The organism is Bacillus sp. A01H, assembly GCF_045277205.1.
GTDB lineage: Bacteria > Bacillota > Bacilli > Bacillales > Bacillaceae_G > Bacillus_A > Bacillus_A paranthracis.
Window position 1 is genome coordinate 155,001 of the sequence record NZ_CP117702.1, and the last position, 57,671, is coordinate 212,671.

Below are 57,671 nucleotides of genomic sequence, written 5' to 3' on the forward strand. Positions count from 1 at the left end.
GCTTATCTCCCCCAAGAGTCCACATCGACGGGGAGGTTTGGCACCTCGATGTCGGCTCATCGCATCCTGGGGCTGTAGTCGGTCCCAAGGGTTGGGCTGTTCGCCCATTAAAGCGGTACGCGAGCTGGGTTCAGAACGTCGTGAGACAGTTCGGTCCCTATCCGTCGTGGGCGTAGGAAATTTGAGAGGAGCTGTCCTTAGTACGAGAGGACCGGGATGGACGCACCGCTGGTGTACCAGTTGTTCTGCCAAGGGCATAGCTGGGTAGCTATGTGCGGAAGGGATAAGTGCTGAAAGCATCTAAGCATGAAGCCCCCCTCAAGATGAGATTTCCCATAGCGTAAGCTAGTAAGATCCCTGAAAGATGATCAGGTTGATAGGTTCGAGGTGGAAGCATGGTGACATGTGGAGCTGACGAATACTAATAGATCGAGGACTTAACCATATAATATGTAGCAAATGTTATCTAGTTTTGAAGGAATATATAATTTTCTTCTTGACATTTCGAAAGAAATGTTTATAATGATAAAAGTCTGGTAATGATGGCAGAGAGGTCACACCCGTTCCCATACCGAACACGGAAGTTAAGCTCTCTAGCGCCGATGGTAGTTGGGACCTTGTCCCTGTGAGAGTAGGACGTTGCCAGGCTAATATTATTCCGCAGTAGCTCAGTGGTAGAGCTATCGGCTGTTAACCGATCGGTCGTAGGTTCGAGTCCTACCTGCGGAGCCATTATGCTTCCATAGCTCAGCTGGTAGAGCACTTCCATGGTAAGGAAGAGGTCACCGGTTCAAGCCCGGTTGGAAGCTTGGGAATAGGTTTAAAACTTTTTTGGCCCGTTGGTCAAGTGGTTAAGACACCGCCCTTTCACGGCGGTAACACGGGTTCGAATCCCGTACGGGTCACCACTTTTGGAGGATTAGCTCAGCTGGGAGAGCACCTGCCTTACAAGCAGGGGGTCGGCGGTTCGATCCCGTCATCCTCCACCATATATATTTTAAATGTCGGAGGGGTAGCGAAGTGGCTAAACGCGGCGGACTGTAAATCCGCTCCTTCGGGTTCGGCAGTTCGAATCTGCCCCCCTCCACCATTTTCTTTAAAATAACCTGAGAGGGTTTATTTTTTTGAAAAGATAACCATACTAGTAAATATTAATGGGCTATAGCCAAGCGGTAAGGCAACGGACTTTGACTCCGTCATGCGCTGGTTCGAATCCAGCTAGCCCAGCCATTTACGAGCCATTAGCTCAGTTGGTAGAGCATCTGACTTTTAATCAGAGGGTCGAAGGTTCGAGTCCTTCATGGCTCACCATTTTTGCGGAAGTAGTTCAGTGGTAGAATACAACCTTGCCAAGGTTGGGGTCGCGGGTTCGAATCCCGTCTTCCGCTTAATTACTAAGGGGCCTTAGCTCAGCTGGGAGAGCGCCTGCCTTGCACGCAGGAGGTCAGCGGTTCGATCCCGCTAGGCTCCATCTAATAGAGAAAGCTTACATCATATGATGTAAGCTTTTTTTGTGTTTAAAAAGACAACTTTCATACTTGTCATTTAAAATAGAGAAAACGTGAAAATAAAGGATGGGGATAATTATGAAAGTTGTTATTGCATCTGATTCATATAAAGAAAGCTTAACAGCTATAGAAGTATGTGAAGCTATTGAAAGAGGTTTTGGAGCAATTTTTCCTAAAGCAGAGTACGTAAAAATACCAATTGGAGATGGAGGGGAAGGAACGGTCGATTCCCTTGTTGATGCTACAAGCGGGAGGATTATATCATTTCATGTGACAGGACCGCTTAGAGAGAGCGTACAAGCCTTTTACGGTATGTCTAAAGATAAAAAGACAGCGTTTATTGAAATGGCAGCAGCATCAGGCTTACAACACGTTCCGGCTAAAAAGCGAAACCCACTTATTACGACGACGAAAGGAACAGGAGAACTTATACTACATGCGCTAGACGAAGGAGCTGAGCATATCATTTTAGGACTTGGGGGAAGTGCTACAAATGATGGAGGAGCGGGTATGTTGTCAGCTTTAGGAGTCAAGTTCATAAATGGAAAAGGAGAAGTAATAGAGCCGTCTGGTGGAACGTTACATTCGATTGTCTCTATTGATTTTTCACAAATGGATTCACGCTTAAAGCATATAAAGATAGAAGCAGCATGTGATGTAGATAATCCGTTAGTTGGAATAAAAGGAGCATCTTTCGTATTTGGACGACAAAAGGGTGCGGATGAAGAGATGATGAAAGAGCTGGATGAGAATTTAAAGCATTATGCGCATATCCTTAAACAATACCTATTTTGCGACGTATCTAAAATACCTGGTGCAGGAGCTGCAGGAGGTATGGGTGCAGCTGTTATTGCAGTGCTAAAGGGAGGCTTGCGGAGAGGAATTGAAATTGTATTAGATTATACAAATTTTGATAAGCATATAGAAGGTGCAGATTTAATTATAACTGGCGAAGGGAGAATAGATGAACAAACAGCATATGGAAAGGCACCAGTAGGTGTTGCGGAGCGTGCAAAGCGTCTTCATATTCCTGTCATTGCGATTGGGGGATCAGTATCTCCGAATTACTCGGCTGTTCATGAAAAAGGAGTTGATGCAGTATTTAGTATTACAACAAGTCCGATGACATTAGAGGAGGCATATAAAGTAGCAGAAGAGAATATTGAAATGACAGCAAAGAATATTGCAACAGTGTGGAAAATAGCATCAGAAAAACCCTTCTAAATGCGGGAGTGTTTTTTATTATTATCTAATAATAATGATAGTAGTTGCTTCATTAAGTTAACTTTATACATAGAATAGTCTTAACATTTGGATTTTGAAGCGAATATAAGTGAATAATTTGTATATCCATACAGAAAAATGTCGAGTTGAGTCAGACTATATAAAAGATTTAAAATATTTAGTGAAGGCACAAAAGGGGGATACTATCTATGAAAAAAGAAATCTCAGTTATTGGAGTTCCAATGGATTTAGGGCAGATGCGTCGTGGCGTTGATATGGGACCAAGCGCAATCCGTTATGCAGGTGTAATTGAAAGAATTGAAGAAATTGGATATGACGTTAAAGATATGGGAGATATATGTATAGAGAGAGAAAAAGAAGTAGATGTAAATACAAGCTTAAGAAACCTTACACAAGTTGCAACTGTATGTAACGAATTAGCAAGTAAGGTGGATCATATTATAGAAGAAGGGCGTTTTCCACTTGTATTAGGTGGCGATCATAGTATCGCTATTGGTACATTAGCTGGTGTTGCGAAACATTATAAAAACCTAGGTGTTATTTGGTATGATGCACATGGTGATTTAAATACAGAAGAAACTTCACCATCTGGAAATATTCACGGTATGTCACTTGCAGCAAGTTTAGGGTATGGACATCCCACGCTTGTAGATTTATACGGGGCATATCCAAAGGTGAAAAAAGAGAATGTCGTAATTATCGGTGCACGTGCATTAGATGAAGGAGAAAAAGACTTTATTCGAAATGAAGGTATTAAAGTATTTTCAATGCACGAGATTGATCGTATGGGTATGACGGCTGTTATGGAAGAAACAATCGCGTATTTATCTCATACTGATGGTGTGCATTTATCATTAGATTTAGATGGTCTTGATCCTCACGATGCACCAGGAGTTGGAACACCTGTAATTGGTGGCTTATCTTATCGTGAAAGTCATTTAGCAATGGAGATGTTAGCGGAAGCTGATATTGTTACATCTGCCGAGTTTGTTGAGGTAAATACGATTTTAGATGAGCGAAATAGAACGGCAACAACAGCGGTTGCTTTAATGGGTTCTTTATTCGGTGAAAAACTAAAATAAATGTAAGAAAAGCAACTGAGAAGTTGCTTTTTTTATTTGAAAATAGGCGTATAATAATGATTTATATTATACTGTACGATAAGAATGTTTGACATCTTACCAATTTAGACTAAAGGGGGTTGTTTGTAATTGTCGTTTGTTTCATGTATGGTATAATTAACTAGTTGTTGGAAATACATACAGATAGAGCATAAAACAATATTTCAATATATGGATAGAATTGCTCGTAAGTAGGAGGAAGGGTTAGCATGCCTTTTGAAGATACGACCATTTTGAAATATCTTAGTACGGCATTAGATATTGCCGTTGTATGGTTTATTATATATAAGCTAATTCTCATAATCCGAGGGACGAAAGCTGTTCAACTTTTAAAAGGGATTACAGTTATTATTGTCGTTCGGATGATCAGTATTTTTCTTGAATTGCGAACGCTATATTGGCTAACTGAACAAGTATTAACGTGGGGATTTTTAGCCGTTATTATTATTTTCCAGCCAGAATTGCGAAGAGCGCTTGAGCAGCTAGGACGCGGGAGTTTATTTTCGCGTACTGGAACTCACGAGGATGATGAGCCTGAAATGGTTGCAACAGCGATAGCGAAAGCAACGGAATATATGGGGAAACGTAGAATTGGTGCATTAATTACCTTGTCAAAAGAGACCGGTATGGGTGATTATGTAGAAACGGGTATTCCGCTAAATGCAAACGTATCATCGGAATTACTCATTAATATTTTCATTCCAAACACACCTCTTCACGATGGAGCAGTAATTATGCAAGGAAGTACCATTAAAGCAGCAGCTTGCTATCTTCCGTTATCGGAAAGTCCATTTATTTCTAAAGAGTTAGGAACTAGGCATCGCGCTGCAATGGGAGTTAGTGAAGTTACTGATAGTATTACAGTAGTTGTGTCGGAAGAAACAGGCCAAATTTCTTTAACGAAAAATGGTAAGTTGCATCGTGATTTGAAGACAGAACAACTGAAAGATATGTTGTTATCTGAATTTAGTGCGAACGAAAAAACGACTTCTTCGTCTTTATGGAATTGGAGGAGAAAGCGTCATGGATAAGTTAATGGAGAATCATTGGTTTTTAAAGGGGATCTCATTACTATTGGCGTGTATGCTTTTTATGTCAGCGACTTTAACTGAAAAAAATACGACATCGGGGATACTACCTTTTGCAAATGATGCGAAAGAAACATTAACTAATTATGCTATTAACGTTAAGTATGATGAAGAGAAATATATTGTAAGTGGTATTCCGGCAGAGGGCGTTAAGGTGAAGTTAGAGGGTCCAAAAGCAGCAGTTGCTACGGCAAAAGCGAAAAAACAATTTGATATACCAGTTGATTTGAGAGGTAGCGAAAAAGGAACGTATGAAGTTTCTTTGAAAACGAATGGACTTCCAGATGATGTGAAAGGAACAGTTCAGCCATCAACAATTAAAATTACTCTTCATGAAAAAGCGAGAAAATATGTTCATGTAGACTTGAAATTATCAAATGAGGATCAAATGCCAGCTGGTGCTACTCTCGAAAAATCAAACATTAAACCTGATACGGTTGAGGTAGTTGGGACGAAAGAAGAAATTGAAAGTATTTCATCTGCTAAGGCGTATGTTGATTTAAAAGGTGTTAATAAAACTGTTACAAAAACAGCCGAAGTTACATTATACAATAAAGAAGGAAAACGTTTAAATGTAAGAACAAGTCCATCTAAAATTAGTGTAACGTTGAATGTGGCGACGCAAGCTACGGCCAATAATACTGAAAAAACTGTTCCTATAACATATGCGAAAAAGGGGAGTTTACCGGAAGGATTGGCCGTTACAAATATTAGCGTTGAGCCGAGAGAAGTAACGATAGCAGGTCCAAAAGATATATTGGATAATATACAATCGATAGAGGGGGTCGAAGTAGATCTTAGTCAATTGACAGAGTCTACAACATTCGATACCTCTGTTTTATTACCAAAGGGTGTAACAAGTGCGAAGCCAAATCAAGTAAAGGTTTCAGTAGGCGTACAAAAAACAAAACAAACGAAAACAAGAACGATTGATGGTATATCAATTCAAAAAAATGGACTTTCTAAAGACGTTACGGCCCAGTTACTTTCGCCGCAAGATGGGAAGATAAGCGTTGATATTTCAGGAGAAACAAGTATAGTAGATAAAATAACAGCTGCTCAAATAACAGCAGTGATTAATCTACAAAATGTGTCTCCTGGGACGAAGGATGTTGCTATTCAAGTGGGTGGCCCTGGTAATATTTCAATAGAGCCAAAACAAAAAAGTGCTAAAGTTACAATTGTGAAGAAAGAAAATCCCGATAAAGAAGTACAGGGTAACGGTGAGCAACCAAATTCAAATAATAATAAAGATAATCAAACTGAAAAACCAAAAAATCCTGAACCTGAACCTAAGCCTGATCCAGAAAAGGAAAAGGAAAAGGAGAAGGAATCGGAACAAAATGAAGATAAAGAAACTAGCCAAGAGCCAACAGTAGATAATCAAAAAGAGCCAGAAAAAGGAGCGAATCATAATGGGTAAATATTTTGGTACAGATGGAGTACGCGGGGTTGCGAATAAGGAGTTAACACCTGAATTAGCGTTCAAAATTGGACGTTTTGGTGGTTATGTATTAACAAAAGATACAGACCGTCCAAAAGTAATTATCGGCCGTGATACACGTATATCAGGACATATGTTAGAAGGAGCTTTAGTAGCAGGTCTATTATCAACTGGAGCAGAAGTAATGCGTCTTGGTGTTATTTCTACACCAGGTGTTGCTTATTTAACGAAAGCGTTAGATGCACAAGCTGGTGTTATGATTTCTGCATCTCATAATCCAGTACAAGATAACGGAATTAAATTCTTCGGTTCAGACGGTTTTAAATTAACAGATGAGCAAGAAGCAGAAATTGAAGCTTTATTAGACAAAGAAGTGGATGAATTACCACGTCCAACAGGTACGAACCTTGGGCAAGTGAGTGATTATTTTGAAGGTGGACAAAAGTATTTACAATACATTAAACAAACTGTAGAGGAAGATTTCTCAGGTTTACATATCGCTTTAGATTGTGCGCATGGTGCTACGTCTTCTTTAGCTCCGTACTTATTTGCTGATTTAGAAGCTGATATTTCAACAATGGGAACTTCACCAAACGGTATGAACATTAACGATGGAGTAGGTTCTACGCATCCAGAAGTATTAGCTGAATTAGTAAAAGAAAAAGGTGCTGATATTGGTCTTGCTTTCGATGGTGATGGTGACCGTTTAATCGCTGTAGATGAAAAAGGAAACATTGTTGATGGCGATCAAATTATGTTTATTTGTGCAAAGTACATGAAAGAAACTGGTCAACTAAAGCATAATACAGTTGTTTCAACAGTTATGAGTAACTTAGGTTTCTACAAAGCACTTGAAGCTAACGGTATTACAAGTGATAAAACAGCAGTTGGTGACCGATACGTAATGGAAGAAATGAAGCGCGGAGGTTACAACTTAGGTGGAGAACAATCAGGCCATATTATCTTACTTGATTACATTACAACTGGTGATGGAATGTTAAGTGCACTTCAACTTGTAAACATTATGAAAATGACGAAAAAACCATTATCTGAGCTTGCAGGAGAAATGACAAAATTCCCGCAATTACTAGTAAACGTTCGTGTAACAGATAAAAAACTAGCACTAGAAAACGAAAAAATTAAAGAAATTATTCGTGTTGTAGAGGAAGAAATGAATGGTGATGGCCGCATTCTTGTTCGTCCATCTGGAACAGAACCACTTATTCGTGTAATGGCAGAAGCACCAACACAAGAAGTTTGTGATGCATATGTACATCGCATTGTAGAAGTTGTGAAAGCGGAAGTTGGCGCTGAATAATTTAATAAATTTATTGAAAAGGAGCACAATAAGTGCTCCTTTTTCATATGTTTTATAGATGGTGAAAAAATTTTCATTGACGGTTTATCCATGTTTGTTATAAGATGGTCTTGTTCTTTTTCTCAAAGGAAATATTGTAAATTATAGAAGCGCCAGAACTACAAGTAGTGTAGTTGACGAGGTGGGGTTTATCGAGATTTCGGCGGATGGCTCCCGGTTGTTCATCACAACCGCAAGCTTTTACTTAAATCATTAAGGTGACTTAGTGGACAAAGGTGAAAGTGTGATGAGAGAAAAGGAACGGATACAAACTAGCTGTATAAGTATATACGGACTTAAACCCAATCGAGAGGAAGGTGAAAGCCGTTACAAGCTTACAGGGCTAGCAATATGTAATCCGTTTTTTAGTATAAATAAAAATGGTATCGGACTATGTCGTTACATGTTCGCAGAGCAGTGTAAGCATTTGTAACGGCGACTAAACATGTGTGGAATCGTAGGATTTATTGGAGAGCAAGATGCAAAGGAAATTTTATTAAAAGGTTTAGAAAAGCTAGAATATCGTGGATATGATTCAGCAGGTATTGCAGTACAAGCAGAGAACGGTGTTGTTGTATACAAAGAAAAAGGCCGTATTGCAAAACTTCGCGAAATCGTAGATGAGAACGTAGCAACAAGCGTGGGGATCGGTCACACACGCTGGGCTACACATGGTGTTCCGAGCAAAGTAAACGCGCATCCGCATCAAAGTACATCAAAGCGTTTTACACTAGTTCATAACGGTGTAATTGAAAACTATGAGTTAGTGAAGAAGGAATATTTACAAGATGTCACGTTCGTAAGTGAAACGGATACAGAGGTTATCGTACAGCTTATGGAACAACAAGTGAGCACAGGACTAAGTGTAGAAGAAGCGTTCCGTAATACGCTATCTCTTTTACATGGCTCTTATGCAATCGGATTACTTGATGCTGAAAATCCAAACATGATTTATGTTGCTAAAAACAAAAGCCCGCTATTAGTAGGTGTTGGTGACAACTTTAATGTTGTGGCGAGCGACGCTATGGCGATGTTACAAGTTACAGATCAATTTATTGAATTAATGGATAAAGAAATTGTAATTGTAACGAAAGAAAGTATTACAATTAAAAACTTACAAGGTGAAACGATTGAACGTGCACCGTTTACAGCGGAATTAGACGCAAGTGATATTGAAAAAGGAACATACCCTCATTTCATGCTTAAAGAAATCGATGAGCAACCACTTGTTATCCGTAATATAATTCAAAAGTACCAAGATGAAAATGGCGAGATTGAATTAGATCAAGACATCCGCAATGCGATTTTAGATAGCGATCGTATTTACATCATTGCATGTGGAACAAGTTATCATGCAGGTCTTGTTGGAAAACAATTTATCGAGAAGTTTGCAAAAATGCCAGTTGAAGTGCATGTAGCAAGTGAATTCTCTTATAACATGCCATTATTAACAGAAAGACCATTCTTCATTTACATTTCACAAAGTGGTGAAACAGCTGATAGCCGTGCAGTACTTGTACAAACAAATGAAATGGGTCATAAAGCATTAACAATTACAAACGTACCTGGTTCTACACTTTCTCGTGAAGCGGATTATACACTTCCGTTATACGCGGGACCAGAAATCGCCGTTGCATCAACGAAAGCTTACACAGCACAGCTTGCAGTACTTTCAATTTTAGCTGCAGATATTGCTAAAGCAAAAGGTGAAGTTCTTGGTTTTGACTTAACACACGAACTAGGACTTGTAGCAAATGCAATGGTACAACTTTGTGATCAAAAAGAAGAAATGGACGCATTAGCAAAACAATTTTTAGCAACAACTCGTAACTGTTTCTTCATCGGACGTAGCGTAGACTTCTACGTAGGATTAGAAGGAGCGTTAAAGCTAAAAGAAATCTCTTACATCCAAGCAGAAGGATTTGCTGGAGGAGAATTAAAACACGGTACAATCGCTTTAATCGAAAACGGTACACCAGTTATCGCACTTGCTACACAAGAACACGTAAACCTTGGAATTCGTGGTAACGTGAAAGAAGTAGTAGCACGCGGAGCTAACCCATGTATCATCTCAATGAAGGGCTTAGAAATGGAAGGTGACAGCTTCGTATTACCAGCTGTACACGAAGCACTAGCACCGCTAGTAGCAGTTATTCCATTACAACTTATCTCATACTACGCAGCACTTCACCGCGAGTGTGACGTTGATAAGCCACGTAACTTAGCTAAGTCTGTTACGGTTGAGTAGGAGATTAGTAGGTTAGTAAATATATTGTAGTTTTGAAATAAAGTTAAGACGTTTATAAAAAAGGTGAGATGCTTTATCTCTTTAATCAAAGAATTGTAAATAAGCTATGATCAAACTTTTTTATAAAACATAAACATAAACATAAACCTGTTGGATAAGAAACCATTTTGATTAGACTTTTTCAAAATGGTTTCTTTTTATTCATCATAGAATACGGTTTAACACAGTATTTTTAATCAAACTTTATTTTAAAGCTACACATTGCTTTTTCTTATGGTGAATTTGTTTCTTAGTTATTTCCTGCATTTTATATCATTCACCAATCATGTAATGTTAAGGGAGATGACAAAAGAAAGGAAGAATGTACAAATGAGTATAGTAAAAAACGGAACATTGCAAGTAATTGGAGCAAGCATCTATTATGAGGCGCGTGGCTCGGGTCCAATTCTTCTTTTGATTCATGGTGGGGGTGGTGATGCCGACAAGTTCCATAATGTCGCCGACCATCTTGCTAAATGGTATACCGTTGTTACTTACGATCGTCGTGGTCATTCCCGTAGCAATCTCGTCAATAAAAATGAGGATTACCATGTGCACACGCATAGCGAAGATGCTCATCGGTTGCTAGCTAATCTGACCAAAGAACCGGCTTATGTATTCGGAAGTAGTTCTGGTGCTGTTATCGGACTTGATTTGTGCATACGTCATCCTGAGCAGGTACAGTTACTAATTCCACACGAACCGGTTTTATTACAACTTTTATCTGAAAATGAGTTGAAGCAGGCTATAAATTTCATGGAAGACCTTAAAGGGAATCATCAAAGTGAGGTCATGAAGTTATTGTCAAATATTGATGATAGTAATTCCGAACCATCGAAGGATATGCTAACAGAGCGACTACTTGGCAATTCGATGTATTTCACTGATTATGAAATCCCGGGAATTCTCAGCTATACTTTAAATATCGATGCATTAAAGTCCCTATTAAAACCTGCATCGATACAGGTACGTCCAGCTGGTGGAAGTATTTCAAGAGAAACTTTTCCTTATCATTGCGCATTCAACTTAGCAGAACACCTCGGAACAGAATTCGCAGAGTTTCCAGGACATCATGTGGGTTATAACACAGTGCATCATAAAGAGTTTGCTGAGAGGTTACATGATGTTATTGAGAATTAATCGGGAAACTATCAATGAGCAGTGTATAAACACAATAGCGCGAATAGATATTCATGGAGTTACAAGACAATACGTAATTTAGGGTTTTGTCTATATGTCTAAATTAATTTCAAAGCATCAGCAGAATATGAACAACTAAAAAAGCAGCTACCTCTCCATTTAAAGGTAGCTGCTTCTTTTTACATAGATTCTATAATTATTTGTCTTTCATACCACTTGTTTAGTTTTCCATTTCCTAAATCTTCTTTATCAACAATAATAGTTTTGGGGTGACTTGATTTGTTAGCTTAATAATTATGGGCTTTCCTCTAATAGAACCAACGCGAACAATAAAAGCGCTTGCATAATTAGAAATCCGAGTTATAATACTTGTATACAAGTATACTTGATTAACACGAGGTGGATTTATGACGAAATCAATGGAATTTCTTTATCCTGAAAAATGGCTTTCAAAAGCTTCTACAGGTGATCGTGTTGCGAGCGAATTGAGAATGCGCATTATTGCAGGTGCGATTGAAAGCGGTACCATCCTGTCAGAAAATAAAATAGCTGCCGATTTTTCTGTAAGTCGGTCACCCGTTCGTGAAGCATTAAAATTACTAGCTTCTGAAAATATTATTCGCTTAGAAAGAATGGGCGCAGTTGTCATTGGTTTAACCGAGAAAGAAATTGAAGAAATATATGATGTTCGTTTACTTATAGAAACGTTTATCTTTGAGCGACTTGGAAAGATGGACACAAATGATTTAGTAAGAGAACTAAATAAAATAATGGAAATGATGAGAATCGCCATTAAGTATCATGATTCTGATGAATTTTCTTATCAAGATCTCTTATTCCATGAAACGATTATTCGAACCATTGAGCATTCCTACATCCTGATGATTTGGAATAATTTAAAGCCTGTTATGGAAAGCTTAATCCTTTTATCAATGCGTACTCGTTTCAAGGAAAAGTACGAAGATTTTGAACGGATTATTAAAAATCATGAGCTTTATATAAAAGCAATCGAATCAAAAGATCGAGCCCTCATGATTAAGGCCTTACATCAAAACTTTGATGATGTTCAAGGGAAAGTCGAAGACCTCTGGATGTCACAACAAATGTTATCTAAAGGAGTTGAGCAAGGACATGAGTAGCTATATGTTAGGTATAGATATCGGTACAACAAGTACGAAAGCAGTTTTATTTACTGAAAAAGGCGAAGTCATTCAAACCGAGAATATTGGTTATCCACTTCGCACACCGGATATATCCACAGCGGAACAAGATCCAGAAGAGATTTTCCAAGCTGTTTTACAAGCGATATCAAATATAACGAAACAGCATTCAGATAAAAAACCATCGTTTATTTCATTTAGCAGTGCTATGCATAGTGTCATTGCCATGGATGAAAATGATCAGCCGCTGACACCTTGTATCACTTGGGCAGATAATCGTAGTGAAGCATGGGCACATAAAATCAAAGATGAACTGAATGGCCATACAGTTTATAGACGAACAGGAACACCTATTCACCCAATGTCACCATTAAGTAAAATTACATGGATTGTGAATGACCATCCGGAAATTGCGATTAGAACGAAAAAATATATTGGAATCAAAGAATATATCTTCAAAAAATTCTTTGATCAATATGTTGTTGATCATTCCATCGCCTCGTGCATGGGTATGATGAACTTAAAAACGCTAGATTGGGATGAGGAAGCTTTAAAAATTGCTGGTATAACCTCAGCTCAATTATCTAAACTCGTACCAACCACCAAAATATTCAGCAACTGCAATCCAGATTTAGCCCAAAAGATTGGTATCGATTCCCAAACATCGTTTGTCATTGGTGCCAGTGATGGGGTGCTTTCTAATCTAGGTGTGAATGCAATTCGGAAAGGGGAGATTGCTGTCACAATTGGAACAAGTGGTGCTATTCGGACCATCATTGATAAACCACAAACAGATAAAAAAGGAAGAATATTTTGTTATGCCTTAACAGAAAAGCATTGGGTAATTGGTGGACCAGTAAACAATGGAGGGATGGTCCTTCGCTGGATTCGTGATGAACTTGCTTCATCAGAAGTAGAAACTGCGAAAAGACTAGGAATTGATCCATACGATGTATTAACTAAAATAGCAGAACGCGTGAGACCTGGTGCAGACGGATTATTATTCCATCCGTACCTCGCAGGGGAACGTGCACCATTATGGAATCCAGATGTACGTGGCTCCTTCTTCGGTTTAACGATGTCACATAAGAAGGAACATATGATTCGTGCAGCTTTAGAAGGTGTTATATATAATTTATACACTGTATTTTTAGCATTAACAGAATGTATGGATGGTCCTGTAACTCGTATTCAAGCAACAGGCGGTTTCGCAAGGTCTGACGTTTGGCGACAGATGATGTCCGATATTTTTGCATCTGAAGTCGTTGTTCCAAAGAGCTACGAAAGCTCTTGTCTAGGCGCATGTATATTAGGTCTCTATGCCACAGGAAAAATTGATTCTTTTGAAATCGTTTCCGAAATGGTTGGTAGTACCTACAAACATACACCGAAAGAAGAAGCAACAAAAGAATACAGACAATTACTGCCTATATTTATTAACCTATCAAGGGCACTAGAAGACGATTATACACGCATTGCAAATTATCAAAGAAATTTAATAAAGTAAAATTTTCATCAGTAATCCCCCACGCCTCGCTTCTATCTAAAACACGAGGTGGGGGCCTTACTGCCCACGAATAGCGGGATAAATACAAATACAGCTAAGATTAGGGGGGAACTACGATGCCATTAGTCATTGTAGCAATTGGGATTTTAGCATTACTTTTACTGATTATGCGCTTTAAATTAAACACCTTTATTTCATTAATCATTGTATCAGTCGGGGTTGCTTTAGCACTTGGAATGCCACCAGAAAAGATTTTTAAAACCATTGAAGCGGGATTAGGCGGAACACTTGGGCACTTAGCACTCGTTTTTGGACTTGGTGCGATGTTAGGTAAGTTGCTTTCAGATTCTGGGGGTGCACAACGCATTGCCATGACCCTTGTGAAAAAATTTGGTGAAAAGAACATTCAATGGGCTGTTGTGACTGCCTCATTTATTATCGGGATTGCATTATTTTTTGAAGTAGGATTAGTATTATTAATTCCGATTGTATTTGCAATTTCAAGAGAATTAAAAGTTTCTATCTTATATCTCGGTATTTCGATGGCAGCTGCTTTATCTGTAACACACGGATTTTTACCACCACACCCAGGACCAACTGCTATCGCTGGTGAATTGCATGCAAACATCGGTGAAGTATTACTTTATGGTTTTATGATAGCGGTTCCAACGGTTGTGTTAGCTGGACCTGTATTTACTAAACTTGCAAAAAAACTAGTACCTGAGGCGTTCACAAAAACCGGTAATATACAATCATTAGGTGATCAGAAAGTATTTAAACTTGAAGAAACTCCTGGTTTTGGAATCAGTGTTTTTACCGCTTTACTGCCTGTTCTTTTAATGGCAGTCGCTACAATTATTACTTTGTTGCAAAAAACAATGGGATTCAAAGATAATAGTTTACTAGCAACGATCGAGTTTATTGGGAATGCAGATACTGCCATGTTGATATCCTTACTAGTTGCGATCTATACAATGGGATTGGCAAGAAATATTCCAATCAAAAACGTGATGGAATCTTGTACAACAGCGATCTCGAATATTGGGATGATGCTCTTAATTATTGGTGGAGGCGGCGCTTTCAAACAAGTATTAATTGATGGCGGCGTTGGTAACTATGTAGCCGAATTATTCAAAGGAACTTCCTTATCACCGATCTTGCTCGCATGGATTATCGCTGCCATCTTACGTATTTCATTGGGGTCTGCTACGGTTGCTGCATTAACAACTGTCGGTTTAGTGATTCCGATGTTAGGCCAATCTGATGTTAACCTTGCTTTAGTTGTCCTTGCAACAGGGGCTGGTAGTTTAATTGCTTCACACGTGAACGATGCTGGTTTCTGGATGTTCAAAGAGTACTTTGGTTTAAGCATGAAAGAAACATTTGCAACATGGACTTTACTTGAGACTATCGTTTCTGTAGCCGGATTAGGGTTTACTTTATTATTAAGTTTATTTGTATAGATCTTTCTAAACAGTAAAAGGGATACGGAAGCTGTTTAATGTGATTTTTCATAATTAACCAGTTATTTTTCATGATTGATTAATAAGGATGAAAATTTCTCTTTATTTTTTAACTTGATAGTGATGTGCCGTGTCCCTTTAACCTTTTGCACGAATACTGGCAGAGCCTATTGAAATGAAAAAGTTGGATTATTTGATTAAAATGTTATTTTAGGTATATATACTATAATACAGAGTAACATACATGGAAAGGAACGATAGAATATGGAAAAGTTACAAATTGGAGTTGTTGGTGTGGGCGTTATGGGAAAAAGCCTCGCACTTAACTTTGAGAGTAAAGGGTATTCTGTTGCCCTATATGATATTTCAAAGGAAAAAGTTGATGAAACCATTGAGGAAAACCGTGGTAAAAACTTAGTTGGTACTCATATAGTTGAAGAGTTTGTTAACTCACTCGAATCACCTAGAAAGATTTTATTAATGGTTAATGCGGGGGAAATTACAGATAAAGCGATTGATTCTCTAGTCCCTCACCTCGATAAAGGCGATATTTTAATTGACGGTGGTAATACATACTTTGTCGATACAATTCGCCGAAACAAACGTCTTGCCGAAGAAGGAATCAATTTCATCGGGGCAGGTGTGTCAGGCGGCGAAGAGGGTGCATTGAAGGGACCATCTATTATGCCAGGCGGACAGAAGGATGCATACGAAAAAGTAAAGGATATGCTTGAAAACATCTCTGCAAAAGTGAATAACGAGCCTTGCTGTTCTTATATCGGACCTAATGGGGCAGGACACTATGTAAAGATGGTTCATAATGGTATTGAGTATGGAGATATGCAATTAATTTGTGAAGCATATTTCTTCTTGAAACAAACACTAGATTTGACTGCAGAAGAGTTCCATGAAATATTTGCTGAATGGAATAAAGGTGAACTGAACAGCTATCTAATTGAGATTACAGCCGATATTTTCAAGAAGAAAGATGAAGAAACTGGTAAGCCATTGGTGGATGTTATTCTTGATACTGCAGGACAAAAGGGTACAGGGAAATGGACAAGTCAAAGCGCACTTGATTTAGGTATCTCTCTGCCTATTATCACGGAATCTGTATTTGCACGTTGCATTTCTGCTTTAAAAGAAGAGCGTGTGAACGCAAGCAAAGTTTTATCTGGACCTAAAGATAAAACGGCAATTGGAGTTGAAAAAGCCGAATTAATTGAAGCGGTGCGCCAAGCTTTATATATGAGTAAAATTTGTTCTTATGCACAAGGATTCACGCAATTGAAGGCAGCTTCTGAGGAATATGATTGGAACCTTGATTTTGGCAGCATTTCTATGCTTTGGAGAGGCGGATGTATTATCCGTGCTGCCTTTTTACAGAACATTAAAGAGGCTTATGAGACTAACACTGACCTACCGAACCTTTTACTTGATCCATACTTTAAAGAAATTGTAGAGTCATATCAAGGTGGATTACGCCAAATTATCTCAATGGCGGTACAACAGGGCATTCCGATACCTGCATTTTCAGCAGCAATTTCTTATTATGACAGCTATCGTACTGCCAAACTACCTGCAAACTTGTTGCAAGCGCAGCGCGATTATTTTGGAGCGCATACGTATAAACGAGTAGATAAAGAAGGTACATTCCATACAAAATGGATATAAAATAAAAAATGGACTAAGATTAAATTCTTAGTCCATTTTTCATTCCACAATTCGTAGGCTATAAGACTCTTACTGATGGAAGTTCACTTTAAACGAATGTATGAATCAAAATGCGTTTATTTTTCCCATTTAGATGAAAACCACATAATCTTTAATTTGAGTGGATAGAACTCTATAGATTAAAGTTTTACTTTATCGGATTCACTTTTATTTATCTGAATTTTCCGTTACTATTTTAAGTATTCGTGAACAATTTCCTTTATTACGACAAAAAAAGACGAGAGATTTATGGACATTACAAGGGGGCATATTGATGAAAGTGAGTGAAAAAACATATTTAAGTATAGAAGAGATTATTTCATTACCAACCTTATCAAGTACCAATATAAGCGATGATGGCAAAAATGTAGCATTTGTTAAGAGGACAGCTAACTGGAAAGACAATACATATAGAAATCATGCATGGATATATGAAAAAGGTAAAGGGCAGAGTTATCCATTAACAAATGGGGATATAGATAGTACATGCCCGTTATGGTCTCCAAATTCTAGGGATATTGCATACCTTAGCCCTGTTGGTAATGGGAAAAATCAAATCTTTGTTAAGTCATTAGATGGTTATGGTGGGGTGCAAATTACTAATGAGGAAGAAGGAATCAGTATATTCAAATGGAATCCTACCGGTAAAGGTTTTTATTATATTACACAGTCAAAAGAATGTGAGGAAATAAAGAAACGTAAGGAGCTATATGGAGATTTTCAACATGTAGGTAAGGAACATCAAAATAATTGTTTATGCTACGTTGAAATAGAAAAAGTGATACAAAATGATAAAGAGGAACGAGAGATTAACGGTGTTTATCAATTAACTGATGGTAAGGATTTTTATATCCATGACTTTGATATTTCAAATGATGGGAAAAAAGTTGTATGTATGGCTACACCAAGCCTAAACGATTATATGAATGGTGATCTATACATATTAGATGTTGAAGCTGAGGAACTACAAAAGATGAATGTAGATAGGTTGTTGGGCGGGAGCGTTTGCTTTTCTCCTGAGGGCAACAAAATATGTTACTCAGCAAGCATAAGAGAGAAGGAGTATTATAGAAGCCATATACAAGAGAGTACATTAGAGATATATGATATGAATACTGGAGAGGTACTTCAGCCCTTAACAAACTTTGATAGTACGGTTATGCCATTACAGTGGACAGCTAAAGGGATTTTAATTAGATGGCAGGATAAAACGAATTATCGTATTGGATTACTAGCTGAAGATGGCACTATGGAAGTATTAAGTGACAACGTAGATGGTTTTATAATGGATGCTTCTATAACAAAGGATGGAAATCATATAACCTATAGTAAAGCTATAACAAATGAGACCTTTGAAATCTATTTGGACGATAAAAAAATAACGAATGAAAATAGCTTTTTCGAAGGGAAGCTTAAAAGCAACAGGGAAATCATCTCATGGCAAAGTAGTGATGGTCTTAAAATAGAGGGTGTTTTATCAAGACCAGTAGAGTTTGACTCAAATAAAAAATATCCTTTATTAGTAGTAATTCACGGAGGTCCGGCTTGGGCATCTTTTCCGATATTTTCAGACTGCTTCAATGAGAAATATCCGATTGAACAGTTTGTTGAAAAAGGCTTTATCGTTTTAGAGCCAAACTATAGAGGAAGTTCTGGTTATGGCAATGAATTTTTAAAAGCGAACTACAGAAAACAAGGACTTGCTGATTACGATGATGTTATATCTGGAGTGGATGAACTAGTTGAAAAAGGGATTGTAGATAAAGATAGAGTAGGAGTTATGGGATGGAGTAACGGAGGATATATATCAGCTTTCTGTGCTACATTTAGTAGCAGATTTAAGGCAATTTCAGTTGGGGGCGGAATTACGAACTGGAGTACTCATTACGTAAATACAGATATCCCTTACTTTATTAGAATGTATTTAGGAAATACTCCATGGAATGATCCAGATATATATACGAAAACATCACCAATGACGTATATTAAATCAGCTTGTACGCCTACGTTAATTCAACATGGCGAAAAGGATGCAAGAATTCCAGTTACAAATGCATATGAGTTATATGAAGGATTAAGAGATATGGAAGTTGATACAGAACTAATTATATTTAAAGAAATGGCATATAGTTCTGACCAACCAGGAGTTCATTTGGCTATTATGAAGCAGAATTTGATGTGGTTTTCACATTATATTCTTGGGGAAAGTATGAAAGATTTTAGAACTATATAATAGATATCCGCGCAGGGATTTTCCGTTGGGTAATCGGGTCAGATTGTTGAAAAAGAGATTCAACAAATTATATAATTTGTTGTAAACTAAACTATTATTGAAGAGATTTAAGTGAGTATAAAGAAACTTAATTCGGAGGACGAATATGACAGCGAATAAAAATGAGTTATCTGTAGAACAACGTGAAGAACTAATAAAAGTATTACAAGCTCGTTTTGAGAAAAACATGAACCGCCATGAAGGTCTTGAATGGGCTAAAGTTGAAGCGAAGATAGAAGCTAATGCTGAAAAATTATGGTCACTTAATGAAATGGAAGTAACAGGCGGTGAGCCGGATGTTGTTGGATATGACAAAGAGAAGGACGAGTATACTTTCTATGATTGTTCAAAGGAGAGTCCTAAAGGTCGTAGAAGCCTTTGTTATGATCTTGAAGCGTTAGAATCAAGAAAGAAGCATAAACCAGAAAATAACGCTATTGATGTGGCAGCCGCTATGGGTATTGAACTATTAACTGAAGAACAATATCGAGAGTTACAACAACTTGGAGATTTTGATATGAAATCATCAAGCTGGGTACAAACACCTTCAGATATTCGAGAACTCGGTGGTGCGCTATTTTGCGATTATCGCTTCGGACATGTTTTCGTGTACCACAATGGAGCAGACTCTTATTATGCTGCCAGAGGTTTTCGTGGCTCGTTAAGAGTTTAAATTTGGAGTAAATAAAAAAGAGCCTATACGCAGGCTCTTTTTCTTATTTATATTTTAAGAGTAAACCGTTACTACGCAGTTTTACTTAATTTATATGTTCCGTGGTTGTTTTTACGGAAAAGTTTTGGGAAAACATAGCCATCTAATCCAATGCGTCCAGCATTCTGTCCTGCAACTAAAATGAACATAGTCAAAATAAGCAGGTTTGGATTTACACTAACAGTTCCGCTTAATAAAAATGAAAGATTCATTATGATTCCGAAAAATGCAGCTGTTTTTGTTAATCCGCCTAAAATTAAACCTAGACCTACTAAAATTTCTCCCCATTGAACTAAAAAGCTAAATAGGTCTACGTTTGGAAGAACAAAATGTTGAAGAAAATCTGCCCACCAACTTTGTACTGCAGGATGGTCACCTGATGCTTGAGCAATAGCGCCCTTTAGAAAACCACTTGCGTCAAAAGATTGTCCAAAGACTTTGCCGATTCCAGCAGCGAGCCATGTATATCCTATGTAAAGTCGTAAAAATAATAATATGAAAGTAGCACGTTTATCAGTTCTTAAAAAATTGATAACCATTGAAATCCCTCCAATATTGTATTTACAAGTTTATTATATATCCATTGTGAAAAAATTCACAATGGATAAAGTGTGAACAAAAGTAGTGTTTTTTGATGAAAATAAAGAAGGCATATAACAATCATATGTTATATGCCTTCTCTACTTTATTTAGGTAATGTAAATTTAGCTTTTTTACCTTGTGAAATATCTTTAGCTTCTTTATTTCTCATAGGTCCTAACTCAATCTCAAAGCTTTTATCTTTCCAAATCTTTTCATACTGCTCTTGATCTAAAATAAATACTTGCAGTAACTCTCCAGATGTTCCTGTTTTGACTGCAGCGTTATAGTCGTAATTTAGTAGCATACCTTCATTAATTGTATATTGTGTACCATCATTCACTCTTAATGTAGAGCTTATAGGAGATAATGAAACGTCTTGAGTATCTTTGTTATCAAGCTTGAATTTCACTGTTAATAGAACAATACCATTTTTGAAATTTGCAAAGCGTGGTGCTTCGACGGAATTTGGTGTGAATTGAGTAAATTGGTATCCGTCTAATGTAACATGAACAGCACCTAATTCTTGGCTGTTATTAATACTTGATTTCTCTTTTAACATTTTTTTATCGCCCATGTTATTAGCTGTAGCTTTATCTTGGTAGAAAGTTTTATCTGTTGCAACCTTTTCAGCACCTTGTTTATTTAAACTTAATGAAAAGCTTCCAGGGCTTCCGATTGGAGCATCGAATTTTCCTTTATTAGCTTGTGCAGTTGGGACTGTGACTGAGACTGTTGAGAGACTTGAAATTTTTTCTAGATCATCTTTTCCGAATGGATACGCGATATAACCAGAAATGGTTTCTCCTGCTTTTACTAAGTAATCATTCGTTGGAGCAAGCTTAGTTGGCAGCTGATCTTCTTTTGGAATTAAGTCTTTATAGTTACTATATACTTTCTGCGCACCAGTAAATGACATGTCCAATGCTGGCATATAATAAATATCTTTAGCTGAACTATTTTTTACGCTATAGTTCACAAGAATAACTCCGCCCTCTGTTTGACGGTTAAATGGAATGTTAAAGTCCGTATGGAATCCATTTAATTCAACTAATGTATAGCTGTTCATCGATACTGAAACATCTTCAGCTTTATAAACTTGTGGTTCCTTATTTTCAAAAAGAACTTTTGTTTTACCACCTGTTTCTTTTTCCATGTAGGAAATAAGTTTAGAATAATCGCTGGAGCTAGTAGCGGTATTTTCCGTCTTTTTATCTTCAGTTTTCTTGTTTTCGGATTTTTTATCTTCAGGTTTATTTTCTTTCGTCGTATCCGTTTTTTCCGTTTTGCTTTCTTTTGTTGCATTTTCTTTTTGTTCTTTATTTGTCGTATCGCTTTGACCACAGCCGGTTATTACAAAAGCTGCTACGATTACTGCAGAAAATAAAGAAAGTAATTTTTTGGACATGTTTCTTCCCCCTATTTGTTTAAAACTAAACTCTCACATTAGCCCCACATTTTATTATAAGAAGGCTAGTAAATATTTACCAGTGTTTTTTTCTGATTATTTCCGTTATTTCAATATTATAATATAATAAATTTGATAGAAGTTTGGAATGGAATATTGGTTTTTATTTTTTATCATTTAAAATATTACATCATATTGTTAAGATAGAAATAGAGGTATATGGAAAGGAGACAAGGACTCAATATGTGGATGAGCTTGTAATGATTCGAAACTAGATAGATAAATTTTTCTCTCGTAAGTGAGGGTTTATTTAGCTATCTGTAAATCATGCAAGGACTGCATATTCGGCCTGTACATCCCTTTTGTAAGGATAATGTGTAGGGAAATTCATATCTCTTATATAAAGTATGCGTCCTTTAAATTGGAGGAGTATATGATGAATCAATTAAAACATAAAGTAGCAGTTGTTACAGGCGTAAGTCGTTTAGATGGTATAGGCGCAGCAATTTGTAAAGAATTAGCTGAAGCAGGATACGATATATTTTTTACGTATTGGACAGAGTATGATAAAGAGATGCCTTGGGGCGTTGATCAAAGTGAACAAATACAATTACAAGAAGAGTTACTAAAAAACGGTGTGAAAGTATCGAGTATGGAGTTAGATTTAACTCAGAATGATGCACCGAAAGAGCTTATAAATAAAGTTACTGAACAACTAGGCTACCCTCATATATTAATTAATAATGCAGCGTATTCTACGAATAATGATTTCTCTAATTTGACTGCTGAAGAATTAGATAAGCACTACATGGTCAATATTCGTGCGACTACATTATTAAGTAGTCAATTTGCCCGAGGGTTTGATAAGAAATCTGGTGGTAGAATTGTGAATATGACTTCGGGACAATTTCAAGGGCCTATGGTTGGAGAACTAGCGTATGCAACAACGAAGGGGGCTATTGATGCTCTTACTAGTTCGTTGTCAGCCGAGGTAGCTCATTTAGGAATAACAGTGAATGCAATTAACCCAGGTCCAACTGATACAGGCTGGATGACTGAAGAGATAAAGCGAGGATTAAAACCGATGTTTCCATTTGGTAGAATTGGTGAACCAAAGGATGCAGCAAGACTTATTAAGTTTTTAGTAAGTGAAGAAGCGGAATGGATTACTGGACAAGTTATTCATTCAGAAGGTGGATTCAAAAGGTAAAAAGAAGGTATCTCACCAGGGTGAGATACCTTCTTTTTTAATCTTTCTTCAATCTTCGCGCAATACCATTCCCTAAAGACTGTAATCCTTGAACGAGGATAATTAAAATAAAGACAGTTGCATACATTACTTCAGGTTCATAGCGTAAATGTCCGAATCGATATGCTAAATCCCTTAGCCCACCAGCGCCTACAAGACCAGCCATTGCTGTTGCGCCGATTAAGCCAATCGTTGCAATTGTTAATCCAAGTACAAGGGAGGGACGAGCTTCTTTCACCATGACGTGCCAAATAATTTTTATAGTAGAAACGCCCATCGCTTGGTAAGCTTCAATCACACCACGATCGACTTCTAATAATGCGGTCTCCATCAATCTTGCGATATAGGGAGCAGTGAAGACGACAAGCGGTACGATAACACCTTGTACACCAATGGATGTTCCCATTAGAAATTTTGTAAAAGGTAGAATGAAGAATAATAGGATGATAAATGGAAGAGAGCGAATGATATTAATAATTGTATTAAGAATTGGATAAATGATTTTGTTTTCTCGCTGTCCACCAGGTCTCGTTAAAACAAGTGTGACACCAAGTGGCAGTGCAATAAGGATCGAGATGAGTAATGAAATAGATGTCATTTGAAAAGTTTGTATGGTCGCCTCCCATATAACTTTACCCCATTCATCCAAAAAGGACTTGTTTTCCATGGTCTGTTCTACCTCCTTCTACGATGATTCCCTGTTCTTGTAAAAATGATAAAGCACGGTTGATTTCATTTTGTTCCCCTTGCATATGGATGATAAGTTTCCCGTATGCTTCATGTTTTAATTGAGTAATATTACCGGATAAAATATTCGGATATACTTGGAATCGTTTTGTAGCGACAGCTAATGCTGGTTCTCCTGAAGAATTTCCTATAAAAGAAAGAGTTACAATTTCACCAGTAGTTTGAAGTTCTTTTTGTACCTCTTCTGGAATTTTCGCTGCAAATGCGCTATTTACAAATTTCTTCGTTGTTACATGTTGTGGGTTTGTAAAAATATCTTTCACAGTCCCGCTTTCAACTACTGCTCCATGTTCCATAACAGCAACTCGGTCGCATATACGCTGGATGACATTCATTTCATGTGTAATTAATAAAATTGTAATCCCGATTTCCTCATTAATCTTTAATAATAGGTCAAGAATAGAATCAGTTGTTTCTGGATCTAAAGCGCTCGTTGCTTCATCACTTAATAACACTTCCGGTTCATGTGATAGCGCACGCGCGATGGCTACACGTTGTTTCTGGCCACCAGAAAGTTCACTTGGATAGGCGTCTTTTCGATTAAAGAGATCGACAATACGTAAATACTTTTCTACCCTTTTTTCAATTTCTACTTTTGGAATGCCAGCAAGGCGTAAAGGTAGTGCGATATTTTCATAGACGGTAACGGTTTTAAGTAAATTGAACCCTTGAAAAATCATCCCGATTTTTTGTCTCGCTTTTGCTAGTTCTTTTGTAGACAGTGTTGTTAAATCTTGCTCGTTTACAATAATATTTCCTGTTGTTGGTTTTTCTAATAAATTTACACAGCGAATTAATGTACTTTTGCCAGCGCCGCTATATCCAATGATTCCAAATACTTCGCCCTTTTTTACTTGGAGGGAAGTAGACTTAAGAGCTTCCACATTCCCCTTTTTTGTTGTAAATACTTTGGATACATTTTTTAATTCAATCATTATCGTCAGCTCCTACCAAGACGGTAAAACAGAACCATCAAATTTTTTATCGATAAATTCTTTTACTTCTTTAGATTGATAAGCTTTCTTTAATTTATTTACAACAGCATCATCTTTATTTTCAGTACGAACAACGACCCAGTTTACATATGGTGAATCTTTTCCTTCGCGGAAGATAGAATCTTTCGCAGGGCTTAATTTTGCACCTAATGCAAAGTTTGTATTAATGGCAGCTGCTTTCACTTCACTTAGTTGTGTTGGTAATTGAGATGCCTCTAATTCAACGATCTTTAAATTTTTTGGATTTTCAATTACATCTTTTGCAGTCGCTTTTTCTGTCGCTTTTGGATCCACTTTTAAAACCCCTGCTTTTTCAAATAGTTTTAAAGCTCGAAGTTCATTCGTTGGATCATTTGGTACAGCAATTGCATCGCCCTCTTTTAATTCTTTTACATCCTTTAAGCTTTTTGAATATACGCCCATAGGGAATGTTACTGTTGAAAATACTTCAGTTAATTTCATATTACGTTCAGCTTTAAATACGTCTAAATATGATTTTGTTTGATAGCTATTTACATCAAGGCTTTTTTCATCGAGGGATACGTTCGGTGCTACATAATCATTAAATACTTTTATATCAATTTCGAGACCGTCTTTCGCTGCTACTTCTTTTACCTTTTCAAAAATTTGTTCATGTGGCCCTCCTGTTACACCGACAGTAATCTTTTTCTCATCTAACGCTTTTACTTCTTTATCTGAACTCCCGCTACATGCGCTTAATAATAATACAGCCCCACTTACAATGCTTAATAATACTTTCTTCATCTATAATTCCCCCTTAAATATACGTTCCAAAATAAAAAGCACCTCTCAAAAATAAGAGAGGTGCCGAATAGACAAAATAGATTCCTCTCTTATCTTCCAAAACGAGAACTCGTTTTGCAGGAATTAGCACCTTAGCTTATACGTTATAAGCTCGGTTGCCGGGCATCATCGGGCCAGTCCCTCCGCCACTCTTGATAAGAGTATGTGTATGTAGTTTTTTTAATATGGTACTAATAGTAAATCTTGCAAAAAGAATTGTCAACTTTATTTTCTGAATATATTTTATTTTAAGGTAATCGAAACGTTCCCCTTTTTATGCCCTTTTTCTACATATATATGAGCTTCAGCAATTTCTTCTAATCGGTAAGTTCTATCAATAACAGGCTTTAAATTTTCTGTTTCAGTTAGTTTTTTTAGTAGAAACATATCTTCTTTACTTACCTTTGCCATCATTCCATTAACAGATACATATATTCCATTAGGTGTTAATAATTGTTTACAAAGGGATTTTTTATATTTTCCAACTGCATCAAATATAACATCATAGTATTCCCCCTGCTTAGTAAAATCTTCTTTCGTATAATCGATTACTTTGTCAGCCCCTAAAGATTGCACGAGTTCAAAATTTGAATGACTACAAACAGCTGTAACGGTTGCGCCGAAATATTTAGCAAGTTGTACGGCAGCTGTTCCTACTGATCCAGATGCGCCATATATTAGTACTTGTTGCCCCCTTTTTATACGGGCCTTTCTTAGGAAGTGTAGTGCCGAAGTTGCGCCAAAGGGAATAACTGCTGCTTCCTCATACGTTACATTGGTAGGTTTTAATGCTACTAATCCACTTTCATGTACACATGTATATTCTGCATAACCACCGACATTAAGCTCTGTTAATGCAAAAATTTGATCTCCTTTTTTAAATTGAGTTACATCTGTTCCTATTTCTTCGATTTCGCCGGATAACTCTACACCGAGTATAGGCTTTCTCGGTTTTCTAAAACCTAATATGATTCGCATAGGAATCCAAAATAAGAGAGGGCTATTAAACCCACGTATTCTACAATCTCCAGTCGTTACACTCGTTGCGTGAATCTTGACTAATACTTCGTTCTTTTTAGGTATAGGTTTCTCTATATTTTGAAGCTGAAGAACGTTAGGTGGTCCATACTGTGTGCAAATGATCGCCTTCATAATGACCTCCTGAAATGAGTTGTCGTTATTTACATCATATTTAAACTCTTCATTAAACATGTCGCTATATAGCGAATATAGATTGAAATTTATATAGATTTCATAGGAAAAGAGATGATATTATTTTGGGAAAGGGGGGCGGAATTATGAAAAAAATTATTTTTATTTCAAGTTTAGTGCTTGCAATCAGTCTAGGGGTAGGATGTAGTAATGAGAAAACAGCAAAGACGGATGAGCCGAAAAAAGAATCCGTTCAAAAAGAAAAGGAATTAACGGCGAAAGATGTTTTCAAGAAAACGAATGAAGCTTTTAAAAATGAAGAACATGTAACGATGACATATGGTGTAGGGGTAAAAGCTGAGGGAACAGAGATGGATATATTAAAGGCTAAGATGCAATTAGAGCCAAAGACAAAGAATTCTCGTTCTGAAATGAATATTTCCGGTACAGATGTTGTAGTGTATACTGTGGATGGTAAAGTTGCTGGTGAGGTAAAAAACCCTAATACAGGAGAAGTTATAACCGTACCAGAGGAGCAATTAAACGCTGGTGGAATGAAAGCGACTCAAGATATTATAGATAAATTAGAAGTACCGGAAGTAGTTTTAGATAAAATGAAGCTGGAGAAAAGCGGAGATAAATATAAACTGAAATTTACATTAAAAGGGCAAGAAACAGAAAGTATGTTAACTAGCATGGATGAAACGCAGAAGAAAATGTTACAAGCACAAAATGCGAAGATAGAAGAAGTGGATGCAGAATATATCATTACAAAAGATTTTAAATATGAATCAGCAAAGATAGACATGATTATGAGTAGTAATGGCAAGGATAAAGCACACATTATTACGAACGCAAAATATACGTCGTATGAAAAGTTTGACCCAATACAATTGCCAGCAGCAAAGTAACAGTTTTGATAAGGAGGGACCTAAAATAAGGTCCCTCTTTTTGGTATTCTTTCTTCATAGGAAAATAGGTACAATATAAAGAGGAAAAGATGTAGAAGAGGAGAGTGTCATTTGAAAAAAGGAAAGATAGCGGTGGTCATTGTAGCATATACAGTGTTGCTTGCAACGTCTGTACATACATATAAAAAACAACTCGATCATCCTATTATGAGTGATGTAGGTAAATTGCTTCCGACAAAAATAAAACGTGTTGAAAGTGCTACTGATGAGCAATCGTTAATAAAATTAGTGCAAGATGCGGATGTTTCTGGAGAGAAGATTTCTATTGCTGGTATGCAACATAGTCAGGGCGGGCAGACGTATTATCCACATGGTACGATGCTTGATATGAAAGGGTATAATAAAATATTAGAATTTGATCCAGAGAAGAAGCGCATTACAGTTCAAAGTGGTGTCACGTGGAATGATATTCAGAAGAAAATAAATCCATATGGTCTTGCAGTTCAAGTTATGCAATCTCAAAATATTTTTACGGTTGGTGGTTCATTAAGTGTAAATGTACATGGTCGTGATATTCGTCATGAGGCATTGATTGATACAGTCGAATCATTTCGATTACTAATGGCAGATGGCACTGTACGTAATGTAAGTAGAGAAGAGAATGCGGATTTATTTCCTTACGTCATTGGCGGTTATGGGTTATTTGGTGTCATTTTAGATGTGACTTTAAAGTTAACAAATGATGAATTATATGAAACGCATACGAAAATGCTAGATTATAAAGAATACACGTCTTATTTCAAAGAAAAAGTGAAAAAAGATGCTAATGTTCGTATGCACTTAGCTCGTATTTCTGTTGCTCCAAATTCATTCTTAAGAGAAATGTATGTGACAGATTATACATTGGCACAAAATCAAAATATGAGGGAAGAGTATAGTGAACTAAAAGAAGAAACTATTATAGCAGCGCCGAAATTTTTACTTGGATTATCACGCTATAGTGATTGGGGAAAGAATACGTTTTGGGATATACAAAGAAGTTATTTCGAACGTACAGATGGAAAGTATGAGACGCGAAATAATGTTATGAGGTCAGATAGTGCCTTTATGGAATATGAAAATCCGAATAGGACAGAGGTGTTACAAGAATATTTTGTACCTATAGATTCTTTCACGGAATACATAGATGATTTACGTAACGTATTAAATGAAGAAGAGTTTAATTTGCTCAATATTACGATTCGTTACGTGGAAAAGAATGAAAATGCAGTTTTATCCTATGCGAAAGGTGATATGTTTGCACTGGTTCTTTTAATTAATCAAGGGCGTTCTGAAAATGAGATAAAGAAAACAGAGGATGTTATTCAGAAGATGATTGATGTTACGTTAAAGCATAACGGTAGTTATTATTTACCGTATTATTCTTATCCAACGAAAGAGCAGTTAAAGAGAGCATATCCTCGTATAGAAGAGTTTCTTCAGAAGAAAAAAGAAGCGGATCCAAAAGAGAGATTTGTGAATTTATTTTATAGGGAGTATACGAAATGACATATAGAAGATTTGTAGCTTCACAAAGCATCATTATGATGGCAGGAAGTATGGTATTTCCTTTTTACATTCTATTGCTTCGGAATGTTGGAAATAGCTTCTCACAGTTTGGCTGGGCATATGGCTTATTTGCCTTAACTTCAGCTCTAGTATATCCGTTAGTTGGAAGAATATCTGATAGAGTAGGTGATAGAAAGTTACTAATTATATACGCCTGGTCTATGGCAATATTAATGCTTTGTTTTCCTATTGCAACAGAAGTATGGCATGTATACATTCTTCAAATTTTAATGGGTATTTTAGGGGCTGTGCAGCGTAATACGGAGAAGACTTCGTTAGCACGAAAAGTTGTACAAGAAAATGCTGGTTATGAGATTGGAAAATATCATGTGTGGACATCGATTGGAGGAGCAGTAGCAATTATTGCAACAGGATATTTAGTAGATTTCTTTACGATCGGCACGATTTTTTATATTGCATCTATCTTATATGTAGTGAGCGGAGTTGTACTAAGTAGTAAAAAAATATAACAATTCCCATTTTTACCTGAATAACCTTTATTTGTTATACTAAAGGGGAAGACAAAAGAAAAGGGGACATTGCCTTTGATGAAATTTTTAATTTTAGCTATTCTCACTTTGTTTTTGATTCCATGGACAAGAAGAAGCGGTAGTAAACTTCGAGCAGTGGATAAGAAAGGGGATGAGAAGGTTGTAAAGGGTAAGAAATCATCTATTTTAGTTATTCCAGTTTTATTTTGGATAGGTATTGCAATCTATGAATATTTTTGGCTAATTGATGATCGAGCAGATTCAATTCTTACTCATTATTCTGTTGCAGTAGCGATTTTAATTGGGCTTGTTTTATTTTCCCAAGATCAAATAGGTAAATTAGAAGGCACGTTAAAAGGACTTCTAATGTTTGTTTTACTTGCAAGTTACGGCTACTTTGGTTATTTGCACGATATAGTAATCTCGCAAAAGAAATATGATTCTGTTGTAAAGGTAGAGAAAGATATTTCAGAGCCATTTACTGAAAATGATCAGCCATTTACAGTGCCGCCAAAGACAGCGGAGAATAAGATGAAAAAAGTATTTGGGGATATTCCGAAAGTAGCTTATTTTGAGCTAGGAGAATTAACGCCACAAATGGTAAATGGCGAGGCTTTATATGTAGCACCGATTGAAGTTTCAGGATTTTTTAAAGCACGTAAAGCTGAGACAATTCCAGGGTACGTCACGATGTCAGGTACGAATCCTGATGCAGAAGCAAAGCTGCACCTTGGTTATAAAATGAAATACGTGCCAAGCATGTTTTTCGGAAATAATTTAGAGCGTGTGGTAAGGAAAGCAGAACCAAATTTAATCTTTAAAGGGAAACCTAAATTCGAAGTTGATGATAAAGGGAAACCGTATTATACAATGACGTACGGTGAATTTATTTCGGGAAGATCCGGATTCGAAGTAGAGGGCGTTGTAGTAGTAGACGCACAAACAGGTGAAGTGAAAAGATACGATAAAGGAAAGGCACCTAAATTTGTTGATGGTGTATTAAATCACGAGACCGCATCTACATTAAATACGTATTTCGGTAAGTACATTCACGGATTTTGGAATACAAAATTCTCGCAAACGGACATGAAGATTCCGACTGAGTGGGGAACGAAAGAAGGAGTTACACCAATCTTCGGTAAGGATGGAACGTTATATTACTTTACTGATTTCACCTCTCCGAAAGAGGGAGTAGATTCTGCACTAGGTTATTCACTTATCGATGCGCGTACAGGTAAGTTGTATTACTATAACGGAAAAGAAGTAAAGGGAATTATGGATGGTTCGGCTGCTTCGGAAGTCGTGGATAATTCCTTTAAGAGAGAGAAATGGCATGGAACGATGCCGGTTATTTATAACGTGTACGGTAAACCTTCTTGGATTGTACCTGTTATTGATGATGGAGGGTTAGTGCGTGCCCATACGGTTATCTATGCTTCTAATGCGAAAATATTTGCAACAGGTTCGACGCAAAAAGAAGCGCTTGAGAATTATAAAAATGCGCTGAGTGGAAGCGGAGATTCATTTAGACCGACTTCAAATGGAAAAGAGGCGCAAAAAGAAGGCGTTGTACAACGTGTATATAAAGAAAAATCAGGTGAAAATACAATTGTTTATGTACTGTTGGAGAACGAACAAAAAGTGTTTATGATACCTGCGAAAAAGTTCCCATATGCTATGTTTACAGAAGTGGGAGATCCAATTCAAATCACATATTTAGATACAGGAGAGGCGATGTCTTCCGTATCTAAATTTACAAATAGTAATTTGAACAAGTAAAGCGATAGAGATTCTATCGCTTTTTTTACAAAATTAAACAGGAAAATGCGCTATACTTGACGTATGTTTATGTTGTAACTATAATTGTTACGATTTAGTATGTATAGGAAAGGGTGAACGAAAAAAGTGAATGAAGTTAATCAGGAAATATATAAGCCTGTAAAGATGAACAGGTTATGGATGATTCTTGTATTAGGAACACTTACGGCGATTGGACCATTATCTATTGATATGTATTTGCCTTCGTTACCGAAATTAACGGATGACTTGCAAACAGGTGCATCTCTAGCACAGCTTACATTAACAGCTTGTTTGCTTGGGCTTTCAGTAGGACAATTATTTGTTGGCTCAATTAGTGATATTTACGGAAGACGCAAACCTCTTATTATTGCTCTTATTATTTATGTTGCTTCTTCTTTACTTTGTGCTGTTGCGCCATCTATTTGGACTTTAGTGTTATTACGCTTTCTACAAGGAGCTTCAGGGTCAGCCGGTATTGTTATATCACGTGCAATGGTACGTGACATGTATTCAGGTTCTGAAATGACGAAATTCTTCTCACTGCTTATGTTAGTAAACGGAGCAGCACCTATTTTGGCACCGATTATTGGGGGACAATTATTACAGTTTACAACGTGGCGCGGTGTCTTTATCGTTCTCGGAGCAATAAGTGTATTTATGTTAATATCAGCTACTTTCGTATTACGTGAAACATTACCTCCTGAAGAAAGAGAAACAGGCGGTTTGTCAGGGACGTTAGCGACGTACGGAAAATTGTTAAAGGACCGTTTGTTTATGGGATATGCATTGTCACAAGGATTAGTAACGGCGGCAATGTTTGCATACATTTCGGGATCACCATTTGTGTTGCAGAACATATACGGAGCATCACCACAGCAATTTAGTTTATTCTTTGCAATCAACGGTATCGGTATTATTATTGCGAGTCAGGTTACGGGTCGTTTAGCAGGGAAAGTGAATGAGAAGACATTATTTGTCTCTGGTATTGTTATTGCAGCTGTTGGTGGTTTATCTTTACTACTAACAATCTTATTAGGAATAGGGTTAATTGGTGTTTTATGCTCGTTATTCCTTGTCGTATCAAGTGTTGGGGTTGTCTCAACAACTGGGTTCTCATTAGCGATGAGAAATCAAAAACAAGCTGCAGGAACAGCATCAGCTTTATTAGGCTTATTACAGTTCATTTCAGGAGCGCTTGTTGCACCGCTAGTAGGTATTGGTGGAAGTAATACCGCATTACCGATGGGTGTTGTAATAGCTCTTTGTGAAATTGGTGCGGTACTATGCTATTTATTTATGGCTAGAAGAAGTGAAAAGCAGTTTGAACTGCAAGCAAGACAAAATTTAGAGGCTTAACAAAAAAGAACTGATTCAAAGGGAATATTTGAATCAGTTCTTTTTTTCATTTCTTTCAAATACCTCATACATATTATTCATGATCGTATCATATAAAATAGCAAGTTTATCCCACACCCAGCGATTACTATCAACTTCTTTTTCCCCGCAGTCGATAATATCGGTATGGTCGGTAATTTTATACGCTTTTTTAACGATAATAGGAGCAATTTTCGGTATACGTGGGATTTCTTTTAAGATATCTGCGAAGTTTCCAATGTAGACATGACCGATGATTTCGATTGTTAATGATTTATCTGATATATTTAGCACTGTATGAAATTGATTTGTATGTTGTTGTTTTAAATATTGGGCTAACTTAAATGGAGCATGCTTCTTTTTTAATACGCGGCGAAGGCTCTCTGTATTTTCGATATGAAGTGATTTTTCGCGAATAAGTACACGAATATCTTCTCCCATAAAAGGCATTGTATTGTACATAGATGATTCTCCTTAAAAACTTACATATGTTTGCGTTATGCATATGTAAGTCTAGCATGGTTTGTTCTTTATGTGTGCTTACAGTTTTGTAAGGTGCTGTAGTAAAGCAGTGCAAAAGTTATTTGTATAAAGTGACGATACTGTGACAAACATGTTGGTATATATATTACGATGTCGTCTTAAGTGTAAAAAGTAGGATGTTCTCGGTATAATAACAAGTGGAGATAAAAGAAACTATAATGAGTAGTAGCTGTAGATAAAAGGAGAAGAAGAGATGAAGAAGGTTTTGGGTATTGCTGTAATGGGAAGTATGATCCTTCTAGCAGGATGTAATGGAAATAAGGATACGAAAGAACCGAAAGAAAAGGTAGAGCAATCTACAGAACAAACAGAAGAAATGAAAGAATACCGTGCAGTACATGAAAAATACGATTTGAAAATGAATAAAGAAATTAATAACGCACTGCAGTTATTTGAAGTGGCAAAAGAAAAGGGCGGTAAGGAAATAACGACTGCTACATATAAAGAAGATGTGCAAAAGGTAACGACGAGCATGTTAGAAGATATTGATCATATACGAAAAGAAATTCGTGTTCCGAAGTCGAAAGAGCAAGAACATGAGGTATATGTCGGTTTCTTGAATGAATCGGAACAAGCAATGAAAAAATTACAGAAGTTAGCTAAAGAAGAAGATTCATCGTTGATTCGTGATATAGAAATTAATTTTGCAACAGCATCGACATACTATAAACGTTTTCAAGCAGAAACGAAAAAATAACCTTGCCTGTGCAAGGTTATTTTTTCTTCTTACCATCGCCGTCTTCATCCTCGGATACTAATACCTTCTGTTCTTCGTGAAATTCGGAAATAGTTTGCCCGGTAATATTATCAAAGGGGGTGTAAAAAGAGGTAATGCTTTTCTTTTTAATGAAAAGTTTATAAAATCCAATGATAACAAGTATAACGATTGTTAATGGTAATCCTATAGTTGCTAGAAGTAAGGGATCCATCATATAACTCCTTTCATATCGGTTTTTTTTATTATAGGCGAAAAACTGTAATTTAGATAAATACACTATTAAAAACTGATTTTTCTAAATATATCCAATTTGATTGACTTTTCATTTTTTCAGAATTATAATTCGGAATATACAATTTGAACCAAATAATAAAATAGCAATTTACTTATCCAGAGAGGTAGAGGGACTGGCCCTATGACACCTCAGCAGCGGGTTCTGTAATAGGAACACCGTGCTAATTCCAGCAAGCAAGTCTTGAAAGATAAGTGATAGGCCTTTGTTTATTAAGCCTTGATCTTATTTTTTAAGATCAAGGCTTTTTGTATTCTAAAAAGAGAAAGGGAGTAATGGAAAAAGTACGTTCATAAAACTAAGTAAATATATGTGTTTAGGGGGTATTGGAGTGTATGTAATTAAAAAATTATCGGTTATGGTGTTCACACTATGGGTTATTACGACGGTGACATTTCTAATTATGCATATTATTCCGGGGGATCCATTTTCATCAGATGCAAAGATCTTTCCGGAGGAAGTTGTGCAAAATATGAGAGCGAAGTATCACCTTGATGAACCGTTATGGAATCAATATGTTGCTTATTTAGACGGCGTAGTTCATTTTGATTTTGGTGAATCTGTTCAATCAACCGGGCAAGGTGTATCAGAAATCATAACAACTGGCTTTGGTCCATCAGCAATTATTGGTTTACAAGCACTTATTATTTCATTGCTAGTCGGAATTGCTGCAGGTACATTTGCTGCTCTCTATCATGGGAAAGTAATTGATTATGGTGTAAGTTTACTTGCCATCCTCGGTATTTCTATTCCGAGTTTTATTTTAGCACCACTATTTATACAAGTATTCGCTATTCAATTCGAGCTCTTACCAGTAGCCTCTTGGGGTACATTTGAACATACGGTATTGCCATCCTTTGCATTAGCGTTAGGACCAATCGCAGTGATTACAAGATTTGTTCGCTCTAATATGATCGAAGTACTGCAGAGTGATTATATTAAGTTAGCGAGAGCGAAAGGTATACCGATTAAGAAGATTATTATAAGACATGCTCTTCGAAATGCAATTGTTCCAGTGCTTACATTTGTTGGGCCGTTAATGGCTGGGTTGTTAACGGGGACTTTTATTATTGAAAAAATCTTTGCAATTCCTGGTCTCGGAAAATATTTTGTAGATAGTATTTTTAACCGAGATTATCCAGTCATTATGGGGACAACGATTTTCTATAGTGCATTATTAATTTTTTGTATTTTCATTACAGACATTATTCATCGTATTGTTGATCCGCGTATTCGTTCTATTACGTAAGGAGGGAGGATATTTAAATGGGTGCTTATGAAATTAATAAACAGTTATTGACAAATGAAGAGAAAAAAGAATTAACGATAAATAAAGATCAGCAAGCAATTAGCAGAAAAAAAGAAGTGTTCCGTAAGTTTGTATCAAATCCAATCGCAGTTCTAGGAACGGTGACATTGTTACTCATTATTATTTTTTCTCTTATCGGTGAAAGTTTAACCACTTTCACTGCGAGTGAACAAGTAAAAGAGGCGACAAATTTACCACCTAGTAGTGAGCATTGGTTCGGAACAGATGATTTGGGAAGAGATATTTGGGCGCGTACTTGGGCTGGTGGGAAGATTTCGTTAGTAGTTGGATTAGTAGCAGCTGTTCTTGATATAGGACTTGGTGTGCTAATTGGAGGATTTAGTGGATATGTGAGAGGGCGTAATCGCCTTGGAACGTTAATAGATGAGTGGATTGTACGAGGGATTGAAATATTATACGGTATTCCATATTTATTAATTGTAATTTTATTACTAATCATTATGAAACCAGGACTTTTTACAATTATTATCGCCCTTGCATTAACAGGTTGGATTGGTATGGCACGTCTCGTTAGGGCGCAAGTCTTATCTTTAAAGCAAAGAGAATTTGTTATTGCAGCGGAGCGATTAGGTACATCACATATGAAAATTATATACGGACATATCATTCCGAACTTAACAGGTATTATTATCGTAAATTTATCATTTACAATTCCAGCAGCTATTTTTTCAGAATCATTTTTAAGCTTCATTGGACTCGGGGTACAATCACCAGCAGCAAGCTGGGGGACAATGACGAATGATGCGCTTGGGACATTATTAAGCGGAGAATGGTGGCAACTTTTCTTCCCATCACTAATGATTGCGCTTATTATGTTCGCATTTAATGCAATTGGTGATGGTTTGCAAGATGCAATTGATCCGAAAATCGTAAAACGGAATCGAAAGGAGAAACGACATGGGACAGCTTTTATCTTTAGAAAACGTAACGTTAGCCGTTGAAAAAGAGAATAGTAAGCAAGCAATTGTGAAACATGTTTCCTTTTCTATTAACGAAGGTGAAATTGTTGCACTTGTAGGAGAGAGTGGTTCAGGGAAAAGTGTTACAGCACAAGCTATTATCGGCTTAAATCAAGAATCAATTCAAATTGATGATGGAAATATATCTTTCGAATCAAAGGCATTAACTAAGTTACAAGAATCAGAATGGAATCAAATTCGTGGGAAAGATATTTCTTTTATCTTTCAAGATCCGCTTTCATCTTTGAATCCAACGATGAAGGTGGGAAGGCAAATTACAGAAGTGATTTTGCAGCACGAAAAGAAATCGAAAAAAGAGGCAAAAGAAATTGCAATTAACTTATTAAATGATTTAGGAATACATGAAGCAGAGAAACGCTTTGAACAGTACCCACATCAATTAAGCGGAGGTATGAGGCAACGTATTTGTTTAGCAATCGCATTTGCTTGCCACCCAAAACTCGTTATTGCGGATGAACCTACGACAGCATTAGATGTAACAATTCAAAAGCAAATTATGGAGTTATTAAAGGAAAGAAAGGAAAAGCAAAATACGAGTATTTTACTAATTACGCACGATTTAGCACTTGTACGTGAAGTAGCGGATCGAGTAGTTGTGATGTATGGAGGACGTGTTGTTGAAAAAGGAACGATAGAGGAAGTGATAGGTTCTCCTAAACATCCATACACAAAAAGCTTATTACAAGCAATTCCCAATATGGATGATTCCGAAAAAGTATTACGTGCAATAGAAGGGACGACACCTTCCATTGAGACGTTAAATAGCTTTGGTTGTCCTTTTGTAAATCGTTGTCCAGTAGCGATAAAAGAATGTATTCATCGTTTCCCAGAGAGAACAACATATTCTGGGGAGCATAGTTCACATTGCTGGCAACATGTTCTGGAGCATAATAAAGCGAAATCAAAAGAGAAGGTGAATGCCTCATGACGACAGATTTAATTACTGTAAAGCAAGTAACGAAAACGTATGGAAGTAAAAATAAAGAAATCGCAGCGTTAAAAGACATATCGCTTGCGATCCCGAAAGGCACAACGCTTGGCATTATTGGAGAAAGTGGTTCAGGAAAAACAACACTTGGTAAGCTCATAGCTGGGATTGAGAGCCCAACGTCTGGTGAAATTGAATATAACAATCAAGTCGTTCACAAGTTGAAGGCAGCTCATAAACGTGATTTCTTACAGAAAGTACAGTTTATTTTTCAAGATTCCACAGCAGCATTAAATCCGCGCTGGAAAGTACGCGATAGCGTAACGGAAGGTTATATTTCATTCGGTTTAGGTGATAAAGGATTAAAGGATAAAGTAGCAGGTGATGCGCTAGAACGTGTGGGATTAGATAGACGATATATCGATCGCTATCCGCACGAATTTAGCGGAGGGCAACGTCAACGTATTGCTATTGCAAGAGCTTTATTATGTGAGCCAGAAGTATTGATTCTTGATGAACCAATTTCAGCGTTAGATGTTTCACTTCAAATTCAAGTTGTACATCTGTTGCAAAAAATTCAAAAGGAACAAGGCTATACATATTTATTTATCGCGCATGATTTGCCAATGGTTCACTATTTATGTGAAAAAGTGGCTGTCTTATATAAAGGAGAACTTGTTGAATTTGGAAATACGGATGAAGTATTCCGTAATCCACAACATTCTTATACAAAAACATTATTAGCATCTACACCAAAAATTTCAGGTTAAAGGGGAATGGAAGATGAAGAAGTTTTTATTATTTGTCATTATGACCGTATTAGCAATTACTTCTGTCGCTTGCGGTAAGAAAGATACTTCAAAAGCAAGTGCTAGTAAAGGAGACCGTTTTGTAACGAATCTCGGTAGTGATCCTTACACGTTAGATTCAGCGATTTCAACAGATAATAACTCTAATTATGTAATTGAGCACTTATTTGCAACTTTGTATAGACAGACAACAGATGGGAAGTTTGAAAAGGATTTAGTAGAGAAAGAGGAAGCTGGGGCAGATGGAAAAGAGTATACATTCTATTTGAAAAAAGGATTGAAATGGTCTGATGGTTCTCCATTAACAGCAAAAGATTTTGAATTTGCTTGGAAGAGAATATTAAATCCTAAAACGGGTTCTATGAATGCAACTGAACTCTATTTCATTAAAGGTGGAGAAGCATTTAATACGGGGAAAGGTGCAGAAGATGCAGTAGGAATTCAAGCAGTAGATGATGTAACTTTAAAGCTACAATTTGAACATCCGGTAACATCTATTAAGCGAACATTAGCCCAGTCGTTATATATTCCACTTAATAAAAAATCTATTGACGAAAAAGGTAAACTAAAAGTAGATCCAAAAGAATTAATTACAAATGGTCCTTTCACATTGAAAGAATGGAAGCATAATCAAGCGATTATTTTAGAAAAAAATAAAGAATTCCATGATAAAAAAGTAGCATCAAAAGAAATCGAATTCCGTATTATTCCTGAAGGTAAAACAGCGTATCAATTATATAAATCTGGAGAATTAGATTTATTATCTAACATACCAACGGATTTAGTTGAAAAAGAACAAAACAATAAAGAGTTTAAAAAAATGCAAGACTACTCAACTCATATTTACTCATTTAATTCAGAGAAACCACCATTTACAAATGCTAAAATTCGTAAAGCCTTTGCATTAGCTGTAGATCGTAAGTTTATCGTAGAGAAAATATTAAAGAATAATGCAAAAGAAGCATATGGATTTGTTCCAGAAGGAGCAAAAACAGAAGGTGGTCGTGACTTCCGTAAAGAGAAGGGTGATTATTTTAAATATGATCCTGCGGTAGCTAAGAATCTATTAGAAGAAGGAATGAAGGAAGAAGGATGGACTACACTTCCAGAAGTAACGGTGAAATATTCAGATAAGAAAAAAATAGCTGAAACACTTCAAGAAATGTTTAAGAAAAATCTTGGTGTAGACGTAAAGATAGAAGGTAAAGAGTGGAAAAGTTATATTGATATGTACAAACAAAGTGACTTCCAAATCGCATATATGGGATGGGGAGGATCTACATTAGATCCAGCTGCTCAATTAGAAATTTATGCAGGTGATGGACCAAATAACTATGCGAAATGGTTTAATAAAGACTTTGATAATTTAATTAATCAAGCAAAATTAGAACAAGATGAAAATAAACGCTTTGACTTATTACATCAAGCAGAAGATATTATGTTTACAGAATATCCTTTAATCCCACTTGTATTCCCAACAGACTCTTATTTACAAAAGTCATCTGTATCTGGATTAGAATACTACGTAGGATCTCAACCAAGTTTGCGATATGCTAAAAAATAAAATAAAGAAGTAGGCAACTGCCTACTTCTTTATTTTATTTCTCTTTTATATTCTTTTTTCGTTCCATCAGAGAAGACAACTTCTAAATCAAATTTTTGATAGTCTTTATCAAGTTTGAACACGTTCACTACTTGATCGATTACTTCTTGGTCAGCAGTATCTTTATCAAATTTTAATTCTTGTAGAAGTGGGCTTAATTTTGTGATAGCCTCGTCTCCTGTTAATTTTACATCTGCTTTATGATCTTCAATTTTTGCTTCCATTTTCTTATCAGCTGCTACATTTTTATAGTCTGCTTCGTAGTCTTTCTTTGTATCTTGGTAGTCTGCCTTTAAATCGAATTCATTGAAGTTTAGTTTTAAATCTGCAGGAGCCTCGTTTTTTGCTTCTTCAGTCGTCTTTTTATTAGAAGTTGTATCTTCTTTTGCAGGAGCTTTACATCCTGTTAATGCAGGTACTAGCATAAGAGCTAATAAAACTGATAGTAGAGTTCTCATTATAAATTCCTCCTTATGTAAATTCGTTCTATACAAGTTTTTCCCAAAATCATGTAATTATGTATGTGTTAAAAATAAATTATTATTCTGTAGTCATAAGGGCTAATCCGCAATTTAAATCAAAAACGATTTGTATGTATATGGTAAATTGAAGTTGTGAGGGAGGGACTAAAATGCATGAAGAGTATAAAGAGATAATAAAAAAATCAATTGAATATATAGAGAATCACTTACATGAGGAGCTTACAACAGAAAGAGTGGCATCTTACAGTGCAGTATCGATGTACCATTTTCATCGTATCTTTCAAAGATATGTTGGGATGAGTGTAACGGATTATATTCGAAAGAGAAGGTTAACTCATGCTGCGCAAACTTTAGTATCGACTGAAAGAGCAGTTATTGATATTGCAATGCAATATGGTTTTTCCTCACAAGAGGCATTTACGAGAGCTTTTAAAAGAATGTTTCAATTGCCACCAAAGAAATATCGAAAGTACTTCCAGTCATTTTATATAGAAAGAGAGGGTGTTTCAATGCAAAAAGGTATACCGAAAGGATGGATCTTAAGTGGAAGTCATCCTGCTGAATATGAGATGGGTTTAGATTATGAAGTTGTCCATCAAGGGAAAGTATCTGCATACATAAAAGCAAAAGAGAATGTTACGCACGGAGGATTTTCAACATTAATGCAAATGTTCCGAGCAGATAAATATGTAGGGAAGAGATTACGTTTTACAGCATTTGTTAAGAGTGAAAATGTAAGAGATTGGGCAGGATTGTGGATGCGAGTAGATGGAAAAGAGACAGAACCGCTTGCTATGGATAATATGCAAAATCGTCCCATTAAAAATACGAATAATTGGCAATCGTACTCAGTTGTATTAGATATAAAAGAAGGAGCGCTTGGTATTGCATTTGGTGTTTTATTATCAGGAGAAGGTTATGTGTGGCTAGATAGTATTCGATTTGATGAAGTAGATGAAAAAATTCCTACAACAGATTTGGCAGAGAACTTTTATGAAACACTCTTAGAAGAACCGGTGAATCTACAATTTGAAGAAGTAGAAAAATAAAAAACAAGGAGAAAAGATATGCTCAAATATGTAAAACTAATAAGTATTAGTTTAGTAATATCGTCTTGCATTATGGGAATTAACTATTTAGTTAGCTATATTTGGTCAGGGCATACACCTTCTTTGACATGGAGAACATATTTGATGTTTTTGTTTATATTTATGATGAGTTTTAGTTCAATGCAAAAAGAAGGGGAAGAGGATTATTGACAATAGTTTTCTTCGCATTTCTTTCATTAACACAAATGTTTCTAACTGTGTTTGGAAACGCAGGTATGATTTTTAATATTATCTCACTATCGTTACAACTTGTAAGTTCCGGTGTAATTGTCCCACATGAAATGCTTTCTAAAACATATCAAACAATCGGCGGATTATTTCCTGCAACATATGCAGCGAATGGCTATTATACAATAATATTTGGAGGAGTTAGTTTAGAGAGAAATATTATTTCATTATTAGTTATTGTATTGGTTACACAATCAGTAGCAGTGATGACTTTAGCTATAAAAGGAATGGTAAAGGGAAGAAGAAGCTCTGTAGTTAAAGAAGCATAAAATAAAAAGGTATCCTCGGTGGGATACCTTTTTATTAGCACTTATTATTTTGCAACTTCTGTCCACTTGTAGTTAAACTCACCACCGAAGTCAGTTGTTACAAGTCCTTTAATGAAAGAGCGTTGTAAGTAAGAACGACCTTGTTGGTATAAAGGAGCGACAGCACCGTCTTGTAATAGAATTTTTTCAGCTTGCTTCATTGCTTCCCAGCGAGCTTTTTCATCACCAGCTAAATCTGTTTTTACTTTATGAATTAGCTCATCGTACTCTTTGTTAGAGTATTTATCGAAGTTGTAAGCACTATCTGTTGTAAATAAATCTAAGAATGTAATTGGATCAGCGAAGTCAGGGCCCCAGCCATCAATACCGATTTCATAGTCACCACTTAACAGTAGTTTTAACTGTTGTTTACGTGGTTGTGGTTTTAAATTTACTGTTAATCCATCTAAGTTCTTTTCTAGTTCACCTTTTAAATATTCACCAGTCTTTTTAGCTAAAGCATTATCACTTGTTAAGAGTTCAATTGTTACTTTGTCAGTACCCAGTTCTTGCTTCGCTTTTTTCCAGTTTTCTTTCGCTGTTTTCACATCATCTTTCACTAGATTTCCATTTTCTTTACGGAAGTCGTTGCCATCAGGACTTTTTGCAAATTTCGCAGGAACCATTCCTTCAGCTGCAACAGCGCCGTTATTTAAAATTGTTTCTACGTATGCTTTCTTATTCATTGCTCCGTTAATAGCAAGGCGTGCATGTTGATTTTTTAATGTTTCATTTTTTTGATTGAGTCGTAAAAATTGAATGCCAACTTCAGCGCGTTCTTTGAAGTTTGGATCGCCCTTATATTTATCAACAAACTCCGCAGTTAAAGCAACGCGATCAATTTGTCCTGAATCATATAAATTAACTTCTGTAGACTTATCTTTAACGACATTGAAGTTGATTTCTTCTAATTTCACCGTTTTAGCATCCCAATAGTTAGGATTCTTCTTCAGTTGGAAGCTTTGCTCGTGTTTCCAGTTATCTAATGTGAAGGCACCGTTGTAAATTAAATGATTTGTTTCTAAACCGTATTTATCGCCTTGAGACTTTAAGTACTCTTCATTAATTGGTAAGAATGTTGAGAATGTCGTTAAACTTAAGAAGTAGGGAACAGGACGATCTAGTTGTACTTCTAATGTTTTGTCATCAATAGCTTTGACCCCTAGTTGATCAATCGGCAATTGTTTTTGGTTTATTTGTTTCGCATTCTTTATATCGAAGAATAAGAATGCATATTCAGCTGCTGTATCAGGGTTTACGGCACGTTGCCAAGCGAAGACAAAGTCTTTTGCTGTAACAGGAGTACCGTTTGACCATTTTGAATCACGCAGATGGAATGTATATTTCGTTTTATCGGGACTAACGTCAACCGACTCAGCGACACCAGGAATCGGTTTATTATCTTCTCCCATTGCATATAACCCTTCAAAAACATTACGCATTACGTTCATGGATTCCCCATCCGTTGCTTTTGCAACATCCATTGTTGGAATTTCTGAAGCAAATGATAAGTTAATTGCTTGTTTATCAGGTGCTTTATCATTTGCTTTCGCTCCGCTTGCGTTATCTTTATTTCCCCCGCAAGCAGTTAGTAATAGACTTGCCCCTAAAACAGATGCAACAACAGGTACAACTTTTTTCTTCATTGTTCGTTCCTCCCTAAATGTGTTGTTTCGTAACGTCATAATGTCCATGTTTTGAAGTGTATCTATAGAAGAAGAGAAAACCTATTATAAATATGTACATGTAGGTAATCAGGTGTTCTATATGTATATACATGTTGAACTATAATTTATCATTATATGCTTCGACGTAGTAGACGTTATATTATGATGGTGAAATATTTCGTTTCTTTGATTATTTAGAATATTAACACTGGAGAGAACTATATGTCAATAATAAAAATTTGAGCATTAATTTTTTAAAATAATATATTAAAAAAGCGGATTTCCTCTTATTGAGAATCCGCTTTTAATACATTTTTTTAATAAAATAATTACTGTAGATAGAAAAATATCGATTCAGCTTGCCTTTTATTTTTCAATTTGTGCCCATTTGAAGTTTAATTGGCCTGCAAAGTCTACTTGCACAATTCCTTTCACATAAGAACGTTCTAAATAAGATTCGCCTTTTTGGTAAAGGGGAGCGATAACAGAGTCTTTAAATAATATTTTCTCAGATGCTAGTAATGCTTCCCAGCGAGCTTTTTCATCACCAGCTAAAGTCGTTTTCACTTTTTCAATTGTTTCATCGAACTCCTTATTAGAGTAATGATCCAAGTTGTAAGGGTTATTCGTTGTAAACAATTCAAGGAATGTAATTGGATCAGCAAAGTCAGGGCTCCAGCCATCAATACCGATTTCATAGTCACCTTTTAATAAAAGTGAAACTTGTTGTTTACGTGGTTGTGGTTTCACATTTACTGTTAATCCATCTAAATTCTTTTCTAGTTGTCCTTTTAAGAACTCACCTGTTTTCTTATCAAGGTCAGCATCACTCGTTAATAATTCTAATGTAATCTTTTCAGAACCAAGCTCTTGTTTTGCCTTTTTCCATAACTCTTGTGCAGATTTTGTATCAACTTTAGTTAAATCTCCATTTATAGTACGGAAGTCCTTTCCATCAGGCCCTTTTGCAAAGTTTTTTGGAACGAGACCAAAGGTTGGTGTAGAGCCATCATTTAATAACGTATTTACAAAGGATTTTCGATCAATTGTTTGATCAATTGCTTGGCGTGCAGAAACGTTTTGCAGTACTTTGTTTTGTTGATTCATACGTAAAAATTGTACGCCTACGTTCGGGCGTTCTTTAAAGTTTGCATCCTTTTTATATTTATCAACGAAATCAGATGTTAATTTTATACGGTCTAATTGTTTTGATTCGAATAAGTTTACTTCTGTTGATTTTTCTTTTACGACGTTAAAATTGATTTCCTCTAGTTTGACAGTATCTTTATCCCAATAGGTAGGGTTTTTCTTGAATTTAAAGCTTTGTTCATGCTTCCAATCGCTTAGTGTAAAAGCGCCGTTGTACAAGATTGTATTGTCTTCTAAAGCGTACTTATCACCTTGTTTTTTAAAGAATTCCTCGTTAATTGGTAGAAATGTTGGGAACGCTGTTAAGCTAATAAAATAAGGAACAGGACGCTCTAATTCTACCTCAAACGTATGGTCATCAACTGCTTTTACACCAAGTTGGTCGGCTGGAAGTTCTTTGTTGTTAATTTTTGTTGCATTTTTAATATCAAAGAATAGAAATGCATATTCAGAGGCTGTTGCTGGATCGACAGCTCTTTGCCAAGCGAAGACAAAATCTTTCGCTGTAACAGGAGTACCGTTTGACCATTTTGAATCTCGCAGGTGGAATGTGTATTTCGTTTTATCGCCACTTACTTCATGAGATTTTGCAACACCAGGGACAGGTTTATTACCTTCACCAAGGTTATACAAACCTTCAAATACGTTTCTCATTACTTGACCAGAATCAGTATCTGTAGCACGAGCTGTATCCATTGTTCGTATTTCAGTAGGTGAAGATAAGTTTAAAACCTGTTTACTAGGCGCCTCGTCTTTTGCATTTGCTCCGCTTGCTTCGTTTTTATAACTACCGCAACCAGTTAATAAAATACTTACTCCTACAACTGATGCAATACCGGGTACAAACTTCTTTTTCATTTGATTTTCCTCCTAAATAATTAAGTTTGGATGATGATGAGGGAAATGAAAAATAAAAAATCCCTCTTTTCATATTGAGAAAGAGGGATTTTTACGTACAAGTTATGCACCCGTATATAAACGAAGTCCCTCATTCTATCTTTCAAGCTATAAAGCTTGCAGGAAGTGGCACAGTATTCAAAAATGAACCTGCTGCCGAGGTTTCAAAGGGCCAGTCCCTCCACCTCTCTTGATACAATGAGTAAACGAATAAACTTTATTAATTTTTGTGTTTCTTTGATAATTCAAAATCTTACACCTTGGATGATGAAGTGTCAACTGAATGAAATATAGTTTAAATTTTCAGTTTTCTTTAACGAAAAACCACTGCATATGGCAGTGGTTTTTCTACTAGAAGTTAAAGTTATCTGGATCTGGACCAACGCGACGATCTTCATTTAAAGCTTGAATTGCTTTTATATCATCAGCACTTAATTCAAAGTCGAAGATGTTTGCATTTTCAATAATACGATGTTCTTTAATTGATTTGGGAATTGTTACAACTTCGTTTTGTAAATCCCAGCGTAAAATAATTTGCGCAGTTGATTTATTATATTTTTTCGCAATTTCTTGCAACGTTGGATTATCTAGTAGTTGTCCTTGCATTAACGGTGACCAAGCTTCAAGCTGGATATTATGTTCTTTACAGAAATCGTGTAATTCTTCTTGTGCTAAACGTGGGTGGTATTCCACTTGATTGACCATTGGCTTAATTTCAGCAATTTCAAATACGTCTTGTAAGTGGTGAATATGGAAATTACTCACACCGATAGCGCGAACACGGCCATCTTTATAAAGCTTTTCTAACGCTTTCCATGATTCAGTATATTTTCCTTTTACAGGCCAATGTACTAAATATAAATCTAAATATTCTAGACCTAATTTTTCTAATGTAGTTTCAAATGCTTGAAGTGTTGTTTCATATCCTTGATCGCTATTCCATACTTTTGATGTAATAAATAATTCTTCACGTGCAACACCTGATTCACGGATTGCTTGTCCAACGCCTTCTTCGTTTTGATAGATTGCTGCAGTATCAATACTGCGGTAACCATTTTTAATTGCTGATTTTACAGATTCAATTACTTCTGAACCATCTTCTACTTTAAAAACACCTAAACCGAACCAAGGCATTTTTACACCGTTATGTAATGTTGTATAGTCTTTTAAACTTGTTAAATTCATATTATTTCCCCCTAGCTTTTTTGTTTGTTGCTTCTACTGCTTTTTGAATTGCCTCTGAAAAATTATATTCATATAAAGCTTTGAGACCTTCAGCTGTGGAACCACCTGGCGTTGTTACTTGTTCACGGAGGTTAGCTGGATCTTGTGTTTGTTCAAGCATAGAAGCAGAGCCAGAAATCATTTGAATGACAAGGTGTTTTGCGGTTGCTTCATCGACTCCATAACTTTTTGTTGCTTCAATTAAACTTTCAGCAAAGTAATAAAGGAAGGCTGGTGCACTTCCAGTAACTGCAGTAAGTTGATGAACTTCTTCCTCGGTACAAAGTTGCGAAGTACCAATGCCCCCTAAAAGCAATTGCAGGGTTTCTTGATCAGTCTCGTTTACGAATTGTCCCATCGTGTATAAGGAGATAGACTTACCAATTTCAGCAGCTGTATTTGGCATAATCCAAGCAACAGGCGTTCCTTTAGGAAGTCTTTCTTCTAAATAAGATGGGCCGATGCCGGCAGCTACCGTTACGACAAGTTGATTCGATAGTAACGGAGATAACTCTGCTAATAATTCTTCATGTGCAGAAGGCGGCATTGCTAAAACAATCGTATCAACAGATGTAACATGTTGCTTCCAATCTGTTGTAGTAGACACATTATATCGCGCTCGTAATTGATCTAGCTTTTCTACGTTACTTCGGTTAGAAACGATAATCTCTTCGATGTATTCTTTGCTTGTTTTAAGTAATCCGGAAAATATAGCTTCTGCCATACGACCAGCACCAATAAATAGAATTCGATGTTTAGTTAGCATATCCTCTATTCCTTTCTAGTGGAGATATGTTATAAAAAACGATACCATTTTTAAGAGAATTTTGTAAAAAGAAAAGGCTTATTGTGAGAAGGATGAAAATGGAGGGAAGAGGTTTAATACAAATAAGGTTATAAAAATTATTATACTTAAAAAACAGTTGTAATAAAAAATCTCTGAAGCATAACTGCTTCAGAGATTAATAATTTATAAGTTTATGCTTTTGTCATACCAAGTAATACAGCGCCGCCGATAATTAAAACACTACCTAGTGCAATAAAGATCAATTGACGTTTCGTTTTCTTTTCGCCTAAGAAGACAATCGCACCAAATGTTGAGATAACGATTCCAGTTTGAGATAATGGGAAGCTTGTTGCTACTCCGACACGTGGTAATGAAAGAAGTAAGAATAAGTTTCCAGTTCCCCATAGTAAACCAGATAAAGCGTTACGGATTGCATATTTGTTAAATGGTTTATGTTTAGATGTCAGTACAACCGCACCAACAAACATACCAACTGCTTGTGGTAAAATAGCAGACCAACCATCGATGTTATACCAACGAATAATAATTACATATACAAGATAGCCAAAAGTAGAAACAATTAAAGTAAGAAGTCCCTTTTTCAATTGTCCTGGTGGCTGAGCATTTTCTTTATCATCTAATGATGTGAATACAACACCAACTACGATTAATAGGATTGCAATCGTTCCCAGAATGATCGTTGTAGTAGTAGTCCACTCACGGAAAGCGATAACCCCAAAGATAGAAGTTGCAACAAGTTGCATACCAGTAGAAATTGTTACAGTAGTTGAAACGCCTAGTTTTTCAACTGTTTTTAATTGGTTTACTTGTCCTAAAGCCCAGAATAAACCTGAAATAAAACCAACAATCAAGATTGTCATTGTTAAAGCTGGTTGAGTAAATACATACATAATTGTTGCGAAGAATAGAGCACCGATTGTCATACCTACCGTTTGGCTATATGCACCACCGCCCATTTTTACGCTTACTAATAAGATGTTTCCCCATGCAATTGCAGGAAGAAGCGCTAATAAAATGTCCATTACAAGACTCCCTTCGTTTTGCTATACCAATATAATTACATATCGTTCTAACGATCGGTAATGCCCCACTACTAGAGTAGAAGATTACCGATCGCTAAAACAGGATGAAGAATTCAAGATATAAATGCGTTTTCATTTCTTCATTTTTTCAAACACCTCCATATAATAACAGGAAATTGCCTATTTTAGAAAGTAAATTCAAATAGAATGTATATTTAAATAAAATTTAAAATTCAGTTATTTCCCGGTGGTATATTTTTATTTCCTAAGAAATAAAAAAGCAGCTTCAAAAAGAGCTGCCTTAAGAGTTAGTAATTCTTTTATTAATAAGCTGAATACATAGCAAAAATAGGAGGGACATACTAATAGTGATAACTACTAGTGTCCAGGCGAGCTGCATATTACTTGCATCAATCGCCATGTAAATGGCAGTTGGGATAGTCTGTGTTTTACCAGGAATGTTTCCGGCAAACATGAGCGTAGCACCAAACTCACCAAGCGCACGAACAAAGCTCAAAATCATTCCACTTAGTAAGGCAGGAAATGCAAGCGGAAGTGTGACGTGTAGAAAAACTTGATATTCACTTGCACCAAGGTCACGAGCACTTTCTTCAATTTGTACATTCGCGATAGAAAATCCTGTTTTTGCTGATTGGTACATAAGCGGAAATGCAACAACTGTAGAAGCAATGATAGCAGCAGTAGATGTGAACATAATAGATTGCTGAAATATTGATTCTATCCACGTTCCAATAGGACTGTTATTTCCAAAAATGATAATGAGAAAAAAGCCGATTACAGTTGGCGGAAGTACCATTGGTAGTAAGAAAATAGTTTCTAATATTACTTTATATCTCCATGAGGAGCGTGCTAGCGCTCGTCCGATTATCGTTCCTAAAATGGTAACGATAATGGTGGCACATGCAGCTACTCGTAAAGATAGAAAGATTGGTGATAAAATAGTATCAAAGCTCATGGCAATTATGATAGGACTGTAAATCCGTATTTTTTAAAGATAGATTGTGCATCTTTTGACTGCAAATACTCATAAAATGAAGTCGCCTCTTTCTTGTGTTTAGATTCTTTTATAACACCTAAAGGATAGTGAATTGGCTCATGAGAAGTAGCCGCTGCTGTCTCACCAATTTTTACTTTGTTTGAAATAAGAGCATCTGTTTTGTATACAATACCAGCATCAACATTACCTGTTTCTACATATGTTAACACTTGGCGAACATCTTTTGTAAATACGACTTTATTTTGAATGTCATTCCAAAGATTTTCATGTGTGAGAGAAGCTTTTGCGTATTTTCCCGCAGGTACAGATTCAGGTGTACCAAGTGCGATTTTTTTTATTTTTTCATCTTTTAAATCTTGAATTTTTGTAAGAGAACTATCTTTTGGGACGACTAGAACGAGTTCGTTTCCAAGGAGATTTTTCCCCTCTTGTTCATTAATGAATCCTTTTTTAACGAGAGTTTGGAATTTATCTTCGGCTGCTGAGAAGAATAAATCAGCAGGTGCACCTTGTTCGATTTGTTGTTGAAGTGCACCAGAAGCGCCGAAGTTAAAAGAAAGTTTAATATTAGGTTCTTTTTCTTTATATTTTGTTTCAATTTCTTTTAGCGCATCTTGTAAGCTTGCAGCTGCTGATATAGTAAGTTCAACTGTTTTTCCTTCTTTAGCGGTTGATTTCTCTTTCTTCTCTCCGCTTGTACATGCAACACTAAATATAAGAAGAAAAGAAAGGATAAGTGCCCCGATGGATTGTAATGTAAACTTATTCATAAAAAATCCCCTTTCGTTTTGACATAATTAAATATAACTAAATATAACTAAATATAACTAGTTATAATTGAATATAATTTGAACGATGTAGTTATTTTTAAAATATAGGAGAAATATTCTTTTCTTTGTTACAATGAAGAAAGAAAGTGAGGAATCGTCTATGAATCATCATTCCTACACAACGGAAGAAGTAGCGAAGCGATTAAAAGTATCAAAATTAACTGTATACGATTTAATTAAAAAAGGAGAACTGCCTTCTTATAGAATTGGTAGACAGATGCGCATTGATGCAGCAGATTTAGAACAATATATTAAGCAAATGAAAACAGGTAACGTACAAGTTACTTCTGTAAAGAATGACAGTAATAGTATCTCGAATACATGTATTATTAGTGGACAAGAACTAACGTTAGACATGTTGGCAAAACGTATAGAAAATCGCCTGCCAAGTTCAAATATATTAAGGGCATATCAAGGTAGTTTAACGAGCCTAGTAAAAATGTATCAAGGAGAAGGAAGTATCGTTAGCTTGCATTTGTTTGATGGCGAAACGGGTACATATAATGTTCCTTACGTAAAACGTATTTTAGTAGGACAACCATGTACGATGATTAATTTATTAGCAAGGAACGTTGGGTTTTATGTGCAAAAGGGAAATCCAAAAAATATAAAAACATGGGCTGATTTATCTCATTCATCTATACGATTTGTAAATCGAGAAAAAGGTTCTGGTATTAGGGTACTAGTGGATGAACAATTGCGCATTCAAAAGTTAAATAAAGAGAATATTAGTGGATATGAATGGGAAGAGTCGAATCATCTTGGTGTTGCCACGCAAGTCGCGAATGGGAAAGCTGATGTGGGAGTAGGATCAGAAAAGTTTTCGCAAATTGTAAATGTAGACTTTATTCCAATCATGAAAGAGCAGTATGATTTAGTGATTTTGAAGAATAAAGAAAATGAAAAGCTGATCGAAGTTGTAAAAGACATTCTGCAATCGGAAGAATTTCATAATGAACTAAAAGCGATTGGCGGATATGATATGACGAAAACAGGTCAAACTATATATAGAAAAAGCTGCTTGTCTATAAGACGAGCAGCTTTTTCTATATATAGAGGGGTTTGGGGAAACAAAGTGTTAAACAAGACCTTTAGCAAGTGTGTAAATGAAAGCTGTAAGAAGAGTCGCTCCACTTGCAAGTCCGATAAAGTCTGATTTGTTAAATGTAATGTTGTTCATTATAATCTCTCCTTATTTGTTTAATGTAGTTGCAACAGCTTTTGCATCGACAAGTGCGGATAGCACCATGCCCATTATATTTAAAAATTTGTTTGATTTCATTTTGTTCATCATGCGTATCCGCTCCTTTTCGAATTGTTGTTGCCCTGCTTTATGTCTTAATTATAGGAAATATGATCGCCGGCAACTATCGAATTAGCTTACGGAAGACTTACACTTTTGTAAGAAAAAAAGACATTCGTGTAAGAATGTCTTTTAAAGCATATTAATGTGGTGGTGCTCTTCGATTGTTTTTAAAAAGCTACGCATTGAATTTGTCATATAGCTATCCTTGCGGCGTATGAAAACCGTTGAAATACTGCCGTATTTTTCAGGGATTGCATGACAATGTACTTTCCCTGCTTTAGAAAGGTGGTGGACAGCAGACTGTGGTACGAGCGTAATTCCAAGGCCGAGTGCAACACTGTTTAATATAGTCTCTAATATATTAAATTCCATAATTCTTTTTGGTAGCAAACCTTCATCTTTCAGCCATCGTTCTAGTTTGGAACGGTATCCACATCCTTGGTTAAAAACGAGTAAAGGCGTTGTTGTAAATTCTTCTATATGAAAAGCTTTATTTTGTGTTACAAGCATTAATTTCTCTGTACTAACATCGTATTGTTCAATAAGGGGATGTTTTATTGGCCCTGATATAAAAGCACCGTCTAATTGATGATCGAGTACTTCTCTAATTAATTCTTCTGTTAAACCTGCTTGTAATGATAAATCGACGTTCGGATAGCTTTTGTAGTAAGAAGATAAAATGGTAGGTAATGTACTTACTGTTTCGACAGTACCGATTTTTAATATGCCAGAGGGTGTTTCGCTATCTAAAAATACTTGTTTTAGCTCCTCAACATCTTGCAAAATTTTATTAACATAAACGAGCATTTTTCTTCCTTCAGCTGTTAAAGTCATGCCTCGTTTATGACGATAAAAGAGCGGTGTTTTCAGCTCGTTCTCCAGTTGTTTAATACGCGTTGTTACATTTGATTGTACGTAATTTAATTCTTTTGCTGCGCTACTTACACTACCTTGGTCAGCAACGCTCTGGAAGATTTGTAAATCTCTTAATTCCATAATACGATCCTCCTTGATGTTAACTATCATTATAAATGATAGTTAACATCATTTTGAATCATTTTACGTGATATATTTTTTCTTTTACAATTCTCTTTGTGCAAATAGAAAGAAGTGGGGGATTGCGGTGAGAAAAGGTCAAATGATAATAGGCGCTTTAGCGTGTTTAATTGCAAGTATGTCATGGGGAGCAATGTTTCCAGTTGCTGATCATGCGTTAGAATACATAGATCCATTTTACTTTTCGCTTATTCGCTATGGAGCGGTGGCGATAATGCTGATTATATTGTTGTTAATGAAAGAAGGAAAACGGGCATTTCGTTTAGAGGGAAGAGGAAAGTTACTCGTCTTTTTCGGAACGATGGCGTTTACTGTATATAATGTACTTATATTTTTAGGTCAAATGTTAATGGGAAAATCAGGTGTGATGGTAGCCTCCATTATGGAAGCACTTATGCCGATGATTTCTATTTGTATCCTATGGGGATATAAGCGTGTAAAACCGAAAAAGTATATGATAACGAGCATGATTATCGCTTTTATAGGGGCTGTATTTGTTATTACAAAAGGTGATATGAGTTTCTTTTTAACATTGAAAGATAACATGTTTTCGCTAGCATGTATATTTGTTGGAGTTGTGGGCTGGGTTATTTATACGATGGGTGGTCAAACGTGTAGCGATTGGTCAACATTACGTTATTCTACGTTGACGTGTGTATTCGGTACGACTGTTACAGGAATTATAACGATAATTATAACGGCGTTTGGATATGTTTCAGTTCCGAGTATGGGAACGATTTTTATTGTGAAATACGATTTGTTATTTATGATGACATTACCAGGAATAGTAGCGTTACTAGCTTGGAACTATGGTGTGAAAATTTTATCGTCCATTAATGGGATTTTATTTATTAATTTTGTACCAATTACAACCTTAGTTATTATGATGATGCAAGGATATCAAATAACAATGTTTGATATTGTAGGGACTTTACTTGTTATTGCTGCACTTATTCGTAATAATGTTTGTCAGAGGAAAGAAGAAAATATCAACAAGAGAATTTTAGAAGAAGAGCAATTACGTCAAGCTGTTTAATAGGCAATTGGAGGATTTTACATGTTAGAAAGTTTATTGTTTTTCTTTGCCGTCGGAGTTGCTTGTGAGCTTGCAGCAATTAATCGAAATGGTCGTAAGAAGATAAAACAACAAGCTGAAATGATAGAGCTTTTAAAAGAGTTAAAAGAAAGAAACATTTAAAAAGACGACCGGGCATAGACGGTCGTCTTTTTCTATGTAAAGGGGAAAGGGGACACAAAGTTATACAAGCGTAGCAGCGTAAATAAAAGCAGTAAGAAGAAGAGAGCCGCTAGCTAATCCTAAAAAATCTAATTTGTTAAAAGTAATGTTATTCATGATGCATTCTCCTTACTTATTTAATGTAGAAGCAACAGCTTTTGCATCGATAAGAGCGGAAAATACCATGCCCATTGTATTTAAAAGATTGTTCGTTTTCAGCTTGTTCATCATATTGATCCGCTCCTTTTCGAATAATGGTTGCCCTGTTTCTGACTTAATTGTATGAAATATCGCAAGAAGTAACTATCGAATTAGCTTACAAGAAAATTACACTTTTGTAAGAATTGAAATTTAACAATTAATACTCATTTTTATTACCAACTCCTATAACTTAGTGTTATAATTGAGGTAAGAAAATGACTATACTTCGGATGTTCAGAAAGGAACGAAACCAATGTATAAACCAATTACATTTTTGTTGAAATATATATTTAAAACAGCTGGGAAAGTAGAAGTGCAAGGAAGAGAAAAGCTACCAGAAGGTGGCCCGTATGTTGTTGCGTGTACACATACAAGTTTTATGGATGTATTAATGTTAGCTACAGGGATGTACCCAACAGAGATTCATTACATGGCCAAAAAAGAATTATTTGAAGGGAAATTCAAAAATTGGTTCTTTAAAAATGTAAATGCATTCCCTGTAGATCGTGCAAATCCAGGACCGAGTACACTTAAAATTCCATCCCGCTTATTAAAAGAAGGAAAAGTGGTAGGGATTTTCCCAAGTGGAACGAGATCGACAGAAGATGTTTCGTTAAAAGCTGGTGCTGTGACAATTGCGATGCGTTCTAACGTTCCATTAATACCAGCAGCTTATGTTGGTCCATCAAGTGTAAAAGAATTAATAAAGGGGAAAAAGGCACAATTGATTTTTGGAGATCCGATTCAAATTGATGCTGAAGAACAAATAGATCGGAAAACAGCTATGAAAATGATGACAGACCAATTAAATGAGAAGTTTGAGGAGCTAAAGGAAGCTTTGGAATCAAATCAAAAGTAAGAAAAGACGACCGGGCATAGACGGTCGTCTTTTCTATTACTATTTATAATAAAGGGGAAAGGGGACACAAAATTTATACAAGCGTAGTGGCGTAAATAAAAGCAGTAAGAAGAATCGAGCCACTAGCCAGTCCTAAAAAATCTAATTTGTTAAAAGTGATGTTATTCATAATATATTCTCCTTACTTGTTTAATGTAGAAGCAACAGCTTTTGCATCGATAAAAGCGGAAAATACCATGCTCATTGTATTTAAAAAATTGTTTGATTTCATTTTGTTCATCATATAAATCCGCTCCTTTTCGAATAATGGTTGCCCTGTTTCTGACTTAATTGTATGAAAAATAGCAGAGAGTAACTATCGAATTAGCTTACAGGAAAATTACACTTTTGTAAGAAAAACGAATGAAGGTGTAATGATGAGAAGGTTTGACATATGTTCATGGGATTTATTAATTTAAAAGTAGAGGTGAGTGTATGGCTAATATTAAAGATATTGCAAAGATGGCGGGAGTTTCAGTTACGACTGTTTCAAGAGTATTAAATGATCATCCGTATGTAAGTGAAGAAAAAAGGAAAGCGGTTATAGAGATAGTTGAGAAGTTGAATTACTCACAAAACGCAAATGCCGTTCATTTATCAAAAGGGAAAACGAATATTGTTGGTGTAATTTTACCGTATATTAATCATCCATGTTTTGATGCGATGGTGGGCGGGATGATGGAGGTGGCGTTAGCTCATAATTACAGAGTGCTACTTTGCCAAACAAATTATAATAAAAAAGAAGAAATGAAAAGTTTACATATGTTAAAAACAAAACAATTGGATGGTCTTATTATTTGTTCTCGTGCGAATGAATGGGAAACGATAGAGCCGTATGCTTCCTATGGAACAATTGTTGCTTGTGAAGATAATGATATTTCAAATATCTCAAGTGTATATACGAATCATTCAGCAGCTTTTCAATTAGGAATGGATTATTTGATTGAGAAAGGTTATAAAAAAATTGGTTATTGCACGGGAAGAAAGCTAGGACCGAGTAGTCAAAAACGTTTTGATGTGTATAAACAGCAATTGCAATCTATAGATGAAGAAGTGAATGAAGAGTGGATTTTTACAGAATGTTTTACGTTAGAAGATGGTGTGAAAGTGGCTCATAAATTAAAGGAAATGCAGCATCTTCCTGAAGCATTAATAGTAGCAGGAGATGAGGTTGCAATTGGGGTTATGACGGAAGCTGAAAAATTAGGTATTCAAGTTCCTGAAGACTTAGCGATTATTGGATTTGATAACCAACCTATTTCGCAAGTGTTACAACTTACAACTATTGATCAAAATTTAAAGGGAATAGGTAAAAAAGCCTTTGAAATGTTTTATCGGCAAACAAATGCTGAAAGTTCTAAACAAGAAAAGGTGGAAATTCCATATGAACTTGTGGAGCGATCTACAGTGTAGTTTTAGTCCGTTATGTGTATAAGTGCATAACGGATTATTTTTTTGAAATACCTTTGACAGGAAACGCGTTTCATACTTTATAAAGGGGTTAAACCGGTTTGTAACAATCCATGGATTCTTTTCAAAAATAGTATTTGGAGGGAAATGCATGAATGAACTTTTATTAAGTATAAAAAAGTTTTTAGGGAATGACGAAAATGTTTTAGCCTTTGTGGTGGGGGTTTTTGAGAAGGATCATTTCACGTTATGTTATCAACATGGGATTTTTGTTGCGACTACTAGACGTCTCCTGTTTTACGGAAAATTTCCATACTATCTTTCAACATTTAAAGAGTACTCATATTTGCATATAGATAGCATAGTTTTTCCCCGTATTTCGAATTTATTTGTAATCATGAAACCATCCGAGCTAAGTATATTCAGAAGGGGAATGTGGAGCAATTTGTCCGTATAGTTAGAGCAAATGTGAATAATTAATCA

Annotated in this window: 53 protein-coding genes, 9 tRNA genes, 2 rRNA genes, 2 pseudogenes and 3 riboswitches (1 of these 69 only partly in view); of the genes and pseudogenes, 46 read left to right on the top strand and 20 right to left on the bottom strand. The window is 36.1% G+C overall.

All coding sequences use genetic code 11. The features are described 5' to 3' along the window. From PSR14_RS00885 to PSR14_RS01005, 25 genes are all read left to right on the top strand, one after another. Positions 1-445, top strand: a 23S ribosomal RNA gene (locus PSR14_RS00885) (it extends 2,478 nt beyond the left edge of the window). 87 nt (positions 446-532) lie between these two features. Continuing rightward, a 5S ribosomal RNA gene (rrf, locus tag PSR14_RS00890) occupies positions 533-648 on the top strand. Between the two features lie 9 nt (positions 649-657). Then, positions 658-732 (top strand) — tRNA-Asn (locus PSR14_RS00895). Between the two features lie 4 nt (positions 733-736). After that, a tRNA-Thr gene (locus PSR14_RS00900) sits at positions 737-809 on the top strand. 24 nt (positions 810-833) lie between these two features. Beyond that, positions 834-908 (top strand) — tRNA-Glu (locus tag PSR14_RS00905). Between the two features lie 5 nt (positions 909-913). Continuing rightward, positions 914-989: transfer RNA gene (locus PSR14_RS00910), tRNA-Val, on the top strand. Positions 990-1,006: 17 nt separating this feature from the next. Then, positions 1,007-1,090: transfer RNA gene (locus PSR14_RS00915), tRNA-Tyr, on the top strand. Between the two features lie 65 nt (positions 1,091-1,155). Further along, positions 1,156-1,230, top strand: a tRNA-Gln gene (locus tag PSR14_RS00920). 5 nt (positions 1,231-1,235) lie between these two features. Then, positions 1,236-1,311 (top strand) — tRNA-Lys (locus tag PSR14_RS00925). Between the two features lie 5 nt (positions 1,312-1,316). Next, positions 1,317-1,388 (top strand) — tRNA-Gly (locus tag PSR14_RS00930). A 10-nt stretch (positions 1,389-1,398) separates the two neighbouring features. Further along, positions 1,399-1,471 (top strand) — tRNA-Ala (locus PSR14_RS00935). 115 nt (positions 1,472-1,586) lie between these two features. Beyond that, positions 1,587-2,732 carry a glycerate kinase gene (locus tag PSR14_RS00940; RefSeq protein ID WP_000869602.1) on the top strand — a complete coding sequence of 382 codons (1,146 nt, stop codon included), beginning with the start codon at positions 1,587-1,589 and terminating at the stop codon, positions 2,730-2,732. Between the two features lie 209 nt (positions 2,733-2,941). After that, on the top strand, positions 2,942-3,835 hold the full coding sequence (gene rocF, locus PSR14_RS00945; protein ID WP_000711569.1) for an arginase: 894 nt from the start codon (positions 2,942-2,944) through the stop codon (positions 3,833-3,835). A gap of 248 nt (positions 3,836-4,083) precedes the next feature. Continuing rightward, positions 4,084-4,905 (top strand): diadenylate cyclase CdaA, encoded by an 822-nt coding sequence (cdaA, locus tag PSR14_RS00950; RefSeq protein ID WP_001115701.1) that lies wholly within the window; start codon positions 4,084-4,086, stop codon positions 4,903-4,905. Further along, a complete protein-coding gene (locus PSR14_RS00955) occupies positions 4,898-6,385 on the top strand; it encodes a YbbR-like domain-containing protein (protein ID WP_098487033.1) in 1,488 nt (495 codons plus the stop codon). The genes cdaA and PSR14_RS00955 overlap by 8 nt, the downstream gene beginning before the upstream one ends. Beyond that, positions 6,378-7,724, top strand: coding sequence for a phosphoglucosamine mutase (gene glmM / locus PSR14_RS00960; RefSeq protein WP_000521474.1), 1,347 nt, complete (start codon positions 6,378-6,380; stop codon positions 7,722-7,724). The genes PSR14_RS00955 and glmM overlap by 8 nt, the downstream gene beginning before the upstream one ends. A 286-nt stretch (positions 7,725-8,010) precedes the next feature. Next, the gene (locus PSR14_RS00965; protein ID WP_001208183.1) at positions 8,011-8,196 is read left to right on the top strand and encodes a hypothetical protein; all 186 of its coding nucleotides are present in this window, start codon (positions 8,011-8,013) and stop codon (positions 8,194-8,196) included. 12 nt (positions 8,197-8,208) lie between these two features. Further along, positions 8,209-10,011 (top strand): glutamine--fructose-6-phosphate transaminase (isomerizing), encoded by a 1,803-nt coding sequence (gene glmS, locus PSR14_RS00970; protein WP_000334168.1) that lies wholly within the window; start codon positions 8,209-8,211, stop codon positions 10,009-10,011. A gap of 369 nt (positions 10,012-10,380) precedes the next feature. Beyond that, positions 10,381-11,190: an alpha/beta fold hydrolase gene (locus PSR14_RS00975; protein ID WP_098487034.1), complete on the top strand. Its 810-nt coding sequence runs from the start codon at positions 10,381-10,383 to the stop codon at positions 11,188-11,190. A 407-nt stretch (positions 11,191-11,597) separates the two neighbouring features. Further along, a complete protein-coding gene (gene gntR / locus PSR14_RS00980) occupies positions 11,598-12,329 on the top strand; it encodes a gluconate operon transcriptional repressor GntR (protein ID WP_098487035.1) in 732 nt (243 codons plus the stop codon). After that, entirely contained in the window at positions 12,322-13,857 is a 1,536-nt protein-coding gene (gntK, locus tag PSR14_RS00985; RefSeq protein ID WP_000100545.1) for a gluconokinase, read from the top strand. Before gntR ends, gntK begins: the two co-directional genes overlap by 8 nt. 116 nt (positions 13,858-13,973) lie before the next feature. After that, positions 13,974-15,320, top strand: coding sequence for a gluconate permease GntP (gene gntP, locus PSR14_RS00990; RefSeq protein ID WP_001131721.1), 1,347 nt, complete (start codon positions 13,974-13,976; stop codon positions 15,318-15,320). A 264-nt stretch (positions 15,321-15,584) separates the two neighbouring features. Continuing rightward, the gene (gene gndA / locus PSR14_RS00995; protein ID WP_000413557.1) at positions 15,585-16,994 is read left to right on the top strand and encodes an NADP-dependent phosphogluconate dehydrogenase; all 1,410 of its coding nucleotides are present in this window, start codon (positions 15,585-15,587) and stop codon (positions 16,992-16,994) included. A 313-nt stretch (positions 16,995-17,307) separates the two neighbouring features. After that, complete coding sequence (locus tag PSR14_RS01000) at positions 17,308-19,266, top strand: S9 family peptidase (RefSeq protein ID WP_113732705.1); 1,959 nt, start codon at positions 17,308-17,310, stop codon at positions 19,264-19,266. A gap of 145 nt (positions 19,267-19,411) precedes the next feature. Then, positions 19,412-19,978 carry a DUF4256 domain-containing protein gene (locus PSR14_RS01005; protein WP_000126341.1) on the top strand — a complete coding sequence of 189 codons (567 nt, stop codon included), beginning with the start codon at positions 19,412-19,414 and terminating at the stop codon, positions 19,976-19,978. A gap of 71 nt (positions 19,979-20,049) precedes the next feature. Here the strand turns inward: PSR14_RS01005 and PSR14_RS01010 are convergent, their stop codons facing one another. Further along, the gene (locus tag PSR14_RS01010) at positions 20,050-20,556 is read right to left on the bottom strand and encodes a DoxX family membrane protein (protein WP_098487037.1); all 507 of its coding nucleotides are present in this window, start codon (positions 20,554-20,556) and stop codon (positions 20,050-20,052) included. A gap of 146 nt (positions 20,557-20,702) precedes the next feature. Then, positions 20,703-22,004 carry a DUF5068 domain-containing protein gene (locus tag PSR14_RS01015; RefSeq protein ID WP_000038600.1) on the bottom strand — a complete coding sequence of 434 codons (1,302 nt, stop codon included), beginning with the start codon at positions 22,002-22,004 and terminating at the stop codon, positions 20,703-20,705. A 433-nt stretch (positions 22,005-22,437) separates the two neighbouring features. Between PSR14_RS01015 and PSR14_RS01020 the strand changes: the two genes are divergently transcribed. Further along, entirely contained in the window at positions 22,438-23,214 is a 777-nt protein-coding gene (locus PSR14_RS01020) for an SDR family oxidoreductase (protein WP_002170348.1), read from the top strand. 37 nt (positions 23,215-23,251) lie between these two features. Here PSR14_RS01020 and PSR14_RS01025 read toward each other — a convergent pair whose 3' ends face one another. The 4 genes from PSR14_RS01025 to PSR14_RS01040 form a co-directional block, all read right to left on the bottom strand. Beyond that, complete coding sequence (locus tag PSR14_RS01025) at positions 23,252-23,920, bottom strand: methionine ABC transporter permease (RefSeq protein WP_098487038.1); 669 nt, start codon at positions 23,918-23,920, stop codon at positions 23,252-23,254. After that, positions 23,895-24,935, bottom strand: a complete 1,041-nt coding sequence (locus tag PSR14_RS01030) for a methionine ABC transporter ATP-binding protein (RefSeq protein WP_000571351.1) — start codon at positions 24,933-24,935, stop codon at positions 23,895-23,897. The genes PSR14_RS01025 and PSR14_RS01030 overlap by 26 nt, the downstream gene beginning before the upstream one ends. 12 nt (positions 24,936-24,947) lie before the next feature. After that, positions 24,948-25,760 carry a MetQ/NlpA family ABC transporter substrate-binding protein gene (locus PSR14_RS01035; protein WP_000757003.1) on the bottom strand — a complete coding sequence of 271 codons (813 nt, stop codon included), beginning with the start codon at positions 25,758-25,760 and terminating at the stop codon, positions 24,948-24,950. An 86-nt stretch (positions 25,761-25,846) separates the two neighbouring features. Then, a riboswitch (SAM riboswitch) is annotated at positions 25,847-25,961 on the bottom strand. 81 nt (positions 25,962-26,042) lie between these two features. Then, positions 26,043-26,951 carry an NAD(P)-dependent alcohol dehydrogenase gene (locus tag PSR14_RS01040; protein WP_000643887.1) on the bottom strand — a complete coding sequence of 303 codons (909 nt, stop codon included), beginning with the start codon at positions 26,949-26,951 and terminating at the stop codon, positions 26,043-26,045. Positions 26,952-27,097: 146 nt separating this feature from the next. Between PSR14_RS01040 and PSR14_RS01045 the strand changes: the two genes are divergently transcribed. The 5 genes from PSR14_RS01045 to PSR14_RS01065 all read left to right on the top strand — a co-directional run bounded on the left by PSR14_RS01045 (position 27,098) and on the right by PSR14_RS01065 (position 33,117). Next, positions 27,098-27,862: a DUF6612 family protein gene (locus PSR14_RS01045; RefSeq protein ID WP_000720045.1), complete on the top strand. Its 765-nt coding sequence runs from the start codon at positions 27,098-27,100 to the stop codon at positions 27,860-27,862. 111 nt (positions 27,863-27,973) lie between these two features. Next, positions 27,974-29,410 carry an FAD-binding oxidoreductase gene (locus tag PSR14_RS01050; RefSeq protein ID WP_113732833.1) on the top strand — a complete coding sequence of 479 codons (1,437 nt, stop codon included), beginning with the start codon at positions 27,974-27,976 and terminating at the stop codon, positions 29,408-29,410. After that, positions 29,407-29,940 carry an MFS transporter gene (locus tag PSR14_RS01055; protein WP_000222369.1) on the top strand — a complete coding sequence of 178 codons (534 nt, stop codon included), beginning with the start codon at positions 29,407-29,409 and terminating at the stop codon, positions 29,938-29,940. The genes PSR14_RS01050 and PSR14_RS01055 overlap by 4 nt, the downstream gene beginning before the upstream one ends. Before the next feature lie 78 nt (positions 29,941-30,018). Then, positions 30,019-31,740, top strand: coding sequence for a DUF3981 domain-containing protein (locus PSR14_RS01060; protein ID WP_000670259.1), 1,722 nt, complete (start codon positions 30,019-30,021; stop codon positions 31,738-31,740). A 165-nt stretch (positions 31,741-31,905) separates the two neighbouring features. Further along, positions 31,906-33,117, top strand: a complete 1,212-nt coding sequence (locus PSR14_RS01065) for a multidrug effflux MFS transporter (protein ID WP_116777230.1) — start codon at positions 31,906-31,908, stop codon at positions 33,115-33,117. A gap of 33 nt (positions 33,118-33,150) precedes the next feature. Here the strand turns inward: PSR14_RS01065 and PSR14_RS01070 are convergent, their stop codons facing one another. After that, positions 33,151-33,597, bottom strand: a complete 447-nt coding sequence (locus PSR14_RS01070) for a hypothetical protein (RefSeq protein ID WP_000282866.1) — start codon at positions 33,595-33,597, stop codon at positions 33,151-33,153. Positions 33,598-33,871: 274 nt separating this feature from the next. On the opposite strand from PSR14_RS01070, the gene PSR14_RS01075 reads away from it, so the two are divergent. Then, complete coding sequence (locus tag PSR14_RS01075) at positions 33,872-34,375, top strand: hypothetical protein (protein ID WP_000756528.1); 504 nt, start codon at positions 33,872-33,874, stop codon at positions 34,373-34,375. Between the two features lie 16 nt (positions 34,376-34,391). On the opposite strand, the gene PSR14_RS01080 is transcribed toward PSR14_RS01075, so the two are convergent. Continuing rightward, complete coding sequence (locus PSR14_RS01080; protein ID WP_000371390.1) at positions 34,392-34,607, bottom strand: DUF3951 domain-containing protein; 216 nt, start codon at positions 34,605-34,607, stop codon at positions 34,392-34,394. A 172-nt stretch (positions 34,608-34,779) separates the two neighbouring features. Then, positions 34,780-34,885, top strand: a riboswitch (SAM riboswitch). A gap of 134 nt (positions 34,886-35,019) precedes the next feature. Between PSR14_RS01080 and PSR14_RS01085 the strand changes: the two genes are divergently transcribed. Genes PSR14_RS01085 through PSR14_RS01105 form a run of 5 tightly spaced genes read left to right on the top strand, consistent with a single transcriptional unit; the run spans position 35,020 to position 40,299 of the window. Beyond that, positions 35,020-35,937: an ABC transporter permease gene (locus PSR14_RS01085; RefSeq protein ID WP_000289332.1), complete on the top strand. Its 918-nt coding sequence runs from the start codon at positions 35,020-35,022 to the stop codon at positions 35,935-35,937. Between the two features lie 17 nt (positions 35,938-35,954). Next, complete coding sequence (locus tag PSR14_RS01090) at positions 35,955-36,959, top strand: ABC transporter permease (protein WP_000501542.1); 1,005 nt, start codon at positions 35,955-35,957, stop codon at positions 36,957-36,959. Continuing rightward, positions 36,916-37,926: an ABC transporter ATP-binding protein gene (locus PSR14_RS01095; protein ID WP_000531236.1), complete on the top strand. Its 1,011-nt coding sequence runs from the start codon at positions 36,916-36,918 to the stop codon at positions 37,924-37,926. The genes PSR14_RS01090 and PSR14_RS01095 overlap by 44 nt, the downstream gene beginning before the upstream one ends. Further along, positions 37,923-38,696, top strand: a complete 774-nt coding sequence (locus tag PSR14_RS01100) for an ABC transporter ATP-binding protein (protein WP_000205670.1) — start codon at positions 37,923-37,925, stop codon at positions 38,694-38,696. The genes PSR14_RS01095 and PSR14_RS01100 overlap by 4 nt, the downstream gene beginning before the upstream one ends. A 13-nt stretch (positions 38,697-38,709) precedes the next feature. Next, a complete protein-coding gene (locus PSR14_RS01105) occupies positions 38,710-40,299 on the top strand; it encodes a peptide ABC transporter substrate-binding protein (protein WP_000714093.1) in 1,590 nt (529 codons plus the stop codon). Positions 40,300-40,328: 29 nt separating this feature from the next. On the opposite strand, the gene PSR14_RS01110 is transcribed toward PSR14_RS01105, so the two are convergent. Next, entirely contained in the window at positions 40,329-40,796 is a 468-nt protein-coding gene (locus tag PSR14_RS01110) for a YusW family protein (protein WP_001259643.1), read from the bottom strand. A gap of 173 nt (positions 40,797-40,969) precedes the next feature. Here PSR14_RS01110 and PSR14_RS01115 point away from each other — a divergent pair, with 173 nt between their 5' ends. The 3 genes from PSR14_RS01115 to PSR14_RS01125 are packed head-to-tail and all read left to right on the top strand — an operon-like array spanning position 40,970 to position 42,426. Then, the gene (locus PSR14_RS01115; protein ID WP_000544210.1) at positions 40,970-41,869 is read left to right on the top strand and encodes a helix-turn-helix transcriptional regulator; all 900 of its coding nucleotides are present in this window, start codon (positions 40,970-40,972) and stop codon (positions 41,867-41,869) included. 18 nt (positions 41,870-41,887) lie between these two features. Beyond that, a complete protein-coding gene (locus PSR14_RS01120) occupies positions 41,888-42,079 on the top strand; it encodes a hypothetical protein (RefSeq protein ID WP_000922544.1) in 192 nt (63 codons plus the stop codon). After that, a complete protein-coding gene (locus tag PSR14_RS01125; RefSeq protein ID WP_000156940.1) occupies positions 42,076-42,426 on the top strand; it encodes a hypothetical protein in 351 nt (116 codons plus the stop codon). Before PSR14_RS01120 ends, PSR14_RS01125 begins: the two co-directional genes overlap by 4 nt. A gap of 44 nt (positions 42,427-42,470) precedes the next feature. On the opposite strand, the gene PSR14_RS01130 is transcribed toward PSR14_RS01125, so the two are convergent. The 7 genes from PSR14_RS01130 to modA form a co-directional block, all read right to left on the bottom strand. Next, the gene (locus tag PSR14_RS01130) at positions 42,471-44,111 is read right to left on the bottom strand and encodes a peptide ABC transporter substrate-binding protein (protein ID WP_000731078.1); all 1,641 of its coding nucleotides are present in this window, start codon (positions 44,109-44,111) and stop codon (positions 42,471-42,473) included. Positions 44,112-44,498: 387 nt separating this feature from the next. Further along, positions 44,499-46,139 (bottom strand): peptide ABC transporter substrate-binding protein, encoded by a 1,641-nt coding sequence (locus PSR14_RS01135; protein WP_000726476.1) that lies wholly within the window; start codon positions 46,137-46,139, stop codon positions 44,499-44,501. A 132-nt stretch (positions 46,140-46,271) separates the two neighbouring features. Further along, positions 46,272-46,378: riboswitch (SAM riboswitch) on the bottom strand. A gap of 151 nt (positions 46,379-46,529) precedes the next feature. After that, complete coding sequence (locus PSR14_RS01140; protein WP_001054822.1) at positions 46,530-47,363, bottom strand: aldo/keto reductase; 834 nt, start codon at positions 47,361-47,363, stop codon at positions 46,530-46,532. Position 47,364: 1 nt separating this feature from the next. Continuing rightward, complete coding sequence (gene proC, locus PSR14_RS01145; RefSeq protein WP_000956262.1) at positions 47,365-48,168, bottom strand: pyrroline-5-carboxylate reductase; 804 nt, start codon at positions 48,166-48,168, stop codon at positions 47,365-47,367. A gap of 212 nt (positions 48,169-48,380) precedes the next feature. After that, positions 48,381-49,232, bottom strand: coding sequence for a GRP family sugar transporter (locus tag PSR14_RS01150; protein WP_000353544.1), 852 nt, complete (start codon positions 49,230-49,232; stop codon positions 48,381-48,383). Between the two features lie 301 nt (positions 49,233-49,533). Next, the gene (modB, locus tag PSR14_RS01155; protein ID WP_001996525.1) at positions 49,534-50,208 is read right to left on the bottom strand and encodes a molybdate ABC transporter permease subunit; all 675 of its coding nucleotides are present in this window, start codon (positions 50,206-50,208) and stop codon (positions 49,534-49,536) included. Positions 50,209-50,213: 5 nt separating this feature from the next. After that, on the bottom strand, positions 50,214-51,020 hold the full coding sequence (gene modA, locus PSR14_RS01160; protein ID WP_001032220.1) for a molybdate ABC transporter substrate-binding protein: 807 nt from the start codon (positions 51,018-51,020) through the stop codon (positions 50,214-50,216). A gap of 133 nt (positions 51,021-51,153) precedes the next feature. Here modA and PSR14_RS01165 point away from each other — a divergent pair. Further along, a pseudogene (locus PSR14_RS01165) lies at positions 51,154-52,089 on the top strand (substrate-binding domain-containing protein); the annotation flags it as partial. A 69-nt stretch (positions 52,090-52,158) separates the two neighbouring features. On the opposite strand, the gene PSR14_RS01170 reads toward PSR14_RS01165, so the two are convergent. Both PSR14_RS01170 and PSR14_RS01175 read right to left on the bottom strand, forming a co-directional pair. Continuing rightward, a complete protein-coding gene (locus PSR14_RS01170) occupies positions 52,159-52,260 on the bottom strand; it encodes a DUF3948 family protein (RefSeq protein WP_001060016.1) in 102 nt (33 codons plus the stop codon). 255 nt (positions 52,261-52,515) lie between these two features. Next, positions 52,516-53,382, bottom strand: a complete 867-nt coding sequence (locus tag PSR14_RS01175) for a LysR family transcriptional regulator (RefSeq protein WP_000423059.1) — start codon at positions 53,380-53,382, stop codon at positions 52,516-52,518. Between the two features lie 127 nt (positions 53,383-53,509). Between PSR14_RS01175 and PSR14_RS01180 the strand changes: the two genes are divergently transcribed. Together PSR14_RS01180 and PSR14_RS01185 are read left to right on the top strand one after the other, a co-directional pair. After that, positions 53,510-54,478 carry a DMT family transporter gene (locus tag PSR14_RS01180; RefSeq protein WP_113732510.1) on the top strand — a complete coding sequence of 323 codons (969 nt, stop codon included), beginning with the start codon at positions 53,510-53,512 and terminating at the stop codon, positions 54,476-54,478. A gap of 21 nt (positions 54,479-54,499) precedes the next feature. Continuing rightward, positions 54,500-54,640, top strand: coding sequence for a YrzO family protein (locus PSR14_RS01185; RefSeq protein WP_000894066.1), 141 nt, complete (start codon positions 54,500-54,502; stop codon positions 54,638-54,640). 60 nt (positions 54,641-54,700) lie between these two features. Here PSR14_RS01185 and PSR14_RS01190 read toward each other — a convergent pair whose 3' ends face one another. Next, positions 54,701-54,796 carry a DUF3948 family protein gene (locus PSR14_RS01190; protein ID WP_001060007.1) on the bottom strand — a complete coding sequence of 32 codons (96 nt, stop codon included), beginning with the start codon at positions 54,794-54,796 and terminating at the stop codon, positions 54,701-54,703. 337 nt (positions 54,797-55,133) lie between these two features. On the opposite strand from PSR14_RS01190, the gene PSR14_RS01195 reads away from it, so the two are divergent. Then, positions 55,134-55,739: a 1-acyl-sn-glycerol-3-phosphate acyltransferase gene (locus tag PSR14_RS01195; protein WP_000277774.1), complete on the top strand. Its 606-nt coding sequence runs from the start codon at positions 55,134-55,136 to the stop codon at positions 55,737-55,739. A gap of 73 nt (positions 55,740-55,812) precedes the next feature. Here the strand turns inward: PSR14_RS01195 and PSR14_RS01200 are convergent, their stop codons facing one another. Continuing rightward, a complete protein-coding gene (locus PSR14_RS01200) occupies positions 55,813-55,908 on the bottom strand; it encodes a DUF3948 family protein (protein WP_001060001.1) in 96 nt (31 codons plus the stop codon). Between the two features lie 305 nt (positions 55,909-56,213). On the opposite strand from PSR14_RS01200, the gene PSR14_RS01205 reads away from it, so the two are divergent. Then, positions 56,214-57,191: a LacI family DNA-binding transcriptional regulator gene (locus PSR14_RS01205; RefSeq protein WP_061130860.1), complete on the top strand. Its 978-nt coding sequence runs from the start codon at positions 56,214-56,216 to the stop codon at positions 57,189-57,191. Between the two features lie 148 nt (positions 57,192-57,339). Next, positions 57,340-57,668 (top strand): annotated as a pseudogene (locus tag PSR14_RS01210) (PH domain-containing protein). Positions 57,669-57,671: the final 3 nt, after the last annotated feature.

Bases quoted from the DNA above. Each gene is read 5' to 3' on its own strand.
- PSR14_RS00955 (WP_098487033.1), top strand. From the start codon at position 4,898: ATGGATAAGTTAATGGAGAATCATTGGTTTTTAAAGGGGATCTCATTA.
- PSR14_RS00940 (WP_000869602.1), top strand. From the start codon at position 1,587: ATGAAAGTTGTTATTGCATCTGATTCATATAAAGAAAGCTTAACAGCT.
- PSR14_RS01185 (WP_000894066.1), top strand. From the start codon at position 54,500: ATGTTAGAAAGTTTATTGTTTTTCTTTGCCGTCGGAGTTGCTTGTGAG.
- gntK (WP_000100545.1), top strand. From the start codon at position 12,322: ATGAGTAGCTATATGTTAGGTATAGATATCGGTACAACAAGTACGAAA.
- PSR14_RS01055 (WP_000222369.1), top strand. From the start codon at position 29,407: ATGACATATAGAAGATTTGTAGCTTCACAAAGCATCATTATGATGGCA.
- PSR14_RS01205 (WP_061130860.1), top strand. From the start codon at position 56,214: ATGGCTAATATTAAAGATATTGCAAAGATGGCGGGAGTTTCAGTTACG.
- gndA (WP_000413557.1), top strand. From the start codon at position 15,585: ATGGAAAAGTTACAAATTGGAGTTGTTGGTGTGGGCGTTATGGGAAAA.
- PSR14_RS01015 (WP_000038600.1), bottom strand. From the start codon at position 22,004: ATGTCCAAAAAATTACTTTCTTTATTTTCTGCAGTAATCGTAGCAGCT.
- gntP (WP_001131721.1), top strand. From the start codon at position 13,974: ATGCCATTAGTCATTGTAGCAATTGGGATTTTAGCATTACTTTTACTG.
- PSR14_RS01045 (WP_000720045.1), top strand. From the start codon at position 27,098: ATGAAAAAAATTATTTTTATTTCAAGTTTAGTGCTTGCAATCAGTCTA.
- PSR14_RS01005 (WP_000126341.1), top strand. From the start codon at position 19,412: ATGACAGCGAATAAAAATGAGTTATCTGTAGAACAACGTGAAGAACTA.
- PSR14_RS01035 (WP_000757003.1), bottom strand. From the start codon at position 25,760: ATGAAGAAAGTATTATTAAGCATTGTAAGTGGGGCTGTATTATTATTA.
- PSR14_RS01150 (WP_000353544.1), bottom strand. From the start codon at position 49,232: ATGGACATTTTATTAGCGCTTCTTCCTGCAATTGCATGGGGAAACATC.
- PSR14_RS00965 (WP_001208183.1), top strand. From the start codon at position 8,011: ATGAGAGAAAAGGAACGGATACAAACTAGCTGTATAAGTATATACGGA.
- PSR14_RS01065 (WP_116777230.1), top strand. From the start codon at position 31,906: ATGAACAGGTTATGGATGATTCTTGTATTAGGAACACTTACGGCGATT.
- PSR14_RS01025 (WP_098487038.1), bottom strand. From the start codon at position 23,920: ATGGAAAACAAGTCCTTTTTGGATGAATGGGGTAAAGTTATATGGGAG.
- PSR14_RS01095 (WP_000531236.1), top strand. From the start codon at position 36,916: ATGGGACAGCTTTTATCTTTAGAAAACGTAACGTTAGCCGTTGAAAAA.
- proC (WP_000956262.1), bottom strand. From the start codon at position 48,168: ATGCTAACTAAACATCGAATTCTATTTATTGGTGCTGGTCGTATGGCA.
- PSR14_RS01075 (WP_000756528.1), top strand. From the start codon at position 33,872: ATGAAGAAGGTTTTGGGTATTGCTGTAATGGGAAGTATGATCCTTCTA.
- PSR14_RS01060 (WP_000670259.1), top strand. From the start codon at position 30,019: ATGAAATTTTTAATTTTAGCTATTCTCACTTTGTTTTTGATTCCATGG.
- PSR14_RS01000 (WP_113732705.1), top strand. From the start codon at position 17,308: ATGAAAGTGAGTGAAAAAACATATTTAAGTATAGAAGAGATTATTTCA.
- PSR14_RS01030 (WP_000571351.1), bottom strand. From the start codon at position 24,935: ATGATTGAATTAAAAAATGTATCCAAAGTATTTACAACAAAAAAGGGG.
- PSR14_RS01140 (WP_001054822.1), bottom strand. From the start codon at position 47,363: ATGAATTTAACAAGTTTAAAAGACTATACAACATTACATAACGGTGTA.
- modA (WP_001032220.1), bottom strand. From the start codon at position 51,020: ATGAATAAGTTTACATTACAATCCATCGGGGCACTTATCCTTTCTTTT.
- modB (WP_001996525.1), bottom strand. From the start codon at position 50,208: ATGAGCTTTGATACTATTTTATCACCAATCTTTCTATCTTTACGAGTA.
- PSR14_RS00975 (WP_098487034.1), top strand. From the start codon at position 10,381: ATGAGTATAGTAAAAAACGGAACATTGCAAGTAATTGGAGCAAGCATC.
- PSR14_RS01020 (WP_002170348.1), top strand. From the start codon at position 22,438: ATGATGAATCAATTAAAACATAAAGTAGCAGTTGTTACAGGCGTAAGT.
- PSR14_RS01120 (WP_000922544.1), top strand. From the start codon at position 41,888: ATGCTCAAATATGTAAAACTAATAAGTATTAGTTTAGTAATATCGTCT.
- PSR14_RS01170 (WP_001060016.1), bottom strand. From the start codon at position 52,260: ATGAACAACATTACATTTAACAAATCAGACTTTATCGGACTTGCAAGT.
- PSR14_RS01115 (WP_000544210.1), top strand. From the start codon at position 40,970: ATGCATGAAGAGTATAAAGAGATAATAAAAAAATCAATTGAATATATA.
- PSR14_RS01080 (WP_000371390.1), bottom strand. From the start codon at position 34,607: ATGGATCCCTTACTTCTAGCAACTATAGGATTACCATTAACAATCGTT.
- rocF (WP_000711569.1), top strand. From the start codon at position 2,942: ATGAAAAAAGAAATCTCAGTTATTGGAGTTCCAATGGATTTAGGGCAG.
- PSR14_RS01090 (WP_000501542.1), top strand. From the start codon at position 35,955: ATGGGTGCTTATGAAATTAATAAACAGTTATTGACAAATGAAGAGAAA.
- cdaA (WP_001115701.1), top strand. From the start codon at position 4,084: ATGCCTTTTGAAGATACGACCATTTTGAAATATCTTAGTACGGCATTA.
- PSR14_RS01110 (WP_001259643.1), bottom strand. From the start codon at position 40,796: ATGAGAACTCTACTATCAGTTTTATTAGCTCTTATGCTAGTACCTGCA.
- glmS (WP_000334168.1), top strand. From the start codon at position 8,209: ATGTGTGGAATCGTAGGATTTATTGGAGAGCAAGATGCAAAGGAAATT.
- PSR14_RS01130 (WP_000731078.1), bottom strand. From the start codon at position 44,111: ATGAAGAAAAAAGTTGTACCTGTTGTTGCATCTGTTTTAGGGGCAAGT.
- PSR14_RS01175 (WP_000423059.1), bottom strand. From the start codon at position 53,382: ATGGAATTAAGAGATTTACAAATCTTCCAGAGCGTTGCTGACCAAGGT.
- PSR14_RS01010 (WP_098487037.1), bottom strand. From the start codon at position 20,556: ATGGTTATCAATTTTTTAAGAACTGATAAACGTGCTACTTTCATATTA.
- PSR14_RS01105 (WP_000714093.1), top strand. From the start codon at position 38,710: ATGAAGAAGTTTTTATTATTTGTCATTATGACCGTATTAGCAATTACT.
- glmM (WP_000521474.1), top strand. From the start codon at position 6,378: ATGGGTAAATATTTTGGTACAGATGGAGTACGCGGGGTTGCGAATAAG.
- gntR (WP_098487035.1), top strand. From the start codon at position 11,598: ATGACGAAATCAATGGAATTTCTTTATCCTGAAAAATGGCTTTCAAAA.
- PSR14_RS01100 (WP_000205670.1), top strand. From the start codon at position 37,923: ATGACGACAGATTTAATTACTGTAAAGCAAGTAACGAAAACGTATGGA.
- PSR14_RS01070 (WP_000282866.1), bottom strand. From the start codon at position 33,597: ATGTACAATACAATGCCTTTTATGGGAGAAGATATTCGTGTACTTATT.
- PSR14_RS01190 (WP_001060007.1), bottom strand. From the start codon at position 54,796: ATGAATAACATTACTTTTAACAAATTAGATTTTTTAGGATTAGCTAGC.
- PSR14_RS01040 (WP_000643887.1), bottom strand. From the start codon at position 26,951: ATGAAGGCGATCATTTGCACACAGTATGGACCACCTAACGTTCTTCAG.
- PSR14_RS01135 (WP_000726476.1), bottom strand. From the start codon at position 46,139: ATGAAAAAGAAGTTTGTACCCGGTATTGCATCAGTTGTAGGAGTAAGT.
- PSR14_RS01200 (WP_001060001.1), bottom strand. From the start codon at position 55,908: ATGAATAACATCACTTTTAACAAATTAGATTTTTTAGGACTGGCTAGT.
- PSR14_RS01195 (WP_000277774.1), top strand. From the start codon at position 55,134: ATGTATAAACCAATTACATTTTTGTTGAAATATATATTTAAAACAGCT.